This is a genomic window from Neisseria sicca (assembly GCF_014054945.1).
Classification (GTDB): domain Bacteria; phylum Pseudomonadota; class Gammaproteobacteria; order Burkholderiales; family Neisseriaceae; genus Neisseria; species Neisseria sicca.
Genome location: NZ_CP059566.1, coordinates 2,643,723 through 2,700,785, shown reverse-complemented (window position 1 = coordinate 2,700,785; position 57,063 = coordinate 2,643,723). Strand labels below are relative to the sequence as shown.

General features: G+C 52.1%; 53 protein-coding genes, 1 pseudogene and 1 riboswitch (1 of these 55 cut by a window edge). Of the genes and pseudogenes, 29 read left to right on the top strand and 25 right to left on the bottom strand.

Annotated features, from left to right (window positions below):
* The 8 genes from apbC to yacG all read left to right on the top strand — a co-directional run.
* Positions 1-908: the 3' portion of an iron-sulfur cluster carrier protein ApbC gene (gene apbC / locus H3L95_RS12790; RefSeq protein ID WP_003757122.1), read on the top strand. It extends 172 nt beyond the left edge of the window; the window shows 908 of its 1,080 coding nt (coding positions 173-1,080); its start codon lies beyond the left edge, outside the window; it ends in the stop codon at positions 906-908.
* A 728-nt stretch (positions 909-1,636) separates the two neighbouring features.
* On the top strand, positions 1,637-2,896 hold the full coding sequence (locus tag H3L95_RS12785) for a YadA family autotransporter adhesin (protein ID WP_003757126.1): 1,260 nt from the start codon (positions 1,637-1,639) through the stop codon (positions 2,894-2,896).
* 64 nt (positions 2,897-2,960) lie between these two features.
* A complete protein-coding gene (locus H3L95_RS12780) occupies positions 2,961-3,434 on the top strand; it encodes an outer membrane protein assembly factor BamE (RefSeq protein WP_003757128.1) in 474 nt (157 codons plus the stop codon).
* 524 nt (positions 3,435-3,958) lie between these two features.
* Positions 3,959-5,638, top strand: a complete 1,680-nt coding sequence (gene pilB, locus H3L95_RS12775; protein ID WP_003757129.1) for a type IV-A pilus assembly ATPase PilB — start codon at positions 3,959-3,961, stop codon at positions 5,636-5,638.
* A 71-nt stretch (positions 5,639-5,709) separates the two neighbouring features.
* The gene (locus tag H3L95_RS12770; RefSeq protein WP_003757131.1) at positions 5,710-6,951 is read left to right on the top strand and encodes a type II secretion system F family protein; all 1,242 of its coding nucleotides are present in this window, start codon (positions 5,710-5,712) and stop codon (positions 6,949-6,951) included.
* 1 nt (position 6,952) lies between these two features.
* On the top strand, positions 6,953-7,816 hold the full coding sequence (locus H3L95_RS12765) for a prepilin peptidase (protein WP_003757133.1): 864 nt from the start codon (positions 6,953-6,955) through the stop codon (positions 7,814-7,816).
* 1 nt (position 7,817) lies between these two features.
* Positions 7,818-8,447 carry a dephospho-CoA kinase gene (gene coaE / locus H3L95_RS12760; protein ID WP_003757134.1) on the top strand — a complete coding sequence of 210 codons (630 nt, stop codon included), beginning with the start codon at positions 7,818-7,820 and terminating at the stop codon, positions 8,445-8,447.
* Between the two features lie 54 nt (positions 8,448-8,501).
* Positions 8,502-8,687: a DNA gyrase inhibitor YacG gene (yacG, locus tag H3L95_RS12755; RefSeq protein ID WP_040668227.1), complete on the top strand. Its 186-nt coding sequence runs from the start codon at positions 8,502-8,504 to the stop codon at positions 8,685-8,687.
* A 204-nt stretch (positions 8,688-8,891) separates the two neighbouring features.
* On the opposite strand, the gene H3L95_RS12750 is transcribed toward yacG, so the two are convergent.
* A complete protein-coding gene (locus tag H3L95_RS12750; protein WP_003757137.1) occupies positions 8,892-9,227 on the bottom strand; it encodes a hypothetical protein in 336 nt (111 codons plus the stop codon).
* Between the two features lie 303 nt (positions 9,228-9,530).
* Here H3L95_RS12750 and H3L95_RS12745 point away from each other — a divergent pair, with 303 nt between their 5' ends.
* The 5 genes from H3L95_RS12745 (at position 9,531) to H3L95_RS12725 (ending at position 15,859) form a co-directional block, all read left to right on the top strand.
* Positions 9,531-10,382, top strand: coding sequence for a mechanosensitive ion channel family protein (locus H3L95_RS12745; protein WP_003757138.1), 852 nt, complete (start codon positions 9,531-9,533; stop codon positions 10,380-10,382).
* 32 nt (positions 10,383-10,414) lie between these two features.
* Positions 10,415-11,281 (top strand): hypothetical protein, encoded by an 867-nt coding sequence (locus H3L95_RS12740; RefSeq protein WP_003757139.1) that lies wholly within the window; start codon positions 10,415-10,417, stop codon positions 11,279-11,281.
* A gap of 244 nt (positions 11,282-11,525) precedes the next feature.
* Positions 11,526-13,562, top strand: coding sequence for a M3 family metallopeptidase (locus H3L95_RS12735; RefSeq protein WP_003757140.1), 2,037 nt, complete (start codon positions 11,526-11,528; stop codon positions 13,560-13,562).
* 312 nt (positions 13,563-13,874) lie between these two features.
* Positions 13,875-15,260 carry a GntP family permease gene (locus H3L95_RS12730; RefSeq protein WP_003757142.1) on the top strand — a complete coding sequence of 462 codons (1,386 nt, stop codon included), beginning with the start codon at positions 13,875-13,877 and terminating at the stop codon, positions 15,258-15,260.
* A gap of 80 nt (positions 15,261-15,340) precedes the next feature.
* Positions 15,341-15,859, top strand: a complete 519-nt coding sequence (locus H3L95_RS12725) for a gluconokinase, GntK/IdnK-type (protein ID WP_003757143.1) — start codon at positions 15,341-15,343, stop codon at positions 15,857-15,859.
* Between the two features lie 496 nt (positions 15,860-16,355).
* Here H3L95_RS12725 and H3L95_RS12720 read toward each other — a convergent pair whose 3' ends face one another.
* From H3L95_RS12720 to H3L95_RS12705, 4 genes are all read right to left on the bottom strand, one after another.
* The gene (locus H3L95_RS12720; RefSeq protein WP_003757147.1) at positions 16,356-17,099 is read right to left on the bottom strand and encodes an ABC transporter ATP-binding protein; all 744 of its coding nucleotides are present in this window, start codon (positions 17,097-17,099) and stop codon (positions 16,356-16,358) included.
* Between the two features lies 1 nt (position 17,100).
* The gene (locus tag H3L95_RS12715) at positions 17,101-18,033 is read right to left on the bottom strand and encodes a FecCD family ABC transporter permease (protein WP_003757148.1); all 933 of its coding nucleotides are present in this window, start codon (positions 18,031-18,033) and stop codon (positions 17,101-17,103) included.
* 231 nt (positions 18,034-18,264) lie between these two features.
* Positions 18,265-19,053: a heme/hemin ABC transporter substrate-binding protein gene (locus H3L95_RS12710; RefSeq protein WP_003757149.1), complete on the bottom strand. Its 789-nt coding sequence runs from the start codon at positions 19,051-19,053 to the stop codon at positions 18,265-18,267.
* An 84-nt stretch (positions 19,054-19,137) separates the two neighbouring features.
* On the bottom strand, positions 19,138-19,368 hold the full coding sequence (locus H3L95_RS12705; protein WP_003757150.1) for a ChuX/HutX family heme-like substrate-binding protein: 231 nt from the start codon (positions 19,366-19,368) through the stop codon (positions 19,138-19,140).
* A gap of 226 nt (positions 19,369-19,594) precedes the next feature.
* Between H3L95_RS12705 and ileS the strand changes: the two genes are divergently transcribed.
* Positions 19,595-22,387 (top strand): isoleucine--tRNA ligase, encoded by a 2,793-nt coding sequence (gene ileS, locus H3L95_RS12700; RefSeq protein WP_040668230.1) that lies wholly within the window; start codon positions 19,595-19,597, stop codon positions 22,385-22,387.
* Positions 22,388-22,598: 211 nt separating this feature from the next.
* Here the strand turns inward: ileS and H3L95_RS12695 are convergent, their stop codons facing one another.
* Entirely contained in the window at positions 22,599-23,093 is a 495-nt protein-coding gene (locus H3L95_RS12695; protein ID WP_003757153.1) for a DMP19 family protein, read from the bottom strand.
* Between the two features lie 163 nt (positions 23,094-23,256).
* Between H3L95_RS12695 and H3L95_RS12690 the strand changes: the two genes are divergently transcribed.
* The gene (locus tag H3L95_RS12690; protein ID WP_003763364.1) at positions 23,257-23,448 is read left to right on the top strand and encodes a zinc-finger domain-containing protein; all 192 of its coding nucleotides are present in this window, start codon (positions 23,257-23,259) and stop codon (positions 23,446-23,448) included.
* A 6-nt stretch (positions 23,449-23,454) separates the two neighbouring features.
* Positions 23,455-23,802 (top strand): hypothetical protein, encoded by a 348-nt coding sequence (locus H3L95_RS12685; RefSeq protein WP_003763387.1) that lies wholly within the window; start codon positions 23,455-23,457, stop codon positions 23,800-23,802.
* A gap of 253 nt (positions 23,803-24,055) precedes the next feature.
* Here H3L95_RS12685 and H3L95_RS12680 read toward each other — a convergent pair whose 3' ends face one another.
* The 6 genes from H3L95_RS12680 to H3L95_RS12655 form a co-directional block, all read right to left on the bottom strand.
* Positions 24,056-24,880, bottom strand: coding sequence for an undecaprenyl-diphosphate phosphatase (locus H3L95_RS12680; protein WP_040668248.1), 825 nt, complete (start codon positions 24,878-24,880; stop codon positions 24,056-24,058).
* A gap of 214 nt (positions 24,881-25,094) precedes the next feature.
* Entirely contained in the window at positions 25,095-25,739 is a 645-nt protein-coding gene (locus tag H3L95_RS12675) for a thiol:disulfide interchange protein DsbA/DsbL (RefSeq protein WP_003757157.1), read from the bottom strand.
* A gap of 10 nt (positions 25,740-25,749) precedes the next feature.
* Entirely contained in the window at positions 25,750-26,844 is a 1,095-nt protein-coding gene (locus H3L95_RS12670; RefSeq protein WP_003757158.1) for an SPOR domain-containing protein, read from the bottom strand.
* A gap of 457 nt (positions 26,845-27,301) precedes the next feature.
* Positions 27,302-28,798: a YifB family Mg chelatase-like AAA ATPase gene (locus tag H3L95_RS12665; RefSeq protein ID WP_003757161.1), complete on the bottom strand. Its 1,497-nt coding sequence runs from the start codon at positions 28,796-28,798 to the stop codon at positions 27,302-27,304.
* 13 nt (positions 28,799-28,811) lie between these two features.
* The gene (locus tag H3L95_RS12660) at positions 28,812-29,132 is read right to left on the bottom strand and encodes an accessory factor UbiK family protein (protein WP_003757162.1); all 321 of its coding nucleotides are present in this window, start codon (positions 29,130-29,132) and stop codon (positions 28,812-28,814) included.
* 199 nt (positions 29,133-29,331) lie between these two features.
* On the bottom strand, positions 29,332-30,396 hold the full coding sequence (locus tag H3L95_RS12655; protein ID WP_003757164.1) for a DUF1176 domain-containing protein: 1,065 nt from the start codon (positions 30,394-30,396) through the stop codon (positions 29,332-29,334).
* 23 nt (positions 30,397-30,419) lie between these two features.
* Between H3L95_RS12655 and H3L95_RS14130 the strand changes: the two are divergent.
* Positions 30,420-30,527 (top strand): annotated as a pseudogene (locus H3L95_RS14130) (IS5/IS1182 family transposase); the annotation flags it as partial.
* Between the two features lie 150 nt (positions 30,528-30,677).
* On the opposite strand, the gene metK reads toward H3L95_RS14130, so the two are convergent.
* Positions 30,678-31,847, bottom strand: coding sequence for a methionine adenosyltransferase (gene metK / locus H3L95_RS12650; RefSeq protein WP_009312787.1), 1,170 nt, complete (start codon positions 31,845-31,847; stop codon positions 30,678-30,680).
* 191 nt (positions 31,848-32,038) lie between these two features.
* Positions 32,039-32,148, bottom strand: a riboswitch (SAM-I-IV-variant riboswitch).
* A 92-nt stretch (positions 32,149-32,240) separates the two neighbouring features.
* Here metK and H3L95_RS12645 point away from each other — a divergent pair.
* Together H3L95_RS12645 and nqrM are read left to right on the top strand one after the other, a co-directional pair.
* Positions 32,241-33,290, top strand: coding sequence for an FAD:protein FMN transferase (locus H3L95_RS12645; RefSeq protein WP_046398801.1), 1,050 nt, complete (start codon positions 32,241-32,243; stop codon positions 33,288-33,290).
* A gap of 38 nt (positions 33,291-33,328) precedes the next feature.
* Entirely contained in the window at positions 33,329-33,550 is a 222-nt protein-coding gene (gene nqrM, locus H3L95_RS12640; RefSeq protein WP_003757168.1) for a (Na+)-NQR maturation NqrM, read from the top strand.
* 219 nt (positions 33,551-33,769) lie between these two features.
* Here nqrM and H3L95_RS12635 read toward each other — a convergent pair whose 3' ends face one another.
* On the bottom strand, positions 33,770-34,081 hold the full coding sequence (locus tag H3L95_RS12635) for a hypothetical protein (RefSeq protein WP_003757169.1): 312 nt from the start codon (positions 34,079-34,081) through the stop codon (positions 33,770-33,772).
* A 579-nt stretch (positions 34,082-34,660) separates the two neighbouring features.
* Positions 34,661-36,874 carry a RelA/SpoT family protein gene (locus tag H3L95_RS12630; protein ID WP_003757171.1) on the bottom strand — a complete coding sequence of 738 codons (2,214 nt, stop codon included), beginning with the start codon at positions 36,872-36,874 and terminating at the stop codon, positions 34,661-34,663.
* Between the two features lie 313 nt (positions 36,875-37,187).
* Here H3L95_RS12630 and H3L95_RS12625 point away from each other — a divergent pair, with 313 nt between their 5' ends.
* Positions 37,188-37,829, top strand: coding sequence for a GrxB family glutaredoxin (locus tag H3L95_RS12625; RefSeq protein ID WP_040668233.1), 642 nt, complete (start codon positions 37,188-37,190; stop codon positions 37,827-37,829).
* 185 nt (positions 37,830-38,014) lie between these two features.
* On the opposite strand, the gene H3L95_RS12620 is transcribed toward H3L95_RS12625, so the two are convergent.
* Positions 38,015-38,263: a hypothetical protein gene (locus H3L95_RS12620; protein ID WP_003757173.1), complete on the bottom strand. Its 249-nt coding sequence runs from the start codon at positions 38,261-38,263 to the stop codon at positions 38,015-38,017.
* A gap of 293 nt (positions 38,264-38,556) precedes the next feature.
* Positions 38,557-38,724, bottom strand: coding sequence for a hypothetical protein (locus H3L95_RS12615; RefSeq protein ID WP_003757175.1), 168 nt, complete (start codon positions 38,722-38,724; stop codon positions 38,557-38,559).
* Here H3L95_RS12615 and H3L95_RS12610 point away from each other — a divergent pair.
* The gene (locus H3L95_RS12610) at positions 38,723-40,129 is read left to right on the top strand and encodes a DEAD/DEAH box helicase (protein ID WP_003757174.1); all 1,407 of its coding nucleotides are present in this window, start codon (positions 38,723-38,725) and stop codon (positions 40,127-40,129) included. The genes H3L95_RS12615 and H3L95_RS12610 overlap by 2 nt on opposite strands.
* A 242-nt stretch (positions 40,130-40,371) precedes the next feature.
* On the opposite strand, the gene recG is transcribed toward H3L95_RS12610, so the two are convergent.
* A complete protein-coding gene (gene recG, locus H3L95_RS12605; RefSeq protein WP_128887903.1) occupies positions 40,372-42,414 on the bottom strand; it encodes an ATP-dependent DNA helicase RecG in 2,043 nt (680 codons plus the stop codon).
* Positions 42,415-42,543: 129 nt separating this feature from the next.
* Here recG and H3L95_RS12600 point away from each other — a divergent pair, with 129 nt between their 5' ends.
* The 4 genes from H3L95_RS12600 to H3L95_RS12585 all read left to right on the top strand — a co-directional run bounded on the left by H3L95_RS12600 (position 42,544) and on the right by H3L95_RS12585 (position 47,288).
* Positions 42,544-43,254 (top strand): SMI1/KNR4 family protein, encoded by a 711-nt coding sequence (locus H3L95_RS12600; RefSeq protein ID WP_003757177.1) that lies wholly within the window; start codon positions 42,544-42,546, stop codon positions 43,252-43,254.
* Between the two features lie 48 nt (positions 43,255-43,302).
* Entirely contained in the window at positions 43,303-44,280 is a 978-nt protein-coding gene (locus H3L95_RS12595) for a virulence RhuM family protein (protein WP_003757178.1), read from the top strand.
* 63 nt (positions 44,281-44,343) lie between these two features.
* Entirely contained in the window at positions 44,344-44,904 is a 561-nt protein-coding gene (locus H3L95_RS12590; RefSeq protein WP_128887904.1) for a hypothetical protein, read from the top strand.
* Positions 44,905-45,017: 113 nt separating this feature from the next.
* A complete protein-coding gene (locus H3L95_RS12585; RefSeq protein WP_003757180.1) occupies positions 45,018-47,288 on the top strand; it encodes a Tex family protein in 2,271 nt (756 codons plus the stop codon).
* A gap of 335 nt (positions 47,289-47,623) precedes the next feature.
* On the opposite strand, the gene H3L95_RS12580 is transcribed toward H3L95_RS12585, so the two are convergent.
* Positions 47,624-47,923, bottom strand: a complete 300-nt coding sequence (locus tag H3L95_RS12580) for a membrane protein (RefSeq protein WP_003757183.1) — start codon at positions 47,921-47,923, stop codon at positions 47,624-47,626.
* 159 nt (positions 47,924-48,082) lie between these two features.
* Here H3L95_RS12580 and H3L95_RS12575 point away from each other — a divergent pair, with 159 nt between their 5' ends.
* Positions 48,083-48,424: a hypothetical protein gene (locus H3L95_RS12575; protein ID WP_009312778.1), complete on the top strand. Its 342-nt coding sequence runs from the start codon at positions 48,083-48,085 to the stop codon at positions 48,422-48,424.
* A 76-nt stretch (positions 48,425-48,500) separates the two neighbouring features.
* Here the strand turns inward: H3L95_RS12575 and prmA are convergent, their stop codons facing one another.
* The 4 genes from prmA to accB form a co-directional block, all read right to left on the bottom strand.
* On the bottom strand, positions 48,501-49,388 hold the full coding sequence (prmA, locus tag H3L95_RS12570) for a 50S ribosomal protein L11 methyltransferase (protein WP_003757185.1): 888 nt from the start codon (positions 49,386-49,388) through the stop codon (positions 48,501-48,503).
* 297 nt (positions 49,389-49,685) lie between these two features.
* Positions 49,686-51,047, bottom strand: coding sequence for an acetyl-CoA carboxylase biotin carboxylase subunit (gene accC, locus H3L95_RS12565; RefSeq protein WP_003757186.1), 1,362 nt, complete (start codon positions 51,045-51,047; stop codon positions 49,686-49,688).
* 35 nt (positions 51,048-51,082) lie between these two features.
* Positions 51,083-51,274: a YqaE/Pmp3 family membrane protein gene (locus tag H3L95_RS12560; RefSeq protein ID WP_003757187.1), complete on the bottom strand. Its 192-nt coding sequence runs from the start codon at positions 51,272-51,274 to the stop codon at positions 51,083-51,085.
* Between the two features lie 70 nt (positions 51,275-51,344).
* Positions 51,345-51,806, bottom strand: coding sequence for an acetyl-CoA carboxylase biotin carboxyl carrier protein (gene accB, locus H3L95_RS12555; protein ID WP_003757188.1), 462 nt, complete (start codon positions 51,804-51,806; stop codon positions 51,345-51,347).
* A 375-nt stretch (positions 51,807-52,181) separates the two neighbouring features.
* Here accB and queA point away from each other — a divergent pair, with 375 nt between their 5' ends.
* Positions 52,182-53,213: a tRNA preQ1(34) S-adenosylmethionine ribosyltransferase-isomerase QueA gene (queA, locus tag H3L95_RS12550; protein WP_003757191.1), complete on the top strand. Its 1,032-nt coding sequence runs from the start codon at positions 52,182-52,184 to the stop codon at positions 53,211-53,213.
* Positions 53,214-53,341: 128 nt separating this feature from the next.
* Here the strand turns inward: queA and H3L95_RS12545 are convergent, their stop codons facing one another.
* A complete protein-coding gene (locus H3L95_RS12545; protein ID WP_003757192.1) occupies positions 53,342-53,962 on the bottom strand; it encodes a nuclease-related domain-containing protein in 621 nt (206 codons plus the stop codon).
* A 797-nt stretch (positions 53,963-54,759) separates the two neighbouring features.
* On the opposite strand from H3L95_RS12545, the gene H3L95_RS12540 reads away from it, so the two are divergent.
* Both H3L95_RS12540 and xth read left to right on the top strand, forming a co-directional pair.
* The gene (locus H3L95_RS12540; RefSeq protein WP_003757194.1) at positions 54,760-55,041 is read left to right on the top strand and encodes an ArsR/SmtB family transcription factor; all 282 of its coding nucleotides are present in this window, start codon (positions 54,760-54,762) and stop codon (positions 55,039-55,041) included.
* Between the two features lie 188 nt (positions 55,042-55,229).
* Positions 55,230-56,000, top strand: a complete 771-nt coding sequence (gene xth, locus H3L95_RS12535; RefSeq protein WP_003757196.1) for an exodeoxyribonuclease III — start codon at positions 55,230-55,232, stop codon at positions 55,998-56,000.
* A 198-nt stretch (positions 56,001-56,198) separates the two neighbouring features.
* Here xth and aat read toward each other — a convergent pair whose 3' ends face one another.
* Positions 56,199-56,924, bottom strand: a complete 726-nt coding sequence (gene aat / locus H3L95_RS12530) for a leucyl/phenylalanyl-tRNA--protein transferase (protein WP_003757197.1) — start codon at positions 56,922-56,924, stop codon at positions 56,199-56,201.
* Positions 56,925-57,063 lie beyond the last annotated feature (139 nt).

Sequence of the window (57,063 nt, the reverse complement as noted above, 5' to 3'; positions counted from 1 at the left end):
GCCTGCAAGAAGCCGTCATCGGCATCACGGGCGACGCGCATATCCACCTCAGCATCGACACGGAAATCACAACGCACAAAGTACAGCCCGGCGTTGCCACCATCAAAGGCGTCAAAAACATTATCGCCGTTGCATCCGGCAAAGGCGGTGTCGGCAAATCCACCACCACCGCCAATCTTGCCACCGCCATGGCACGCATGGGCGCGCGAGTGGGCGTACTGGATGCCGACCTCTACGGTCCGAGCCAGCCGACCATGTTGGGCGTGCAAGACCGCAAACCTGACCAACAAAACAAAAAACTGATTCCCGTCGAAGCCGACAGCGGCATCCAAGTGATGTCCATCGGCTTTCTGGTCGATACCGACCAAGCCGTCGTTTGGCGCGGCCCGATGGTCAGCCAAGCCTTGCAGCAGTTGATGTTCCAAAGCGAGTGGGATGAAGTGGACTACCTCTTCATCGACCTGCCGCCGGGTACAGGCGATATCCAGCTCACCCTGTCGCAGAAAATCCCTGTAACCGGTTCGGTCGTCGTTACCACGCCGCAAGACATTGCCCTGATTGACGCGCGCAAAGCAGTCGATATGTTCCACAAAGTCAATATTCCGATTTTCGGCGTCCTGGAAAACATGTCGGTACATATCTGCTCCAACTGCGGCCACGCTGAAGCTATTTTCGGTTCTGAAGGCGGCAAAAACCTGGCAGGTCGTCTGAATGTCCCGCTGCTCGGACAGCTTCCGTTAAGCCTGCCCGTACGCGAAGCAATGGATGGCGGCGCGGCGAAACAGTTGTTTGACGAACATCCCGCTATTGCCAAAATTTATACCGACGCAGCCTTTCAAATCGCACTGACCATTGCAGACAAAGGCAAAGATTTCAGCAGCCGCTTCCCGAAAATCGTGATTGAATGATACAACCACAAACCAATAAAGCCCGATTGCAATAATCGGGCTTTATTTTTGACTAAAAGGTCGTCTGAAAACTCGGATTGTCTTTACAAATCTCAGCTTATTCCAATATATACCATCCAAACAAAAACACCTCTTATCCACGCCATGGCACAAGTATCGAAAATACAACACAAATCTATGGAATAATTAACAGAGAGACAAAAAAGAAAAATATCATTTCCAGTGGAAAAAATATATCTTCATATAAAATTTCCTACCATATTAAATATATAAAATGCAACGCTTGATTTCAACAATGACCAAACCGAACAAATAAGATATTTTTAATTAACTGAAAAGCAAAAAACGCAATTTAAAACCAAAATAAATCAAAAAACATAAATATATTATATGTGTTATTATTTTTTTTGTTATATATTACATATAGATAATGAGGAAATCGATTGTTTTTTTATAATGAAGTTAATATTTGATAAAAAAAAATAATAAATACAAAATAAGGAACTTCATATAATGGTGATCATGTACGAAGTAGTAAATCGTGCTTCGAACCATTTGTTTTCTGAATCAATTTTATTTTTTAGAAATAAAATTTTATGTATTTTACCACTGCTCGATGACCAGTGGTATGCATATTAGATAAACGGCATATATTTGTCAATTAAAATATGCAAAATATATAGATTCATCCATATTATTATTTATGTGTTTTTATCAGGGAGATAATTATGAAACACAAAACACACATGAATCGTTTTACCGCGCTCAACAAAACAGTGGCTTTGTCATTGGCAGCCGCAGGTCTTGTTTCTGCTTCACCTGCATTTGCAGCAGCGCTGACAAATGCTTCATATGTAAGCATTAACGATAACAACGAACCCGTCCGCGGCAACTATGACAGCAAGGGCGCAACTGGCCGTTACGGCGTGGCTGTTGGCATTCAAGCCAGCGCAAAAAGCCACAGCACTGTTGCAATTGGTACTGAAACCACTGCTGAACATGAATCTGCTACTGCAGTTGGCACACTCTCCAAAGCTGAAGGCACTGCCGCTGCAGCTTTCGGTCAAGGTGCCAGTGCAACTGCTAATGCAGCTACCGCTATCGGTCGCCAAGCTGCCGCAAAAGGCAACAGCAGCACTGCAGTAGGTTCTTCCTCTGTCGCTGAAGGCCTGTCTTCTACCGCATTTGGCTCCGGCTCTAATGCTACAGCTCCTGCCTCCACCGCTGTCGGACAAGGCACTCAAGCAACCGGCGCTTACACCGTTGCAGTAGGTCAAAAAGCTCAAGCCAGCGGTACTTCTGCGGCTGCAGTAGGTTCTTCTTCCGTCGCCAGCGGCAACTACTCTGTTGCAACAGGTCCTGCTTCCCAAGCTACTGGAAACGCCAGCGTCGCTTCTGGTCTGCAGGCCCAAGCTAAAGGCGGCTCTTCTGTCGCTATCGGTCGCGGAGCGATTGCAAGTGATGAATACTCTGTTGCTTTAGGCGCAAATTCTACTACTTCTGCTGCAGTAGGCACTAACAGCGCTACTGTAAACGGCGTAACTTACAGTGGTTTTGCCGGTACTAATCCTACATCTACAGTAAGTGTAGGCTCAGCAGGTAACGAACGCACAATCACCAATGTTGCAGCCGGCCGTATCACACCTACCAGCACAGATGCCATCAACGGCAGCCAACTGTACCAAGTAGCCGCACAAACAAACGGCAACAGCATCGTTATCAATAACCTCCAAGACCGCATCAACGATATGAACAAAGACCTGCGTGCAGGTATCGCTGGTGCTACTGCAATCGGCTTCCTTCAACGTCCGAACGAAGCAGGTAAAAGTATCGTTTCTGCAGCTGTAGGTGGCTATCGTGGTCAACAAGCAATTGCTGTTGGTTATGCACATAATTCCGATAACAACAAATGGTCTATCAAAACCGGCGTAAGCGTGAACACCCGCAAAGATGTCAACTGGGGCGGAAGCGTCGGCTACCAATGGTAAGACCTAGAGGGGATGGTTTAAAATCATCTCCATCTATCAAAGATTTGATATAAAAGGAAAAAACATGAAATTATCGAAATTTGTATTGCCTGCGATTGCAGCACTCTCCTTGGCAGCCTGTGGTAATCTGAGCAAAGTTAGCAAAGAAGGCACTACTGACAATCCCGTATGGCCTGATGCAGCAAAAACCACCCTGCGTCACGATGGTACTCAACATGGTTCTTGGCCAAACTGGGATAATGTCCGTCAAATTGAAGCCGGCATGAATAAAGACCAAATCTATGAACTGATTGGACGTCCTCACTTCCAAGAAGGTCTTTATGGCGTGCGCGAGTGGGACTACTTGTTCAACTACCGTGAAAATGGCGAACACAAAACTTGCCAATTCAAAATTCTGTTTGATAAAGACAAAAATGCCCAATCATTCTATTGGATGCCTGAAGGCTGCGGTCCGAAAAAAGCAGAACCTCAAGTTGTTCGTGAAGTCATTATTCGCGAAGTTGCACCTGCTCCCGCACAAACTCGTATTCGCCAATAAATTATCGACTAATGAACTGAGTCCCTATTTTTAATTTACTGAAATAGTCGCTCATATCAAATCAAAGCCGGATCATGTACTCAAACATGATTCGGCTTTTCGCATTTTTAGTTTTCAGACGACCTACATGTGGTCTATCCCCACCATACTGTCTCTTAAATACCACCAAATTATCCCGCTAGAAACAGCATCCAAAGCAATCACTCTAAGAGAGTCTCATACAAAGTTCCGCCGAGAAGTGTTGCAACTGTATTGTTTGCCTTATAATAGCGACTCCCTAAAAATTTCCAAACTACCCTCCCTATAATATTCTGCATAAATAAGGGATTGCACATACCATCGGAATATCATATTATTCCTTAACAATAAATAAAAACACTTAAAATAAAATTTCCTTTTAATACAGTTAAATACAAAATATCAAGTAACCAATGGGGATCTCCTTTTTGTAAGATATTTCATCGGCATGATGCCTGAAAATATTTACTGTATAAAAGGTTATACAAGAAATGGATAATTGAATAATGAGTATCGGACTATTACGCGTACTGCTTCAAAGCCAGACCATTACAAATGCACAAGCTGAACATTACGGCAATGCCTTGAAATCAGGGAAAGAAATCTTACCCATGCTTTTTGCGGACGGCATCATCTCTCCTAGAAGTTTAGGAGAATTAGTTGCACGTGTATTCAGCTACCCCTTATTGGATTTGCATCATTATCCTCGCAGCAATGTCATAACTGATGTTTTAAGCGAAGAACAGATGGTTCAAAATCGATGCATACCCATATTTCGTCGCGGCCGTAAAGTTTATCTGGCCGTATCAGACCCGACACAAATCCAAAACTTCCAAAAAATCACTTTTTCTTCAGGTGTTACGATAGATTTGGTTGTCGTACCTGACGATCAGTTAAGCTCCCTTTTAGAATGGTTAGGACAACGTTCTACCACCATCTTAAAAGAAATTAGTGAAGAACAAGAAGCTGCCCAGCCCTCTCAGGCGCTTTATATTGACAACGAAGAGGCTGAAGATGGACCTATTCCACGCTTTATTCACAAAACTTTATCAGATGCACTAAATGCAGGCGCATCCGATATACATTTCGAATTTTATGAACAAATGGCTCGTGTCCGTTTTCGTGTAGATGGACAGCTAAGGGAAGTGGTTCAACCCCCTGTTGCTGTACGCGGACAGCTGGCTTCACGCATCAAAGTAATGGCGCGTTTGGACATTTCGGAAAAACGCGTACCGCAAGATGGTCGTATTCAGATTGCTTTCCATAAACACGGTCGCCCCATTGATTTTCGTGTAAGTACGTTACCTACGCTTTTTGGTGAAAAAGTGGTAATGCGTATTCTGAATTCTGATGCAGCAACTTTAAATATTGACCAACTGGGATTCGAACCCTTCCAAAAAGAAATGCTGCTTGAGGCCATTCATCGGCCTTATGGCATGGTATTGGTAACAGGTCCGACAGGCTCCGGTAAAACCGTATCACTTTATACTTGCTTGAATATTTTAAATACAGAAGACGTCAATATTTCCACCGCAGAAGACCCGGCCGAGATTAATTTGCCCGGCATCAACCAAGTCAACGTCAATGATAAACAAGGTTTGACTTTTGCTGCGGCGTTGAAATCTTTCTTGCGACAAGACCCTGACATTATCATGGTAGGTGAGATTCGGGACTTGGAAACCGCGGATATTGCCATCAAAGCGGCACAAACCGGACATATGGTGTTTTCAACGTTGCATACCAATAATGCGCCTGCGACCCTATCCCGTATGTTGAACATGGGGGTTGCCCCATTCAACATTGCCAGTTCCGTCAGCTTAATTATGGCGCAACGACTATTGCGTCGTCTGTGTTCGAGCTGTAAGCGTGAGGTTGAACGTCCTCCCGTTCCCGCATTAAAAAAAGCAGGATTTACAGATGAAGATTTAGCAAAGGATTGGAAACTCTACCGTCCTGTCGGTTGCGATAGTTGTCGTGGTAAAGGCTTTAAAGGCCGTGTCGGTGTCTACGAAGTAATGCCGATTACCGAGGAAATGCAACGTGTCATTATGAATAATGGTACGGAAGTTGATATTATGAACATGGCCTATAAAGAAGGCATGGTCGATTTACGCCGTGCAGGCTTATTAAAAGTTATGCAAGGGTTGACTTCATTAGAAGAAGTTATTGCTCACACTAACGATTAAACCATTGAATCGAAGAAACACGGGGACTTTTGTTTTCTTCATTCTTAAACATTAAACCAAGGGGTAACAAAATGGCTCAAGCAGAGCAAAAAAGAGGCTTATTCGCTCAAAAAAATAAAGGCAAACGTTTTACGTTTGAAGGTAAAAATACCAATACGGATCAATTGGTCCGAGGCGAAGTAGTCGCCAAAGACGAAGAAGAAGCGCGTAAAAAGCTCCAACGCCGCGGGATACGCCCTTTACGTATCAGTAAGGTAAAGGCAACTAAAAAGCGTCGTATTACTCAGGAAGACATTACTGTCTTTACCCGTCAACTCGCCACCATGATGAAAGCAGGTCTGCCTTTAATGCAGGCTTTTGAAATTGTCGCACGCGGACACTCCAACCCATCCATGACTGAAATGTTGATGCAAGTCCGTGCAGATGTGGAACAAGGTAGTGCATTAGGTAAATCATTTGCCAAATACCCAAAATATTTCGACCGTTTTTATTGCAATCTGATTGCGGCCGGCGAAGCTGGCGGTGTTTTGGAAAGCCTGTTGGATAAACTTGCTGTATATAAAGAGAAAACGCAAGCCATTAAGAAAAAAGTGAAAACCGCGCTGACGTACCCAATTTCTATTGTTGTTGTTGCAATAGCATTGATCTTCGTAATGATGCGTTGGGTATTACCTGAATTTGGTAAAGTTTATGCTGGAATGGGTGCTGAATTGCCTGGTTTAACCAAAATTGTTATGGATATTTCCAAAATATTCGTGGAATATGGGTGGCTGATGATTGTTATAGTTATTGCCATTTGTTTTGGTGTTTATAAACTACATGAAAAATCACCAAATTTCCAGAAACGTATAGATGCAATGGTTTTACGTTTACCAATTTTTGGTCAAATTGTCCGTAAAGCAACTATTGCTCGCTGGGCTCGTACCACTTCCACCTTGTTTGCAGCAGGCGTACCTTTGGTAGAAGTTTTAGATTCAGTAGCAGGTGCAGCCGGTAATATCCTTTATGAGGAGGCAACACAGGACATTCGTGCGAAAGTTACTCAAGGTCTTTCTTTGACTTCGAGTATGCAAAGTACGGATATGTTCCCCAATATGGTTATTCAAATGGCCGCTATTGGTGAAGAATCCGGTTCCCTTGATGATATGCTGAATAAGGCTGCTGAATTTTACGAGGATGAAGTTGATAACTCTGTAGCACAATTATCCTCACTGATGGAGCCCATCATTATGGTAGTTTTAGGCTCCATCATCGGAACATTGTTGGTAGCAATGTATCTGCCGCTGTTTAACCTCGGTAACGTAGTAGGTTAATATGCTGGAATCTTTGGATACATTAGCACCATTTGCTATTCCATTATCTGTCGTCGTTGGTTTGTTAATCGGAAGTTTCCTTAATGTTGTCATTTACCGCGTTCCTGTTATGATGGAACGCGGCTGGACTCAGTTTGCGAAAGAGCATTTGCAGCTTGAATTAACGGAAGAAGAGCAGCAACCATTCAATTTGATGAAACCGGATTCACGCTGCCCTAAGTGTCATGCCCCGGTAAAGGCTTGGCAAAATATTCCGATTTTCAGTTATCTGATGCTTGGTGGTAAATGTGGTTCGTGTAAAACGCCCATCAGCATCCGTTATCCCTTAATCGAATTATTGACCGGCATATTGTTTGGTGTTATGGCGTGGCAATATGGCTGGACGATGGCTGCATTTGGCGGTTTGATATTGACTGCGCTATTGATTGCATTGACCTTTATCGATGCAGATACTCAATATTTACCTGACAGCCTGACCCTGCCGCTGATATGGTTAGGCTTGCTGTTTAATTTGAATGGCACTTTTGTTCCATTAAAATCTGCCGTTTTAGGCGCGGTTTTCGGCTATATGAGCTTATGGCTGTTGTGTTTTATCTATAAGCTTTTGACTGGAAAAATCGGTATGGGTAACGGCGATTTTAAATTGCTGGCTGCACTAGGTGCATGGCTTGGTGTCGGCATTTTACCTGTATTGGTCTTTATGGCAGCTTTAATTGGTCTGATTGGTGCGATTATCGGACGGGTTGCCAAAGGACAATATTTTGCATTCGGTCCGAGTTTGGCTATTGCCGGCTGGATTATTTTGGTAGCTAATGAGCCGGTACATCGTGCCGTCACTTGGTGGCTGACCAAATCAGGGTTTTAATATGACTTTATGGATAGGTTTGACAGGTGGTATCGGCAGCGGGAAATCTCAAGCAGCAAAAATCTTTTCTGATTTGGGTGTCCCGCACATTGATGCCGACGCCCTGAGTCGAAACCTGACGGCGGATAACGGTATAGCATTACCGGCTATCCGCCGTCTTTTTGGCGACAAGGTTTTTCATACCCAAAACAGTCTGAACCGTGCTGCTTTGAGGGATCTTGTTTTCAGACGACCTCAAGCCAAAAAAGAATTGGAAGAGGTGTTGCTGCCTTTGATTTTAAATGAAATCAAATCTGCAAAAACCCGCTATCCTAACGCAGCATACGGCATCATCGATGTACCTTTGCTGATTGAAAATCCGGAATTTTTAGCGGCTGTCGATAGAGTATTGGTTATCGACGTTTCTGAAGCAACCCAAATTCTTCGCGTTCAGCAAAGAAGCGGTTTGAATACAGAAGAGATCAAGCGCATTATGAACACTCAGGCCAGCCGCAAAACGCGGCTGCTCTATGCAGATGATGTCTTAGAAAATGAAGGGACTTTATCTGAATTGACCCAAAAAATTCAGGGACTGCATAGGTTTTATCTGGGATATTCCGGCAACTCGAAATTTGGTACATCATTGCCCTAACGTGAAATATTTCAATCAACAGACAAAGCATAAATGATTTGTAAGGAACAAATAATGACTGAAGTAACGACTGTGAAATGTCCGACCTGTCAAAAGCCGGTGATATGGAATGAAGAGAGCAAATACCGGCCTTTTTGCAGTCAACGCTGCCGATTGATCGACTTAGGCGAATGGGCGCAAGAGAAATATACGGTTGCAGCGGAAGAAAATGATAGCTTATCGGATTTATTGAAATCATAAACGATAGAGAATAGCTATCTAATAGAACTTGGTTTAACAAACAAAAGATAAAGCCCATTTACCTCTCCCCCTCTCCCTCCCAATAAGATGGAAAACACAAAAGGTCGTCTGAAAACGCCATTCCGTTTTACCTTACGGAAGCAGCATTTTCAGACGACCTTTTGTTCTTAACGCTTATTTCAGAAGAAACCGCTTCTATTGCGCTTACTTCACAATCTCGACCGGACCGTGATCGTCGCAGTGGTCGCCGTGTTGGTGGTGCAGGCGGCCGTTGACGATGTAGTCGGTGTGATCGCCGTGCGGTACGGCTTCATGGCCGCAACCTTCGCCGTGAACATGGCCTTTGCAGGTATCGACGGGATGGCAGCCGTCAGGGTTGGTTTCATTGACGCTTAAGCTGTGTTCGTCGTAATGGCCGTTGTGTTCGTGGTGCAGATGACCGTCGTGCAGATAGTCGGTGTGGTCGCCGTGTTTGATGGCGGTATGGCCGCAACCGGTGCCATGGGTATGGTCGTGATGATCGTGGATTTTGCAAGTCATTTTGATTCCTCGTTATCGGTGGTTAATTCAAACCCTTTAGGTTACGGACTACATGTTATCCTTTTTTGGCAACCTAGTAAACAATTTCCTCTTTATTAACATAGTGTTACAGTATATCATCATAGGCTTTAAAGGTCGTCTGAACGCGCCATTTCGATGATATGCCTCTTACGGATGTTTCAGACGACCTCCCCATTCGTTATCATTTATAATGTCATTTCTTAGGCGGCCCGGCAATCCGTGCCGATGGTGCGTATAGGTCGTCTGAAAACAATATCAAGATAAATATAGGATTTTTACACTATGTGGGACACAGTACGGCAATGGCTGCATACTCTGCCAGTACGCGAGGAAGTGGTGGAATCGGTGCTGATGGTCATGGCGCTGCTGGTTTTGCGGGGCGTTTTGCTGAAACTGTATCTGCGCCGTCATCCGCATTACAGCATCGAGGAAAAACGCCGCTCCTTGGTACTCAGCCGCAATCTGACGCTGATTTTGACGATTTTCGGGCTGGCGGTAATTTGGGCGACACAAATCCAGACGCTGGCGCTGTCGATGTTTGCCGTAGCGGCGGCGATTGTGGTGGCGACGAAGGAACTGATTATGTGTTTGTCGGGCAGCATCTTGCGCTCGGTAACGAAACAATATTCGGTCGGCGACTATATTGAAGTGAACGGCCTGCGCGGGCGTGTGGTCGATATTAATCTTTTGAATACGCTGATGATGCAGATCGGTCCGAACCCGCTGGTCGGGCAGCTTTCGGGTAAAACGCTGTCGTTCCCGAACAGCCTGCTTTTGAACCATTCCGTCCGCCGCGACAATATTTTGGGCGATTATGTGATTCATACGGTGGAAATTCCCGTGCCGATTCATTTGGATTCGGATGTGATTGTAGGTCGTCTGAAAGCCGTATTGGAGCCTTTGTGCCAACCTTATGTACCCGCCATCCAGCGGCATTTGGAAAACGTGCAGGCGGAGAAGCTGTTCATCACCCCTGCCGCCCAGCCGCGCGTAACCCGCGTGCCGCATGACGACAAGGTGTACCTTATCATCGTGCGCTATGCCTCGCCCGTGGCGAAGCGTTTAGAAATCCAGCAAGCAGTGTTGGATGAATTTTTGCGCGTACAATACCGCCTGCTAAACCCTCAAGCTTAACCCCATAATCTATTAACAATCAGGAAAATACTATGTTGCCCGAATCCGCCCTTACGCAAATGTACCCCGTCATCATGACCCCCAGCCACGACGGGAAATATTTCCACAATTACGTCCTTTCGCTGCTCAATATCGTCCACACCAGCGCGCAAAACGGCTGGCCGCTGCAAGTAATGATGCAGCGCGGCGAGAGCCTGATTACCCGCGCGCGCAATAATTGCGTGGCGACCTTCTTGGAAAACAAAGAATGGACGCACCTCTTCTGGATAGACTCCGACATCGGTTTTTCCGCCGAAGCGTTCTACCGTCTGCTTTTGGCAGACAAAGACGTCGTTGCCGGCATTTATCCGTTGAAACGCGAAAACTGGCCTGACGAAGGCGTTCCTGCCGGCACGACGCAGGCGGATTTCGAGCGGATGTACACCGCCTACACCGTCAACACAGGCGATAAAAACGAAAACGGCGAAATCGTCCTGCGCGTCGATGAAGAAGGCTTTATGAAAGTCGATGACGCGCCGACCGGATTCATGGTCATCAAACGCAGCGTGTTCGAAAAAATGATGGCCGCCTACCCCGAGCTGAACTACATCTCCGACAGCGACTACAAACGCGAAGACAAAGGGCTGCACTACCGCTTCTTCGACTGCATGGTCGATCCCGAAAGCAAACGCTACCTTTCCGAAGACTACACGTTCTGCCGCCTGTGGCAGCAAATCGGCGGCGAAGTCTATGTCGACGTCCAATCCAACCTAACCCACCAAGGCGCGAAAATCTACCGCGGCGCGTTTGCCGATTCGTTGCAAACCAATATCGCACAAGCCGTGTTCGCCCCCGCCGGCACACCGATGAGCCTCGACCTCGCCGCCCCGCTCAAATCCAACCCGCGCGGCGCAGAATAGCGTAAAAACAGGGAAAGACGCTTTAAGCCCGACAAGATGGCACTATATCTCCCCTATCGTTTGCCCCATCGTTTTCAGACGACCCCGAATCCAAACAGGTCGTCTGAAAACACAATCGGTTCGCCCGAACGGCAAACCTAAAACCCAGACACACATTATCCCCATTTTCCCATTGACTCAGGCGGCAGCCATTTTTCAGACGACCTCCGTCCGAACCCGCCACCCACACAAAGGAATCCCATCCATGACCGACAACGTACTGCTCCATTTGGGCGAAGAACCCCGTTTCGACGCCATCCAAACCGCCGACATCAAACCCGCCCTGCAAACCGCCATCGCCGAAGCGCGCGCGCAGATTGCCGAAGTCAAAGCCCAAACGCACACCGACTGGGCAAACACCGTCGAGCGTCTGACCGACATCACCGAACGCGTCGGCAGGATTTGGGGCGTCGTGTCGCACCTCAACTCCGTCGTCGATACGCCCGAACTGCGCGCCGTCTATAACGAACTGATGCCCGAAATCACCGTCTTCTTCACCGAAATCGGACAAGACATCGAGCTGTACAACCGCTTCAAAACCATCAAAAATTCCCCCGAATTCGAGACCCTCTCCCCCGCACAGCAAACCAAGCTCAACCACGACCTGCGCGATTTCGTCCTCAGCGGCGCGGAACTGCCGCCCGAACAGCAGGCAGAACTGGCGAAACTGCAAACCGAAAGCGCGCAACTCTCCGCCAAATTCTCGCAAAACGTCTTAGACGCAACCGACGCCTTCGCCCTCTACTTCGACGACGCCGCACCGCTTGCCGGCATTCCCGAAGACTCGCTCGCCATGTTTGCCGCCGCCGCGCAAAGCGAAGGCAGAACAGGCTACAAAATCGGTTTGCAGATTCCGCACTACCTCGCCGTCATCCAATACGCCGACAACCGCGAACTGCGCGAACAAATCTACCGCGCCTACGTTACCCGCGCCAGCGAACTTTCAAACGACGGCAAATTCGACAACACCGCCAACATCGACCGCACGCTCGAAAATGCCCTGCAAACCGCCAAACTGCTCGGCTTCAAAAACTACGCCGAGCTGTCGTTGGCAACCAAAATGGCGGATACGCCCGAACAAGTCCTCACCTTCCTGCACGACCTCGCCCGCCGCGCCAAACCCTACGCCGAAAAAGACCTCGCCGAAGTCAAAGCCTTCGCCCGCGAACGCCTGAACCTCGCCGACCCGCAGCCGTGGGATTTGAGCTACGCCAGCGAAAAACTGCGCGAAGCCAAATACGCATTCAGCGAAACCGAAGTCAAAAAATACTTCCCCGTCAGCAAAGTCCTGGCAGGCCTGTTCGCCCAAATCAAAAAACTCTACGGCATCGGATTCGCCGAAAAAACCGTTCCCGTCTGGCACAAAGACGTGCGCTACTTCGAGCTGGAGCAAAACGGCAAAACCATAGGCGACGTCTATATGGACCTCTACGCCCGCGAAGGCAAACGCGGCGGCGCGTGGATGAACGACTACAAAGGCCGCCGCCGCTTCGCCGACGGCACGCTGCAACTGCCCACCGCCTACCTTGTCTGCAACTTTACCCCGCCCGTCGGCGGCAAAGAAGCCCGCTTGAGCCATGACGAAATCCTCACCCTCTTCCACGAAACCGGTCACGGCCTGCACCACCTGCTCACCCAAGTGGACGAACTGGGCGTATCCGGCATCAACGGCGTCGAATGGGACGCAGTCGAGCTGCCCAGCCAGTTTATGGAAAACTTCGTCTGGGAATACGACGTCTTGGCACAAATGTCCGCCCACGAAGAAACCGGCGAGCCCCTGCCGAAAGAACTTTTCGACAAAATGCTTGCCGCCAAAAACTTCCAACGCGGCATGTTCCTCGTCCGCCAGATGGAGTTCGCCCTCTTCGACATGACCATTTACAGCGAAGACGACGAAGGCCGTCTGAAAAACTGGCCGCAGGTTTTAGACAGCGTGCGCAAAGAAGTCGCCGTCATCCAACCGCCCGAATACAACCGCTTCGCCAACAGCTTCGGCCACATCTTCGCCGGCGGCTATTCCGCAGGCTATTACAGCTACGCATGGGCCGAAGTCCTCAGCGCCGACGCCTACGCCGCCTTTGAAGAAAGCGACGACGTCGCCGCCACAGGCAAACGCTTCTGGCAGGAAATCCTCGCCGTCGGCGGCTCCCGCAGCGCGGCGGAATCCTTCAAAGCCTTCCGCGGACGCGAACCGAGCATAGACGCACTGCTGCGCCACAGCGGCTTCGACAACGCGGCTTAATAGTAAGGTTGAGGTAATGAAAAGGTCGTCTGAAAAGTTTTCAGACGACCTTTTTTGCATAATATTTCATGTTCGACACCCGATAAAGAAACTTTCAGACGACCTCTCCGCCTTATCGGATACCTCATCCGACCTTGTCTTTTTCACCCTCTATTTTGTCTCTCATTTATTATTAAAATTCATCTAAAAATTAGACGCTTATAGACTCAAAATTCCACCATACCGCCCCGTTGCAAATCGTGCTATGGTCTATTGGATACGTTTGAAAAACCTTAACCACCTTGTATTCTGATTACAAAGAAAGGCTTCAAAATGGATGGTTGGACTCAGACTTTGAGCGCGGGCTGGCTGCTGAGTATTGCGGCGATGGCGATTGTGCTGATTTTGCTGTTGATTGTGAAACTGCGTGTCCACGCGCTGTTGACGCTGGTGTCGGTGAGCCTGCTGACGGCGGTGGCGACGGGGCTGCCGATGGATAAGATTGTGAACGACGTTCTGTTGAAAAACTTCGGCGGTACGCTCGGCAGCGTGGCTTTGCTGGTCGGTTTGGGCGCGATGCTCGGGCGGCTGGTGGAAACTTCGGGCGGGGCGCAGTCGCTGGCGGATGCGCTGATTCGGATGTTCGGCGAAAAACGCGCGCCGTTTGCCTTGGGCGTGGCGTCGCTGATTTTCGGTTTCCCGATTTTCTTTGATGCGGGATTGGTGGTGATGCTGCTGATTGTCTTCGCGACGGCGCGGCGCATGAAGCAGGACGTATTGCCTTATGCTCTGGCGTCTATCGGCGCGTTTTCGGTGATGCACGTTTTCCTGCCGCCCCACCCCAGTCCGATTGCAGCTTCGGAATTTTATTCGGCGAACATCGGTCAGGTACTGATTTTGGGATTGCCCGTCGCCATGTTCACTTGGTATGTCAGCGGTTATCTGCTTGGAAAGGTTTTAGGACGTACCATCCGCGTTCCCGTTCCCGACTTGCTCAGCGGCGGCGCGGTGGACAACGACCGGCCGCAAACGCCTGCCAAGGCTTCGACCGTGGTCGGCATTATGCTGATTCCTATGCTGTTGATTTTTATGAATACAGGTCTATCCACCTTAATCAGTGAAAAAGTCGTCAGCGCGGACGAACATTGGGTACAGGTGGCGCGCATGATCGGCTCGACCCCTGTCGCGCTGCTGATTTCGGTTTTGGTGGCACTTTATGTTTTGGGCAGAAAACGCGGCGAAAAGGCAAGCGCGCTGGAGAAAACGGTGGACGGCGCACTCGCTCCCGTTTGTTCGGTTATCTTGATTACCGGCGCGGGCGGGATGTTCGGCGGCGTGTTGCGCGCATCGGACATCGGTCAGGCGTTGGCGGACAGCATGGCGAATTTAGGCATACCCGTATTGCTGGGCTGTTTCTTAGTGGCATTGGCGCTGCGTATCGCGCAAGGTTCGGCAACCGTCGCGCTGACGACTGCCGCCGCATTGATGGCACCCGCCGTTGCCGCCGCAGGCTTCAACGACTGGCAACTCGCCTGCGTCGTTTTGGCAACCGCGGCAGGCTCGGTCGGTTGCAGCCACTTCAACGACTCGGGCTTCTGGCTGGTCGGCCGCCTTTTGGATATGGACGTACCGACCACGCTCAAAACATGGACGGTCAACCAAACGCTGATTGCCGCCATCGGTTTTTCAGTGTCGGCGCTGCTGTTTGCCGTGGTTTGAGGTCGTCTGAAAACGGTTTTGAGACGCTCTAAACCGTCTGCCCGACCTTATATTTTTCAAATCCAACAAAGGAAGAGAACATGACGACGCATTTTGTGATGATGGGCGGTTGCGCCTGCGGCAAAACCACCGCCGCCCTGTCCCTACAAAAACACCTCAACCAATGCCCCTACGCCGAAGGCGACGATTTCCACACCCAAGCCAACCGCGACAAAATGGGCGCGGGCATCCCGCTGACTGACGAAGACCGCTATCCGTGGCTCTGCAACCTACGCGACTGGATGACGGAACAGGCGCAAAGCGGCGCGGCGTACACCATCGTTACCTGCTCCGCCTTGAAACGCCAATACCGCGACATCCTGCGCGGCGCACAAGGCAAAACCGCCTTCATCCACCTGACGCCGCCGCAAGCCATCAACCTCGAACGCATGATGGCGCGCCAAGGGCATTACATGAAGGCGGGGATGCTGGATTCGCAACTGGAAATCCTGGAAGAACTCGGCACGGACGAATACGGCGTCAAAATCGACAATCCCGGTTCGCCCGAAGCCGTAGAAGCCGATATTTTGGCTTGGGTTAAAGCGGAAGGTTTGTTGTGAAGAAAGTGTGTAAATAGTTGTCAGGAAGGTCGTCTGAAAGTTTCAGACGACCTTTTTTACGAGGATTTCAAACGTCTAAAACTGTTCGGGATTCGAGAATCCGACTACACACTCAGCAACTTACGATAAGCCGTAGCAAGAGAAAATAGAAACCCGTAGCGTGGGCTTTGCCCACGAATCAAACTCAAAATTTCAGACGACCTCTTTTACCCAACATTATCGTGGGCAAAGCCCACGCTACAATGTATACCGACTACTGACGATATTGAATGATTACTTTGCCGACAACAGCATCCGAACGGCTTGATTTGAGTTTTGGTATTTTTGCCCGACGGGGTGAAAAATACAGTTGCTACGCAGGTCAGGAAATGACGTCATGGGTATCTTTTATTTATATTGACGATAAAGGTCGTCTGAATATTCTTTTTCAGACGACCTTTTTGCGGAGATTCATTTTACAAACCACCCGTGATACACCCGCTTTTCAGACGACCCCTCACAAAGTCTCCGCCTGAAACCACGTTTTGCCGTTGGCGGTGCATTCGAGGATGCGCCAGTCGTAGGTTTGGCTGAGGCGTTCGGCGTCCATGATGTCGGCGGTTGCGCCTGCGGCGGTGATGCTGCCGTTTTTCATCAGCGTGATGTGGCCGGCGTAGTGGGCGGCGAGGTTGAGGTCGTGCAACACCATGACGACGGTCATGCCTTGTTCGGGCAAGGTGGTGAGGTGCTGCATCAGGCTGTGTTGATAGCGGACGTCGAGATGGTTGGTCGGTTCGTCGAGGAAGAGGACTTCGGCATCCTGCAACAGCGCGCGGATGACGGCGGCGCGTTGCTGTTCGCCGCCGGAGAGGGTTTGGATGCGTTTGTGTCGCAAGTCGGCGAGGTCGAAATGCTCGAGCAGGGCTTGGGCGCGTCGGGTGTCTGCCTGTTTGGGTCGCCGATACCAAGCGAGTTTGGGGTATCGCCCGATGAGGACGTATTCGGACAGGGTCATGGGGAGGTTGAAATGTTCGTGTTGCCCGACCCAGGCGATTTTATGTTGTCTGAGCGCGTCCTTCATGGGTGCTTCACACCAGCTGGCTTGCGGATGGTAGAGGAACTGTTTGAGCAGGGTGGACTTGCCCGCGCCGTTGGGGCCGATGACCGCGCTGACGGCGCATTGGGGAAATTCGGCGCGATCCAAAGACAGGATGGTGCGTTTTCCGGCTTTGACGGTGCAGTTTTCGATGAGCAATGCCATGTCAGCTCCTTTGGTCTTTGACAATCAGCCACAGGAAAAACGGCCCGCCCAAAATGGCGATGACGATGCCGACAGGCAGGTCGATGGGGTACACCACCCAGCGGGCAAACGTATCGGCGAGCAACATGAAAATCGAGCCGACGGCGGCGGACAGGATAATCAGGCGGGTGCGCGATCCGCCAACCACCTGCGCCAATACGTTGGGTATCATCATGCCGACGAAACCGATGATGCCGCCGAGCGAGACGGCGGCGCCGATCATCAAAGCCGCGCCGATGATGGTTGCCACGCGGGTGGCGGCGACGCTGATGCCCATAGTGTGCGCGGTTTCGTCGCCCAAGAGCAGATAGTCGAGACGGCGGCCGACGGCGGCCAGCACGACCAAACCTGCCAGCATCACGCCGCCTGCGTAAGCCGGCGAAACAAAACCTGCTTCGGAGAAGCTGCCCGAGAGCCAAGTCATGGCGCTGCGCAATGCCATGTCGTCTGAAAGGAAGAGAATCAGACTGACCAATGCGCCGCACAAAGCGCTGACCACAAAACCCATGACCAACAGCCCCAGCTTGCCGCCGCCGACCAGACGGTGTCCGAGCAGAATCAGGATGCAGACGGCAAACGCGCCCGCAAATGCCGCCAGCGGTACGGCGATGTTCCAGCCCATCGCAATCGCCAGCACTACGCCCATCGCCGCCCCGCCCGACGTTCCGATCAAGCTCGGGTCGGCAAGCGGGTTTTCAAACAAAGCCTGCAACGCCGCGCCGCTGGCGGAAAGTGCCGCGCCGACCAGCAAAGCGACAAAAATACGCGGCAGGCGGATTTCCATCAACACGGGATCGGCGGCAAGCGGATTGCTCCAGCCGCCCTCGCCCACTCCGGCGCAAAACCAAATCAGAAACAAAGATAAAACCGGCAACACCGGAAGCCATTTTTTCATGTTGTGATTCTTTGAAGAGTATTTCGGCAGCGGCTGCGAAACGCCGACGGATCCGCCGTTGCCCGTTTTCAGACGACCTGTTCACAATAAACGAACGCAGAACGCTGCTGCCTTCATGTGCATCTGTTCCGAAACAACGGCGGCAAAAGAAAGAAGGTCGTCTGAAACCGACAAAAAGCCGGATTGCCCATCCGACTTCGTGCCATCACGCCACTTTCAGACGACCGCCTCTTATTTCCCTAAATCGTGCAGCTTGCGGACGATGTCGGGTGTGTAGAGGCCGTAGCGCATATAGTCGTCCGCCTGCCAGAACAAGATGCGTTTGTTTTTCCCGGCGGGGCTGGAGGCGATTTCGGGGCGCGTCATGATTTTGTCGAGGCCGCCGAGGGCTTTTTCATTGTGTTTGGCGATGATGATGACGTCAGGTTTCGCATTGAGCCAGCCTTCGCGCGAGAACGGTTTGAGTCCGTCCACCGAAGCCGCCGCGTTCGTCCCGCCGGCTAAGCGGATAAGCACGTCGCCGACAGTATTTTTACCCGCAACATAACGTCCGTCGTAGCTCAAGATGTAGCGTTTGCCGTTGGCAGGCTGCGCCTTGATGCTGCTTTTAAACTGCTGCGCCAAAGCCTGCGCCTGCTTTTCCTTGCCCAACAATTTGCCGATGCGGGCGAAACTTTGCTGGTATTGCTCCAGCGTTTCGTTTGAATTGACGTTTTCAGCGCGGACACCGGCGCGGCTGAGTTGGGCGTAAATGCCGTCAGGTTTCGCCATCCAGCTTCCGATGACCAAATCAGGCTTTTTGGCGATGATGGGTTCGGCGGAGAAATTGCGGTAGAAGCCGATGGACGGCGTGTTTTTATAGGCGGGGTTGCGGTTGAACTCGTGGATGCCGACGACTTCTTTGTCCGCACCGAGTTTGGCGGCGATGTCGGCAACGTCGGGCGTCAGGATCACGACGCGCTGCGCGGCGGCATGGGCGGCAAGCAGGGTCAGGACGGCGGCGATGATGGTTTTTTTCATGATGTTTCCGTATGGTTTGCAGGGTTTGGAGGTCGTCTGAAAACCCAAAACGGGGTTTCAGACGAGGTGTGGGTTCAAAAAAGATTACAACCCGTATGTTTGGCGCACTTCGGCAATCAACGCGCGCCACGCTTCGGATTCCGCTTCGGCATCGGCGGGTCTGCCGAACAGTTGTAGCACCAAATTGCGGCGGTCGTCATAGGCTTCGATGCTGTGGACAATGCCGTTGCTGCCCGGACGGCGGACGAACCAAAGTTCGGCAAGCTTGGTATCGTCGAGGAAGAAATTTAGAAGGTTAATGATATAAATTATCATTTTATTTCAATTTAAGGTCAACCTTCATCAAATTAATGTGAATCCGTCAAACCGCAAAATTTACGGCAAAACCGACTCCTCCACCCTTGCGCCAAGCCCCAACCTTTCGTCCAAACCCCTTATAAAAACAATACAATTCGGCTACAATAGCCCTTTGCATTTTTTCAGACGACCTTAGCGAAACGTCGTCTGAAACCGAAATACCGAGACCATAGAGAATCACAACATGACCGATTACAGCAAAACCGTAAACCTGCTCGAAAGCCCGTTTCCGATGCGCGGCAACCTTGCCAAGCGCGAGCCTGCGTGGCTGAAAAGCTGGTACGAGCACAAACGCTATCAAAAACTGCGCGAAATCGCCAAAGGCCGTCCGAAATTCATCCTGCACGACGGCCCGCCGTATGCCAACGGCGACATCCACATCGGTCATGCCGTCAACAAAATCCTCAAAGACATCATTATCCGCAGCAAAACCCAAGCCGGTTTCGACGCGCCTTATGTGCCGGGCTGGGACTGCCACGGTCTTCCCATCGAAGTGATGGTGGAAAAGCTGCACGGCAAAGATATGCCCAAAGCGCGTTTCCGCGAATTGTGCCGCGAATACGCCGCCGAGCAGGTTGCCCGCCAGAAAAAAGACTTCATCCGTCTGGGCGTGTTGGGCGATTGGGACAACCCCTACCTGACCATGGATTTCAAAACTGAAGCCGATACCGTGCGCATGCTCGGCGAAATCTACAAATCCGGCTATCTCTACCGCGGTGCGAAACCGGTTCAGTTCTGCTTGGACTGCGGCTCTTCGCTAGCGGAAGCGGAAGTGGAATACAAAGACAAAGTATCACCTGCGATTGACGTTGGCTATCCGTTTAAAGACACCGCCGCGCTTGCCGCCGCATTCGGTTTAGCAGGCATCGAGGGCAAAGCGTTTGCCGTCATCTGGACGACCACGCCTTGGACGCTGCCTGCGAGCCAAGCCGTGTCTGCGGGTGCGGACGTGGTGTATCAACTGATTGATACGCCCAAAGGCAAATTGGTGCTGGCGAAAGATTTGGCGGAAGACGCGCTCAAACGCTACGGCTTCGTTTCAGACGACCTCAGCGTCCTCGCGGAAACCACCGGCGACAAGCTGGAAAACCTGCACATGAACCATCCGTTCCTCGAACGCGATATCCTCATGCTCAACGGCGAACACGTTACCACCGACGCCGGTACGGGCTTGGTGCACACTGCCCCTGCGCACGGTTTGGAAGACTACGCCGTCTGCAACAAATACGGCATCGAGCTTTACAACCCCGTCAACGCCGAAGGCAAATACATCAGCGAAACGCCGCGCGTCGCAGGCATGAGCGTTTGGGAAGCGAACCCCGTCATCCTGCAATGGCTGGAAGAAACCGGCAACCTCTTGGCAAGCAGCAAAATCGAACACAGCTACGCCCACTGTTGGCGCCACAAAACCCCGCTGATTTACCGCGCGACGGGTCAGTGGTTTATCGGCATGGACAAAGCCGGAAGCGACGGCAAAACCCTGCGCGACAAAGCCATCAAAGCCGTGGACGACACCGAATTCTTCCCGTCTTGGGGTCGCGCGCGCCTCGAAGCCATGATCGAAGGCCGCCCCGACTGGGTTGTTTCGCGCCAACGCTATTGGGGCACGCCGATGACCTTCTTCGTCCACAAAGAAACGGGCGAGCTGCATCCGAACTCCGCCGAGCTTTTGGAAAAAATCGCCCTGAAAATCGAAGAAAAAGGCATCGAGGCATGGTTCTCCCTCGATAAAAGCGAATTGTTGAACGCGGAAGATTGCGAAAACTACGACAAACTTTCCGACACGATGGACGTATGGTTCGACTCCGGTTCGACCCATTATTCCGTCTTGAAACAGCGCGAAGAATTGGACTGGCCCGCCGACCTCTACCTCGAAGGCAGCGACCAACACCGCGGCTGGTTCCAATCCTCCATGCTGACCGGCTGCGCCTCATCCATGGGCCGCGCCCCGTACAAACAGCTTCTGACCCACGGTTTCGTAGTGGACCAAAACGGCCGCAAAATGTCGAAATCCATCGGCAACGTCGTCGCGCCGCAAGAAGTCTATAACGAGTTCGGCGCCGACATCCTGCGCCTGTGGGCGGCATCCACCGATTACAGCGGCGAATTGGCGATTTCCAAAGAAATCCTCAAACGCGTAACCGAAAGCTACCGCCGCATCCGCAACACCTTGAGCTTCCTGTTTGCCAACCTCAGTGATTTCGACCCGTTCGAACACACCGTACCGCAGGCAGACATGGTCGAAATCGACCGCTACGCCTTAGTGTTGGCGCGCCAGCTGCAAGAGCGTCTGGCAGGCGACTTCTATCCGCGCTACGCCTTCCACTTCGCCGTGAAAGACATCGTCGCCTTCTGCTCGGAAGACTTGGGCGCGTTCTACCTCGACATCCTGAAAGACCGCCTCTACACCACCAAAGCCGACAGCCACGCCCGCCGCAGCGCGCAAACCGCCCTGTATCACATCACACGCAGCCTGGTTCTCTTGATTGCACCGATTTTGTGCTTCACCGGCGAAGAAGCGTGGGACATCATCGGCGGTGGAGAAGAAGACAGCGTCCTCTTCCACACCTGGCACGAGTTCCCGCCCATCAACGAAAAAGCCGAAGCCGAACTGGTGAAAAAATGGACAGCAGTCCGCGAAGCCCGCGAAGCCGTAACCGCCGCCATCGAGCCTTTGCGCACCGACAAAACCGTCGGTTCGTCATTGCAGGCAGAAGCCGAAATCACCGCGCCGGAAGCCACCGCCGACTACCTGAACGCCTTGGGAGAAGAATTGCGCTTTGCCCTCTTGGTGTCCAAAGTCGAAGTCAAAACCGGCAGCGAACTCGCCGTTACCGCCAAAGCCAGCGACGGCGAAAAATGCGAACGCTGCTGGCACTACACCCACGACATCGGCACAGTCGCAGGACATGAAACCATCTGCAAACGCTGTGCCGAGAATGTGGACGGCAAAGGCGAAGAGCGGCATTACGCTTAAGCTCGTCTGAAAAAAGGTCGTCTGAAAACCGAATCAGGTTTTCAGACGACCTTTTGCTATCGACCTCCCACACAGGAAAATCTGTTCAATATTTCTTATAGTGGATTAAATTTAAATCAGGACAAGGCGACGAAGCCGCAGACAGTACAGATAGTACGGCAAGGCGAGGCAACGCCGTACTGGTTTAAAGTTAATCCACTATAACGTTCACTCAATCCGCAATCTCCGCAAACTTGCCCCAATTTGCCAACACATACGCCACAGCCGCCGCCATATCGTCGTCCGCGATTTCGTAATATTCGCCGTCCAATTCCTCAAAATCGGGAAACTCGGCACGAATCGCGTCCAAAGATGCCCCGCTGTCCGCCATTTCCTCGATTTTTGCGCCGTCCCGCTCGTATAAAGCCTTCGCCTTATCTAAAATCTTAGGTGTCGGTTTAATCCGCCAGCGGCGCAGGCTGTCGGCGACGGGGTTATGGAACACATATTCGCCGTAACCCGCCGCAATCAGTTGCACAAAACCGCCCTCCTGCACTTGGCTGTCCAAATAGCAGTAAGCCGTCAGCGTGTGTTGTTCGTCGTTCAAACACCGCATTTCCTCATCGCCTGCCGCATCCGTATAATCCAAATACGCCGCGCTCAATGTGTAGAGAAATTCTGCGGCGTCTTGAGGGTTCAAATCATCCTGCCGGAAAAGTGTCGTCATGTTAAAGCCCGTTTGAAAATAAAGTGATTTAAAGCCGATTCATCATAAAAACCGCATTATAACCAAAGCATTATCAAACCAAAACCTATTTTCAGACGACCTTTTGCGATGCACAAGCAGGCGATATATCGTACAATAAGGTCGGACTTACCAAGGAAAAATCATGAACGCAAACACCGAAACCGTCATTATCTACCCCAAAGACCTGCCGCTGCACTGCTCCGGCCCCAACCACGAAACTTGGAACGGTCATCCGCGCGTCTTCCTCCCGATTCAGTCCGACAGCGACATCGAATGCCCCTACTGCGGAACGCGTTACCATCTCGAAGGCCACATTCCCCACCACCATTATTGAGACGCTATGAAGAGATACGCCCTCCTGCTGTTGCTCGGACTGTGTACCGCCTGCGGTTCGTATAAAGCCGTCCGCCCCGATGCCCCTCTTGCCGTCGTCGCCGAAGCGCAAAACAACGCCATCCGCTACCAAGCCGCCGACGGCAGCCGCATCTCCGCCATCTACGTCAACAGCAACAGCCCGATGACGGTCGAACTGCGTCAGGGAAGTACGGTCGAAAAACTGACGCAAACCCATTCGATGACCAAAACCACGGAATACCGCAACGCAAGCACAATATGGCAGCTTCAGGACGGCTTCGCCACGCTTACCCGCGGCGGCAAAACCGTCGTTTTCACCGAAATCATCGAATAATCCTGTCTGAAGTTCTTATCAAAAGGTCGTCTGAAAAACCTTAAACGATGGTTTTTCAGACGACCCCTGCGTTAAACCGACAATCCGGAACTTTCATTCCTGCATCTGGATTTGACAGGAAAAATCCCCTACGGCGCTGCTTGAACCATATTGCGATATGGTGTATCCGAACAAATCAAAGGTCGTCTGAAAACCTTGTTTTCGAGGTTTTCAGACGACCTTTTATCATGGGCAGGTTATTCCTACTTCAACATCATGCAGTCCATTTGACCCAGCCCATATGCGAAGTCAGCAGAATCAATCCGCCGAAGACGATGCGGTAATAGGCAAACGGAACGTAGTTTTTACTGGACACGAATTTCAACAGCGATTTAATCGCTAAGAAACCTGCCAAGAAGGCGGCGATAAAACCGACGGCAATCAGCCCGATATCCTGCAACGTGAAGAGTTCATAGTGTTTAAATACGTCATAGCCGGTGGCGGCAATCATCATCGGCACGGCGAGGAAGAAAGAAAATTCGGTCGCGGCTTTTCGCTCGATGCCCCACAGCATACCGCCCATAATCGTACTGCCCGAACGCGAAGTCCCCGGCACCAGCGCGCACACTTGGGCGCAGCCGACCACAAGCGCGTCAATTGGACGCATTTCATCCACGCTTTTGACTTTAGGTTTGACTTTGCTTTGGCGTCTTTCGACCCACAGAATAAAGAGTCCGCCCAACACCAGCATGATAGCCACGGTTTTTGGATTAAATAGATATAATTTAATTTGTTTTCTAAACAGAAATCCCATCAAAGCGGCAGGCACGAACGCGATGGCAAGGTTCAGCACAAAGCGGTTGGCGGCACGGTCTTTGCCCAATCCGGATAAAATGGAGGTAAAACGTTGACGGTATTCAAAAATCACGGCAAGCACCGCGCCCAGTTGGATGGCGATTTCAAATACTTTGCCGTTACTGTGGAAATTGAGCAAGTCGCCCAATACAATCAAGTGGCCGGTACTTGAAATCGGCAGAAATTCCGTCAAGCCTTCCACAATGCCCATAAGCAGGGCTTTTAATAAGGTCAAAATGTCCATATTGCTTTCTTTTTTGGTTTTCAGACGACGTTTGCCCGTCTGGATTTCAGGATGAAGCGGTATCGGAATCGGAAAACTGCTGCGGTATGACGGCATTCGCCCTATTCCTCAGCAGTATTCGTTTTTATGTATTTTACGCCGCCCAAAACAAACAGACAGTTCGGAAACCGCCTTATCTTTTGCGGTCATTCCGAAACTGTCTGGCTAAATTCCGTCAGCGCGCGGCTTTGCCGGAACGCTCTTGGCGGACTTTGTTAATCAGCTCGCCTATGATTTTCTGCCCATTCGCCCAATCGCTGCTGAATATGACCCGATATCTGCCTCCGACGATGACGTCCGGCGTACCTTCGATACGGTAAGTCTCGGTCAGGCTTTGCATTTTTTTAGCGGCTGCGAGGCTGGCGGGTGCGTCGTATGCGGCAATCAGTTTTTTGCTGTCAAAGCTTTTTTGTGCCGCCGCCCAGCTTTTGAAAGTGGCGGTATCCGCCAAATTGATTTTCTGTTCGTGTACGGCTTTGAAAATAGCGGGGTTTGCCTGATACTTCAAACCCGAAGCGTTAACCGCCGCGGCAACCCGCGCCAAGCCCAACATTTCAGGCATCCAGACGACATGTTCGGTACGCAGGTAAACGTCTTTCGGGAAAGTTTTGCTGTATGACAGCAAGACGGGATCAAAGTTTTGGCAATGTATGCAGAAATAGCCGAAAAATTCCAAAACTTCGATTTTGGATGCGTCTCGTTGCGGAATCGGTTTGTTCAAAACCGTGTAATCCACGCCTTCGACCGCAGCCTGCGCACTTGCGGAAAAGGCAAGCGCAAGGCTGAGGAGGACGGCTGCCGGTTTGGTTGTCCGTTTCATTGCCGCCTCCTTATTGAGCCGAACGCATCAGGCTGTTGATATTGTGTTTTTGCAAGTCTTTCTGAACGTTTTTTGCGGCTTCAGACGACATGCTGTTGCTTTGTACGCGGTAAACGGTTTTGTCGCCGTTGGTGCGTTCGACCACTTTGGACGAAATGCCCAGCATGGCGAGTTTGGCACGTTGCGCGTCGGCGCTGTTGCGGTCGGCGTACGAACCCATTTGCAGGATGACTTTCTTACCGCCTTCCGCAGTTTTGGCTTCGGCTTTGGCGTTGTCGGCTTTAGCAGTTTGTTTTTCTGCTTCGGCTTTTTTCACTTCTTTCGCCGCGCCTTTATTTGCTTCCTGACGGGCTTTTTCGATGCTGCCGCTGTTCAGGATTTGCTCGGGGGTCGGTTTGTTGGTTTTGGCCGTTTCGGTTTTCTTGGCTTCGGCGGCTTTCTTCTCTGCCGCTTTTTTCTCGGCAAGTTTGCGCTCGGCGCGCGCTTTTTGTTTATCCGTCAACTCGGCTGCCTTTTTGGCTTTATCGGCGGCTTCTTTGTCGGCTTTTTCTTTTTCTGCGCGTTTTTTCGCAAGCTCTGCCTTTTTCTCGGCGAGTTTTTGTTTCAACTCGCGTTCGGCAGATTCTTTGTCTTCTTTTTCAGCTTCACGCAGGGCTTTTTCTGCTTCGCGGGCTTCGTCTTCTGCTTCATGGACGGCACGCTCTTTTTCCGCTTTTTCTTTGTCCGCGCGTTCTTTCTCGGCTTTGGCTTTATCTGCCTTTTCTTTCGCTTCTTTTTCTGCGCGTTCTTTTTCTTTGGCTGCCGCATCGTCGTCGGCTTCGCTGCGTTTCTGTTCGGGCTTGGCTTCTTCTGCCGGACGCTCTTTCTCTACAGGAACGACGACAGGCTGCTCTTCAGTCTCAGGCTTGGATTCAGGTTTGGATTTTTCCTGCGGCTTGAGGATTTCAGGCTCGGTTTGCTGTTTTTGAGGCTCGGTCGCGCCCTTGAAGGCGTTCGGGGTGTCTTGATTCAGAAAATACAGGATGCCCCCGATCACGCCGGTGGCGAGGATGAGGCCGAAGAAAAAGCCGAAAAGGCCTTTGCCGTATTGAGTGTTCTTATTCATGAGATACCTATATTGATGATGCCGTTCAGACGACCTTTTGGCGGCAGAGGAATCTGCTGCTGCCATCGGCAGGGACGGGTCATTTTATCAATATCCTTTATATTGGGCAAAAATGCGCCGTTTGTTTACATGGTTTTTACGAAAACCGCCGTGATGTTAGGACGCGCTGACAATTGACCGACGACGGGCTTCTTTTGCCCGAACAGAATACTCCGCATTGGACACACCAGCAAGATACCCGACCCGTCTAAACTTTTATAGTGGATTAAATTTAAATCAGGACAAGGCGACGAAGCCGCAGACAGTACAGATAGTACGGAACCGATTCACTTGGTGCTTCAGCACCTTAGAGAATCGTTCTCTTTGAGCTAAGGCGAGGCAACGCCGTACTGGTTTAAAGTTAATCCACTATACTTTGAATCTTCCGTTTTCAGTACCCAAGGTCGTCTGAAAAACCTTACAACGCGCGGCGGAAGCTGACGGCTTTCAAAACATGGCTTCTGCCGACTTCTTCATCGCCCGCCAAATCCGCCAACGTACGCGCCACGCGCATGATTCGGTGGAAGCTGCGGGCGGAGAGGGAGAGTTTTTCCAACAGGCTGCCCAAGGCTTCCTGCGCTTCTTTTTGGATGCGGGCGGACGTGTCGAGTTCACTGACGCTCAAGGCGGCGTTGACTTTGCCCTGCCGCGCGTATTGTTTGTCGCGGGCGGCGATCACGCGCGCCAACACGACGGCGCTGCTTTCCCCCGCTTCCTGCTGCATCAGTTCGGCGGCGGACAGGCTGGGGACTTCGATGGTCAAATCGATGCGGTCGAGCAGCGGGCCGGAAATTTTACTGCGGTAACGCGCAACGCTTTCGGGCGTGCAGCGGCAGGGTTTGACAGGATGCCCGAGATAACCGCACGGACACGGGTTCATGGCGGCGACAAGCTGGAATTTGGCGGGATAGACGGCTTGGCGCGCCGCGCGGGAAATGTGGATTTCGCCGTTTTCCAAAGGTTCGCGCAAAACTTCCAAAACTTTGCGGTTGAACTCGGGCAGCTCGTCCAAAAATAAAACGCCGTGATGCGCCAATGAAATTTCGCCCGGACGCGGGTCGGAACCGCCGCCGACCATGGCTGCCGAGCTGGCACTATGGTGCGGGCTGCGGAAAGGCCGGTGGCTGTCGAGTTGTTGCTGATGATTGGGCAGGAGCGAACGCAACGCCCATACTTCGACCAATTCGTCTTCGGTCAAAGGCGGCAGAATGCCGGGCAGCCGTTGGGAAAGCATGGATTTGCCCGTTCCCGGCGGGCCCATCATCAAGAGGCTGTGTCCGCCCGCGGCGGCGATTTCCAAAGCAAGGCGGGCGGTATGTTGACCTTTGACATCGATGAGGTCGGGCAGTTTGGCGTTTTCAGACGACCTCTGCGGGACTTGGCAGGCGGTTTGTGCCAAAGGTTCGATGCCGTTCAAATGGGCGGCGACTTCACCTAACGAACGCGCACCGTAAACGGTAATGCCGCGCATCACGGCGGCTTGCTCTGCGTTTTCCTGCGGCAAGACGAAAGAACGTCCCGCCTGCATACCCTGCCACGCCATCGCCAACGCGCCGCGCACGGGGCGCAACATGCCGGAAAGCGCCAATTCGCCGGCAAACTCGTATTGCGCGAGCTTTTCGGGTGCGATTTGTCCGGATGCGGCGAGGATGCCCAGCGCAATCGGCAGGTCGAAACGTCCCGATTCTTTGGGCAGGTCGGCGGGGGCGAGGTTGACGGTGATTTTTTTGGCGGGGAAGTCGAAACCGCTTTGGATGATGGCGGCGCGCACACGGTCGCGGCTTTCTTTGACTTCGGTATCGGGCAATCCGACGATATTGAAATGAGGCAGGCCGTTGGCAAGGTGGGCTTCCACTTCGACCAACGGCGCATTCATGCCGCTCAAGGCGCGGCTGTAAACCAAGGCAAGCGACATGTTTCAGACGACCTTATTCGCCGGCTTCGGTTTGCTGTTTGATTTCGGCGACGGCTTCTTCGGCTGCGGCTTCGGCAGCTTCCAAGGCAGACTGCTCAGGCTCTTGCGCGGCTTCGAGTTTTGCCAGACGCTCTTCCAGCTCGACCAGTTTGGTGCGGGTTTTAATCAAAACCTGCTGCTGGATGTCGAATTCTTCGCGCGTAACCAAATCCATGCGGTTGAACGCACTGCCGAGCATGGCTTTGACGTTTTTCTCCATGTCTTTGGCGGGGCTGTTGGCGATGGTTTCGCTGATTTTTGCGCTGACTTCTTCAAAGAGTTGTTTGCCGAACATAATCCGTATCCTTTATATCAGAATATATAAAATCCAAGCGTATTGTATAAGGAAAAAGGTCGTCTGAAAACGGGCATTCTGCTGCCGCGCCTTTTCCCTTCCAAACATCGCCCGCGTGTAGCAAATGCCCGCAAAATCGCTCAATCTTGCGGGCATTTTTGAAACGGCTTTTGCCGCCTGTTTCGATATTCGGCGTATTTTAACGCTCAACGCGGGCATCAAAAATCGGCATCACCCACGCACCGCCGGTAAAGCCTTTGCACGAGCCGGTAGTGTGTTCGCCGCTACGGACGAAGCTCTTGCCGTCCCACACCGCCGTATTGCTTGTCCAGCAGTCGCCTATGCCGCGGCCTTTGAAGCTGCCGCTGAGGGTGGCTGTTTTCTCGTCGAATCCGCCGTGCCCGCCGTATGTCATCGGCGGCAGCACTTGTTCGATTTTGGTCAACTCTTTATCGGCAATGGCATAGTAGCCGCTGGTTTGATAAGCACCGCCGATACAGATGGCCGAAATCAACACCTGACGTTCGTTGAGCGGATGGACATACAGGCTGCGGTTCCAACCCATTTGCTCTTTATTATGCAGGGCGGGACAGTAATTATCGTCGCCTTCGGAAACGCGGTTGCTGTTGCGCAGCAGCTTCATGACGGCGCTGTGGCGCGGTGTGTCTTGTTCCAGTATATCACCTGCTGTTTTCGGCACGGCAACGGCGCGGATGACGGGCTTAGGCTGCGGGCTGAGGACTGTCTGACTGCTGTTGCCTTTGCGTATCAGCGCGGAAGGCGTATTCAGACGACCTTGGAATTCGTCCGCTTTCAACATTGCCGCCGCCGCGCCTTTGTCGGACAAGTGCCATTCATATTTTCCCGCGCGGATGCTGATTTTGCTTTCTTTTTTCAATGCTTCGAGCAAGGCGTTGGTTTGCGCGCTGCTCAATTTGCCTGTGCCTTTTTTGTTCAACGCCAATTTGCCCAGTGATTTGCCGTTCAGTATCAATTCACTGCGGGCTGCCACACGGGCGAGTTGACGCTCATCGTCGTTAAACGGCAGCAGGGAAACTTCGCCGGCAACGGCGGCGTTCGCCCCCGCTTTTCGGGTAAACAAGATGGAAACCGGCGTTTCTGTTTCGTCCGCCTGATATCCAGCAAGACGGCATGTGCCGGTATTGTCGCAAGCGATGTCCCAGTCTTGGTAATTTTGATAAAAGCCTTGGGGCGGAGCGGCCAGTGCGGTGACGGGCAAAACAGCCAGCAGCCATTTTTTCATGATGTATTCCTTCAGTTTTATTTTATAGTGGATTAAATTTAAATCAGGACAAGGCGACGAAGCCGCAGACAGTACAGATAGTACGGCAAGGCGAGGCAACGCCGTACTGGTTTAAAGTTAATCCACTATATTGGTGGACGGGTAAAAGACGGCGCAGCAAGGAAACACAGTGCCGCGCTGCTTTTTTTGTAAAACATATGATGCGTCGTTTGCCAAAAAGTTTTTGACTCGGGACGGCAAAGGTCGTCTGAAACTCCCTTTCAGACGACCTCCATGCTTTTTTATACGCCTGCGGCTGCTTTCAATGCGGCAGCTTTGTCTGTGCGCTCCCAAGTAAATTCAGGCTCTTCGCGGCCAAAATGGCCGTAGGCGGCGGATTTACTGTAAATCGGGCGCAAGAGGTCGAGCATTTGGACGATGCCTTTGGGGCGCAGGTCGAAATGTTCGCGAACTAAGGCAATCAGTTTGTCTTCGCTGATTTTGCCTGTACCGAAAGTATCGATGGAAATCGAGGTCGGTTCGGCAACGCCGATGGCGTAGGAAACCTGAATCTGACATTGGGTCGCCAAGCCTGCGGCGACGATGTTTTTCGCAACATAACGGCAGGCGTAGGCAGCGGAACGGTCCACTTTGGACGGGTCTTTGCCGGAGAATGCGCCGCCGCCGTGCGGAGCCGCGCCGCCGTAGGTATCGACGATGATTTTACGGCCGGTCAGACCGCAGTCGCCTTGCGGGCCGCCGATGACAAAGCGGCCGGTCGGGTTGATCAGGTATTTGGTTTCGGCAGTCAGCATTTCGGGCGGCAGAACGGGCTTGATAATCTGCTCGATCACGGCTTTGCTCAGTTCTTCATGGCTGATGGCAGGATCGTGCTGGGTGGACAGGACGACGGTGTCGATGCGTTTTACTTTGCCGGTTTCGCTGTCATAAACCACGGTCAGCTGCGCTTTTGCGTCGGGACGCAGCCAGGGCAGGCGGCCGTCTTTGCGCAATTCGCTTTGACGCTGCATCAGGCGGTGGCTGTAATAGATGGCAAACGGCATCAGGGTCGGGGTTTCGTCGCAGGCGTAGCCGAACATCAGGCCTTGGTCGCCCGCACCTTGGTTCAGGTCGATACCTTCGCCTTCGTTCACGCCTTGGGCAATGTCGGGGGATTGCTGGTCGTAGTACACGCCGACCGCGCAGCCGTTGGCGTCAAAGCCCAGCTCGGACGAGTTGTAGCCGATGCGTTTGATGGTTTCGCGTGCGACTTTGATGTAGTCCACATGGGCGGTGGTGGTGATTTCACCCGCCAACACGCACAAACCGGTGTTTACCAGAGTTTCCGCCGCGACGCGCGCTTTGGGGTCTTGCGCCAAAACCGCATCCAAAATCGCATCGGACACTTGGTCGGCTACTTTGTCCGGATGGCCTTCGGAAACCGATTCGGAAGTAAACAGATATTCGCTCATTTCAATATTTTCCTTCAAAAACAAGCCGTCTGCTTTCAGACGACCTGTTGTTTCATCATATATCCCACAACGGAAATCATAACAAAATTTCCACCTGCACTCCATCCAAATGATAAATATTCCCACTTGGATAAAGCGGTTCGGAATCCTGCCCGTACAGAACATACGGGCAAAAAAATTCCCGCATCAAGCGGGGGGATTTGAATTGCCCTCTCGGACCACATCGGCTTTGCAGCCGTCCACCTTACCTTTCCGTCTGAAAAGCAGGTTGGCATGGAATTCCCAACTCTTAATGCAGCGCGGATGTTAGCAGAAAAGCCCCGCCCCCGCAAGCCGCGCGCCCCTGCGTTTTACGTTACAATACGTCGTCTGAAAACACCGAATATCCCTATCATGCACCTGCCCTCCGCCATTCCCGCCCTTGCCGCCGCCCTTATCCTTACCCTACCCTTGGGTGCGTGCGGCAAGAAGACATCCGAACAAACCGTGCTTCAGGGCGAAACGATGGGGACGACCTATACCGTCAAATACCTTTCAGACGACCTTCCCAACCCGCCCGCGCCCGAAGCCGTGAAAAAACAGATTGATGGCGCGCTCGAAGAAGTCAACCGCCAAATGTCCACCTACCGCGAAGACTCCGAAATCAGCCGTTTCAACCAAATGCGCGAGACCCGCAAACCCATGCCCGTTTCCGCCGATTTCGCCGCCGTTACCGCCGAAGCCTTACGCCTCAACCGCCTTACACAAGGCGCGCTCGACGTAACCGTCGGTCCGCTTGTCAACCTTTGGGGCTTCGGACCGAACAAAGAAATCACCCGCGAACCCACCCAAGCCGAAATCGACAAAGCCGCCGCCCAAACCGGCACCGACAAAATCATCCTGACGCAAAACGGCAAACAAGCCACGCTCGCCAAAACCCAGCCCGAAACCTATCTCGACCTTTCCTCCATCGCCAAAGGATTCGGCGTGGACAAAGTGGCAGGCGAACTTGAAAAACTCGGCATCAACAACTACCTTGTCGAAATAGGCGGCGAATTGCACGGCAAAGGCCGCAACGCCCAAGGCGAACCTTGGCGCATCGGCATCGAACAGCCCAACATCGTCCAAGGCGGCAACACCCAAATCGTCATCCCCCTCGACAACCGCTCCCTCGCCACCTCCGGCGACTACCGCATTTTCCACGTTGACCCGCAAGGCAGGCGGCTGTCCCACATCATCGACCCCAAAACCCGCCGTCCGCTGTCGCACCGTCTCGCCTCCATCAGCGTCGTCGCCGATAACGCCACCACCGCAGACGGACTGTCCACCGGACTTTTCGTACTCGGCGAAACCGAAGCCCTCAAACTCGCCGAACAGCAAAACCTCGCCGTTTTCCTGATTATCCGCGACCAAAACGGCTACCGCACCGAAATGTCCGGCGCGTTTAAAAAACTACTCCATTAATATCCACGCACTCATATCCATCCCACAGGAACACCATCATGAAAACCCTACTCCTCACCTTCGGCCTTTTCCTCCTTGTCATCCTCGGCATGGCGGTCGGCTATATTTTTTCCAAACGCACTATCAAAGGCAGTTGCGGCGGCATCTCCTCGCTTGGCATGAAAAAAGTCTGCGACTGCGACACCCCGTGCGACACCCTGCAAAAGAAACTGGACGAACAGAAACAACAGGAAAGCAAAGGCATTACCGTCGATCATTGAACCCTGCTCGAATCAAGTTCAGCCTTGCTTTGAACTTGGCAACACAAAAGGTCGTCTGAAAACCGCATATTGCAGTTTTCAGACGACCTTTTAAACATTCTTTGCATAGATCATTTAAATAGAAATTTACATCTCAATTATTTTAGAAGAACATCTAACTTTTTAAAATTTAGGCACTTTTCTTACCAAACCAGATTCGTACTCTAGCAAAATAACAAGTTAAAAGCCTATTTCATCCCTATCAAATATATCTCCTTCATTTTCATTTTCATACTTATCAAGTAATTCTTTAATCTTTTCATCTCTTTTTTTATCAAAGCCATAATCCCAAAAGAATTTATATGATAAGGTATCTTTTACTACTTTTTTAATGATATTATCACATTTCTCCTCAGGATTTAAAAGAGAAAAAACGATATTTTTATCATTGCAGATAGTATTAAGCTTATACCATCTATATGAAATTGGACCAAATATAAGACTAGATATAAGAACAAATATTAAAAAGGAATTTATTTTCGAAATATTCATATTACTCTCCTTATGTAAATATTATATAATGTAAATTTGAATAAATATTTCAATACTTTTCAAAGTATACCAGATATTATATCTTTTTTCGTAAATAAATGTAAATATATACGCTATTTATAATGATTTAAATATTATTTTTTGTAAAGTATAATGTATTTAATTAACTATGTTTTTTATATTAAGAACTAATAAAACCTTAATAACAACAAAATATATACAAAATAAAAGGTTTATTTATCAAAAATCTTATCCAAAAAATTAAAACAAGCAAGTCTCAGTTTGTACAAATCTTCGTTTTATGAACTGCACACAAAAATTATCTAAACTTCAGAAGTTTCAGATGGTTTTACTATCTCCATACATATCAATCAAACTTCACTAGAAACGTAAATTCGACCTGCAAACAGAAGTTGACCAAACTTCAGCCACAGTATCTGAGAAACTTAAGCTGAAATCGACAAACATTTGGACAGCTTGAAAGAAAGACTAGAGAAAGGCAAAATTAGTCAAGAAGGCTACGAAAAAGGTCGTCTGAAAAACCGCAAATCCGTTTTTCAGACGACCTTTTGCTTCTCCTTACAAGCGTGTGACGCTCAACACGCCTTTGACGTCGCCGAGGCTGGCGAGGACGCGCGGGAGGTCGTTGACTTGTTTGACTTCGAGCGTGAACCTCATACTGGCTTCCAAGTCGCGGGATTGGGTTTGCACGGCGGTAACGTTGAGTTTGTGGCGGGCGAGCGCGTCGGATACGTCGCGCAAAAGCCCTGAGCGGTCTTGGGCGCGGATTTCGACATCGACGGCGAAAACTTGTCCTTCCTGCAACGCCGCCCAGCTTGCGTCCAACACTTTTTCAGGCGCTTGTTCGGCGAGGTGTTGGAAAGACGGGCAGGTTTTGCGGTGTACGGAAATGCCGCGCTCGCGGGTAACGAAGCCGACAATATCGTCGGGTGGCGCGGGTTTGCAACATTTGGCAAGCGTGGTCATCAAGCCGTCTTCGCCATCGATGAGCACACCCGTTTTGCCGCCTTTTTTGATTTTGGACTGTTTGACGATGGTGGTTTCGCTGACGGGTACGGGCGGCGGTTCGTTCAGCGTACCGCAGGCTTTCTGGATGGCGCGGTTGGAAATCTCGCCTTGTCCGACGGCGGTGTAGAGGTCGTCGAGTTTTTTGTAGCCGAGGTTTTCGGCAAGTTCTTGCAGGTTGGGCTTGGGCGTGAGTTTGGCAAGCTGTTTGTCGAGTTGGACGCGGCCTTCTTCGCGCACGGTGTCGGCGTTTTGCTGGCGGATGTAGGCGCGGATTTTGCTGATTGCCTTGCTGGATTTGACCCAGCCTTCGTACAGCCAGTTGACGGAAGGATGCCCTTCTTTGGCGGTGATGATTTCGACGCGCTGTCCGTTTTCGAGCGGGGTGGACAGCGGCACGATTTGCCCTTCGACTTTCGCGCCGCGGCAGCGGTCGCCGATGCTGCTGTGTAAGGCGTAGGCGAAGTCGATGGGGGTTGCGCCCGTGGGCAGGGAGAGGACTTTGCCGTGCGGGGTCAGGACGTAAATCGTATCGTTGAAAAGCTCGGTTTTGAAGGCGGCGGCGAGGTCTTCCTTGCCGCTTTCCGCCATGTTTTCGCGCCAGTCCAAGAGTTGGCGCAACCAGGCGATTTTTTGTTCGTAGGCGGAATCGCCTTTGCCGCCCTCTTTGTAACGCCAGTGCGCGGCGACACCGAATTCGTTGAATTGGTGCATATCGAAGGTGCGGATTTGTACTTCCACGCCTTTGTCTTCCGGGCCGACGATGACGGTGTGCAAACTTTTATAGCCGTTGCCTTTGGGGTTGGCGATGTAGTCGTCGAACTCGCCGGGAATGGGCTGCCAGAGGCTGTGGACGATGCCCAGCGTGGTGTAACACTCAGGAACGGTATCGACCAAAATCCGCACGGCGCGGATGTCGAACAGCCCGTCGAAGCTGAGTTTTTTCTTCACCATTTTTTTGTAAATGGAGTAGATGTGTTTCGGACGGCCGGCGACTTCAAAGTGGACGTTGTATTTTTTAAGCTCCGCGCGCAGGATGTTGAGGAAGTTTTCGATGTATTCGAGGCGTTCGGTGCGTTTTTCGTCCAAAAGCAGCGCGATTTCGCGGTATTTTTCAGGTTCTTGATGGCGGAAGCCGAGGTCTTCGAGCTGCCATTTGAGCTGCCACACGCCTAGACGGTTGGCGAGCGGGGCGAAGATGTCGAGGGTTTCTTTGGCGACGGCGCGCTTTTCGGGGCTGTCGGGAACCTCGCTGAGGAACTGCATGGTGCGGGTGCGCATGGCGAGCTTGATCAACACGACGCGGATGTCGGTGACCATCGCCAGCAGCATTTTACGCATGGTTTCGGCTTGCTGGGCGCGCTCTTCGGAAGTGGCGAGGCTGTCCACGCGGGCGAAGTGGGTGAGCTTCTGCACTTCGTCCACACCTTTGACCAGCTCGGCGACGGTGCTGTTGCAGCGTTCGGAAACCAAGAGGTTCCAATCGGGAACGTAGCGTCCGATGTCGGCAAGCAGGGTGGCGGCGACGGCATCGGAGAGCAGGTCGAGTTCGTTGACCATCTGCGCCGCGCCGAGCAAATGGTCGAGCAGCGGTTCGCCATACGGCGTGGCGGCATCGGCGGGATAGTGTTCCTTTGCCAACGACCATGCGGCGCCGATGAGGTTTTTATCGTTGTCCGGCAGCGCGGCGCAGTAACTGTCGAACCATTCGCGCAATTCTTGCGGAGTCGCGCTTTGCGTGTCTTGAATCGGGCTGGTGGCGGTCATGATGGTGTCTTTTCGTTTCGATAAAAACGGGTTTATTGTAACAGGTTGCCAAAGGGATTTGCGGGCTGTTTTGCGGGATATAGTGGATTAACTTTAAACCAGTACGGCGTTGCCTCGCCTTAGCTCAAAGAGAACGATTCTCTAAGGTGCTGAAGCACCAAGTGAATCGGTTCCGTACTATCTGTACTGTCTGCGGCTTCGTCGCCTTGTCCTGATTTAAAGTTAATCCACTATATTGTCTGTAAGCGGGTTGTTTCAGACGACCTTAAATGATATGGTTCGTCCGTTTGATGAACTTGAAAAGGAGTATCCGATGAAGCTGTATATTTACGACCATTGCCCGTTTTGCGTGCGTGCGCGGATGGCGGCGGGACTGTTTGGCGCGGACGTTGAAGAAGTCATCCTGGCAAACGACGACGAGGCAACACCGATCGGCATGATCGGCGCGAAACAAGTGCCCATCCTGCAAAAAGAAGACGGTTCGTTTATGGGCGAGAGTTTGGACGTTGTCCGCTATCTTGACCGCGAGGGTCGTCTGAAAGATGAAACCCGCCCCGAAATCCAGGCATGGTTGGACAAGGTGGGCGAATACAACCTGAAACTCGTCCAGCCGCGCGTGATCAAACTCGAGCTGCCCGAATTTGAAACGCCGGAAGCGGTGAAATATTTCACGGATAAAAAAGAGAAAAGCATCGGCAGCTTCGCCGCCAATTTGGAGAAAACCGGTCAGTATGTGCAACGGCTGAACGGGGATTTGGCGGAACTGGAAACTCTGATGACCGAAAGCGGCGCAGGTTTGAACGGCGAAATCGGCATGGAAGACATATTGGTGTTCCCGATATTGCGCAACCTGACCGTCGTACGCGGTGTCGAGTGGCCGCAGAAGATTATGGACTACCTGCTGCGCATGAGCGAAGTATCGGGTGTGCCGCTGTATTTCGACCGCGCCTTGTAATCACCGAATCCGCCGGATAAAACAAACGGAAAGGTCGTCTGAAAACAGTTTTCAGACGACCTTTCCGTTTGCGCCCGCCCTACCTTCCGGGAGTGAATGGAATCAGGCGGAACAAGCATGGCGAGAAATTGTTGATGTATGACCCCGAACAGATCGGGTGATACATCAATAATTCCTAGCTGTGCTTATTGTGCGGCAGGTGCAGAAGCAGCAGCTGCGGCTGCGCCTTCAGCGGCGCTGCGTTGGTAGCCTTTGTCTTTCATACATGCATCGAACACGGCGCGGTCTTGGTTTGCACCGGAAGCTTGTTGACATTGAGCGATTGCCTCTTCAACGCTTACGCTAGGGGTTTTAGCTTCTTCAGTAGTTTTGCTGCTAGAACAGGCACCCAGCATCAGGCTTGCAGCGGCAACGGCGATCAATAAAGTTTTCATGTCGTATATTCCTATTGTGATTGATGGTTTACAGCGCAAATTTGCGTCTGTCCCAAAACAGAGTCCCATTAGTACGATTTAGTTTCATTTACATATGAAAGGTTTTGATAAGTTTGAACTATGACAGTAAATGCCGTCAGGAAATGATAAGCGGTTTCAAAAATTTAAGGGACATAAACGCCGGCGGCATGGCAATGTAAAAAATTCCCTTACCGACTCGGCAACGCAGCCGAACAACTATGCTCAGCCCGCCTGCCGTTGGGCGGCGCAAGGGTTTTATGGCATAATCGCGCTTACCTTTCCATGCCGCAGAGACCACATCCCCCCTTCTGCGGTTTGCCGTAAACCGGCCGCACACTTTGCCGGCGGCATCCTATCAAACACACAATCAAAACATCCTCCCGTTTCAGACGACCCCATGCGGCATTCCGCATCCCGTCCGAACAGAAAGATACCGCCATGAATCCATTCGCCTCACTCGGGCTTGGCAGCGAAATCGTTTCCGCGCTGACCGAACAAGGTTACGAAAACCCGACGCCCATCCAAGCCGCCGCCATCCCCAAAGCACTCGCCGGCCACGACTTGCTCGCCGCCGCCCAAACCGGCACGGGCAAAACCGCCGCCTTTATGCTGCCCAGCCTGGAACGCCTCAAACGCTACGCCACTTCCAGCACCTCGCCCGCGATGCACCCCGTGCGTATGCTGGTGTTGACTCCGACGCGCGAACTTGCCGACCAAATCGACCAAAACGTGCAGGGCTACATCAAAAACCTGCCGCTGCGGCATACCGTCCTCTTCGGCGGCGTCAACATGGACAAACAAACCGCCGACCTGCGCGCCGGCTGTGAAATCGTCGTCGCCACCGTTGGCAGGCTGCTTGACCACGTCAAACAGAAAAACATCAACCTCAACAAAGTCGAAATCGTCGTCCTCGACGAAGCCGACCGTATGCTCGATATGGGTTTCATCGACGACATCCGCAAAATCATGCAGATGCTGCCCAAACCACGCCAAACCCTGCTCTTTTCCGCAACCTTTGCCCCGCCCATCCGCAAGCTCGCCAAAGACTTCATGAACGCGCCCGAAATCGTCGAAGTCGCCGCGCAAAACACCACCAGCGCCAATGTCGAGCAACACATCATCGCCGTTGACGCGCTCAAAAAACGCAACCTCTTAGAGCGGCTGATTGTCGATTTGCAGATGAACCAAGTCATCGTATTCTGCAAAACCAAACAAAGCGTCGACCAAGTGACCCGCGACCTCGTGCGCCGCAACCTTGCCGCCCAATCCATCCACGGCGACAAATCCCAGCAAAGCCGCCTCGAAACCCTCAACGCCTTCAAAGAAGGCAGCCTGCGCGTCCTCGTCGCCACCGACGTCGCCGCACGCGGTCTGGACATCGCCGAGCTGCCCTTCGTCATCAACTACGAACTGCCGACCCAGCCCGAAGACTACGTCCACCGCATCGGGCGCACCGGCAGGGCGGGCGCGGACGGTGTCGCCATTTCCCTGATGGACAAAACCGAGCAGAAAATGTTTGAAGCCATCAAGGAACTGACCGGCAACGACTTGGCAGTCGAACGCATCGAAGGCTTCGAGCCGAACTGGTGGGGAAGTGACGCCGACGGCGATGCCGCCGCAGACACCCAAGCCGCCCCAACCCGCAGCCGCGGCAGCGACAGAAACCGCTCCGAACGGAACAACCGCAGCGAACGCAATGAACGTAACGAGCGCGGCGACAAATCCCCAAAAGCCGACAAAACCGATCCCGGCGCCGCCTGCGGCACCATCGCCGGACGCAGCCGCCGCAGCCGCAGGGAACGCCAACCCTGCGCCCTGCTGCAACCCAATTACGGCGCAAAATAAAGCCGGTTCCCCATAAAACCCGAAAGGTCGTCTGAAAAAGATTTCAGACGACCTTTTTATAGTGGATTAACAAAAATCAGGACAAGGCGACGAAGCCGCAGACAGTACAGATAGTACGGAACCGATTCTCTAAGGTGCTTCAGCACCTTAGAGAATCGTTCTCTTTGAGCTAAGGCGAGGCAACGCCGTACTAGTTTAAAGTTAATCCACTCTATCCGCAGGCGAAGCCTTTTCAGACGACCTCACACGCCCAAATACCCTTCCCTGCTGGCAAGCCACCTTGCCAGATGCGCTTCGACGATTTCGGGGTTTTGTTCAATCAGCATCGGAGCGATTTCGCGCGCTTGTTCCAAGAGGTGCAGGTCTTCTTCGAGGTTGGCGAAGCGCAGCATGGGGACGCCGCTTTGGCGCGCGCCGAGAAATTCGCCGGGGCCGCGGATATTGAGGTCTTGGCGGGCGATTTCGAAGCCGTCGGTGTGTTCGTAGATAACTTTCAGCCGCGCTTTGGCGAGTTCGCTCAAGGGTTCGGCAAACAGGAGGATGCACACGCTTTCTGCCGCGCCGCGCCCTACCCGCCCGCGTAATTGGTGCAGCTGCGCCAAGCCCATGCGTTCGGCGTGTTCGATCACCATCAGGGCGGCGTTGGGCACATCTACGCCGACTTCGATGACGGTGGTGGCGACCAAGACGTTCAGACGGCCTGCGGCAAACTGAGCCATGACTTCGGCTTTTTCGGCGGCTTTCATGCGCCCGTGTACCAAGCCGATGTTGAGTTCGGGCAAGGCTGCCTGAAGCTGCTCGAGGGTTTCGGTAGCGGTTTGCAGTTGCAGGGTTTCGCTTTCTTCAATCAGCGGGCAGACCCAGTATGCCTGCTGCCCTTTGCGGCAGATGTTGAGGACGAAGCCTTCGACTTCGGCGCGACGGACGTTGTTGACGAGGCGGGTTTTAATCGGGGTGCGCCCGGGCGGCAACTCGTCGATGACGGACACGTCCAAGTCGGCGAAGAAACTCATGGCGAGCGTGCGCGGGATGGGCGTGGCGGACATCATCAGCTGGTGGACGTCGCGCCCTTTGTTTTTAAGGGCGAGGCGTTGGGCGACGCCGAAGCGGTGTTGTTCGTCCACAATCACCAAGCCCAGATTTTGAAACTCGACGTCGTCTGAAAACAGGGCGTGTGTGCCGACGGCGATTTTGACGGTACCGTCGGCGAGTTTGGCTTTGGCTTCGTCTTTGGCTTTTTTGCGCTGGCTGCCGGAAAGCCAGACGACTTCGAGACCCAACGGCTCAAGCCATTGTTTGAACTTGATGAAATGCTGTTCGGCAAGGATTTCGGTCGGCGCCATCACGGCCGCCTGCGCGCCGGATTCGATGGCGGTCAGCGCGGACAAGGCGGCGACGATGGTTTTGCCGCTGCCGACATCGCCTTGCAGCAGGCGGTGCATCGGGTGGGTTTGCGCCATATCGCGGCGGATTTCGGACACGACCCTTTCTTGTGCATCGGTCAGGGCAAACGGCAAGGCGTGGCGCAGGGCTTGGGTCAATGTGCCGTCGCCGCCCAATGCCGCCGCCGTACCGCTGACGCGCTTCTGCCGCGCCAAGCGCATGGAAAGCTGTTGCGCCAAAAGTTCGTCGAATTTGAGCCGCTGCCATGCGGGCAGCGCGCCGTCGGAAAGCTGGTGGATGGTAAAGCTCGGCGGCGGCGAATGCAAAAGGCGCAGGCTTTCGGCGAGGTGCGGCAGTTTCAGACGACCCAATAAGGCATCGGGCAGCGTGTCGTGCAGCGGCGTAACGTCCAACGCCGTCTGAATGATGCGGCGCAAAGTGGGCTGGTTCAAACCGTTTACGGTCGGATAAACGGGCGTGAGGCTTTCCGCCAAACCGCTGCCCTCGGCATCGCGGATTTTGGGATGAATCATCTCATCGCCGTAAAATCCGTGTTTGATTTCACCCACGGCGCGGATGCGTTTGCCGGCCGCCATCTGTTTCTGATGGCTGGCGTAAAAGTGGATGAAGCGCAGAAAAAGGACGCTGCCGGAACCGTCGGCGATTTGGACAATCAGCTGCTTGCGCGGTTTGAACGTTACTTCCTGATGGATGACCTCGCCCTCAACCTGACACGGCACGCCGATCGGCGCATCCTTAATCGGCATGATGTGCGTCTCATCCTCGTAACGCAGCGGCAAATGCAAAACCAAATCCCATGCGGTATGGAGGTTGAGTTTGTCGAGTTTCTTAGCGGAAACGTCGGTGATTTTGAGCTGTTTCTGGGTTTCGGGCGTCATCATGGCTTTGTCCTTTAATGGCGCGTATTTTAGCTGAAAATGTAGGAAGGGATCGTCTGAAAGGACGTTCGGCACCAAGTTAATCCTTTATAATAGCGTGTTTTTTAGACGACCCCTGCCCCAGATTACTCCATGAATTATCTGCAAAATATCGCCACCCTCTATCAACTTGACCCCCTACCCTGCGGTCTGCCCGAAGCCGAAATCACCGCTGCCGAACAACGCCTAGGCATCCGCTTCCCCGCCATGTTGCGCGAATATCTGCTTACATTGGGCGGCAGCGAGGCGGCCAATCAATCGTTTAACCGATTGTTGCCATTGGAAAAGATGGATTTTGACGGCGATTATCTGGTGCTGATGGAAGAAAACCAAGGCGTATTTCTGTGCGGCATTGCCAGAGCCGATTTGGAGCAAGACAACCCGTCCGTCCATATCGGCTTTTACACCGATGAAACCGAAAGCTACACATGGCAGCCGCACCTGCCCGACACCTGCACCCTACTGCTGGAATTGGCTTACACCAACGCCGCCATGGGTGGTCTGCACTACTGCGCCAACATCATGGACGAAGAATCGACAGATGCCCAAGCCGTACAGTTTATCCAACAAAACCGCACCGAAATCATAGAACTCCGTCAAGAGAATCAACGCTTCTACACCGACGGCTTTCACGAAATCATCCTGCTTTGCTTCGCAAAAAACGGCAACGCAAACGGCGTATTTATCGGCACCACCGACCCAAACCGCTTCGATACGCTGCTCGAACTGTTCGGCTGGGACAGTTGGCTCTACACTTCTTATGACGATGAAGATGAAGATGACGAAGAATGTGATGAGGAATAAACCGGCAATATTTTTCAGACGACCTTTACCTGCAAACGGGGAAAACCCATGTCCGACATCCTGATTTACCAAACCGAAGACGGCCGCACCCGCGTAAACCTGCTGGTGCAGGAACACACCGTCTGGCTCAATCAAAGCCAACTTGCCGAACTTTTTGACACCTCCGTGCCAAACATCGCAACGCATATCAAAAATATATTGGAAGACAAAGAGTTGGATGAGAATTCAGTTATTAAGGATTTCTTAATAACTGCCGCAGACGGCAAGCAATACCAAGTCAAACATTATGCTTTGGAAATGATTTTGGCGATCGGCTTCCGAGTGCGCAGCAAACGCGGCGTGCAGTTCCGTCGTTGGGCTAACGAGATTTTGACGGGCTATTTGGAAAAAGGCTTCGTGCTGGACGACAAACGCCTGAAAAATCCCAACGGACGCGTGGATTACTTTGACGAACTGCTGGAAAGAATCCGCGACATCCGCGCCAGCGAAATGCGGTTTTATCAAAAAGTGCGCGAACTGTTCAAACTCTCTGCCGACTACGACCCCACCGACAAAGCCACGCAGATGTTTTTCGCCCAAGCGCAAAACAAACTGATTTACGCCGTAACGCAGCAAACCGCCGCCGAACTCGTCTGCCACCGCGCCGACGGCAACGCCCCCAATATGGGGCTGACATCATGGAGCGGCGAACGCGTGCGCAAAGCCGACATCGTCATTGCCAAAAACTACCTGACCGCCGACGAAATCGACACGCTCAACCGCCTGACCGTCATCTTTCTGGAAAGCGCGGAACTGCGCGCCAAAAACCGGCAAGGCCTGACGCTTTCGTTTTGGCAAAACCGCATAGACAGCATCATCGCCGACAACGGCTTCGCCGTATTGGAAGGCAAAGGCACGCGCAGCCACAAGCAAATGGAAGCGTTTGCCGGCGAACAATACGGACTGTTCAGGCAAAACCGTTTGGCGCACATGGCGCGGCAGGCGGAAGCGGAAGATATTGCCGAATTGGAAGCGTTGAAACGGTAGTTTCAGGCCGTCTGAAAACCCAATTTATAGACACTTAACAAATAAATTTTAACTATGAGTAATATGAGTATTGAAATTTTTACCTTCTTAGGAGGCGGTGCGGTAGGCGCAGTAATCAGCACATCTATCAGCGCATTTGTTGCCTACAAAACCACCCAATCCAATCAAAATTTTCAATTAGAAATGGAGCATCAAAAACATCAAAGGGAACAAATTGAAAAGAAGTTAGCAGAGAGGAAAAGGATGTTACTGGAAATTCATCAATTATTAAGTAGAATTTCTCGTGAGTTTTCTTCGACCGGCATCAATATAAAAAGGGAAGCACAGATAACTGCAGAGCAATATGATGCAACGTATTCAGAAATATGCACATCCTGTGATTTGATCAATGCTTATTGCGATTTGTTTTTCCCAGACTTATCTCGCGATATAAATAGGATATGTGGAGAAATGAATATGTTTTGGGGAACTTTCAAAGGTTATCTCTACTTTCTGGAAACACAAGCCGACCAAGAACTGAAGTACAGCAAAATGAATGAACTTGTAACCATAGCCAACAAAATCAATGAATATATTAGAACAGCAAAATATAAACTGTCTTCCATAATGGAAAAAATGGAGTAGCCAAAGTGCGACTGCTTTCTTGAATCAGACTCCCCTATTTCAAAACAAAACATTAATTGCTCAATATATCATATTTGCCTTTCAGGCTGCCTGCACCCATCCAAAGGACCCCCATGAACATCACCCAAATCCTCTCCCAAGAACTCTCCGCTACCGCCGCGCAAATCACCGCTGCCGTCGAGCTTTTAGACGACGGCGCGACCGTGCCCTTTATCGCCCGTTACCGCAAGGAAGCCACGGGCGGGCTGGACGATACGCAGCTGCGCCAGCTTGCCGAGCGGCTGCAATACCTGCGCGAGTTGGAAGAGCGCAAAGCCGTTGTTTTAAAAAGCATTGAAGAGCAAGGCAAGCTTTCAGACGACCTCAGGGCGCAAATCGAAGCCGCCGACAACAAAACCGCGCTGGAAGACCTGTATCTGCCCTACAAGCCCAAACGCCGTACCAAAGCGCAAATCGCGCGCGAACACGGGTTGCAGCCGCTGGCGGACGTGTTGCTTGCCGAGCAGCCGCAGGACGTGGAAGCCGCCGCGCGGGGCTACCTGAACGAAAACGTCCCCGACACCAAAGCCGCGCTGGACGGCGCGCGCGCGATTCTGATGGAGCAGTTTGCCGAAGACGCGGAACTCATCGGCACGCTGCGCGACAAGCTGTGGAACGAAGCCGAAATCCACGCGCAAGTCGTTGAAGGTAAAGAAACCGAAGGCGAAAAATTCAGCGATTATTTCGACCACCGCGAACCCGTCCGCGCCATGCCCAGCCACCGCGCGCTGGCGGTTTTGCGCGGCCGCAACGAAGGCGTGTTGAACATCGCGCTCAAATACCAGCCCGACGACACGCCGATGACGCAGCAAAGCGAATACGAGCAAATCATCGCCCGCCGTTTCAAGGTTTCAGACAACCACAAATGGCTGCGCGACACCGTGCGCCTGACTTGGCGCGCGAAAATCTTTCTGTCGCTGGAACTCGAAGCCTTAGGTCGTCTGAAAGAAGCCGCCGACACCGACGCGATTACCGTGTTCGCCCGCAATCTCAAAGACTTGCTGCTCGCCGCGCCCGCCGGACGGCTGACCACGCTGGGCCTCGACCCCGGCTACCGCAACGGCGTGAAATGCGCCGTGGTGGACGACACGGGCAAGCTGCTGGATACCGTCATCGTCTATTTACACCAAGAAAACAATATGTTGGCAACACTGTCGCGCCTGATTAAACAACACGGCGTGAAGCTCATCGCCATCGGCAACGGCACCGCCAGCCGCGAAACCGACAAAATCGCGGGCGAACTGGTGCGCGGAATGCCGGAAATGGGGCTGCACAAAATCGTCGTTTCCGAAGCCGGCGCGTCGATTTATTCCGCGTCCGAACTGGCGGCGCGCGAGTTCCCCGACTTGGATGTTTCCTTGCGCGGCGCGGTGTCCATCGCCCGCAGGCTGCAAGACCCGCTTGCCGAGTTGGTCAAAATCGACCCCAAATCCATCGGCGTGGGGCAGTATCAGCACGACGTGAACCAAAGCCAGCTCGCCAAATCGCTGGACGCGGTGGTCGAAGACTGCGTGAACGCCGTCGGCGTGGACGTGAACACCGCCTCCGCCCCGCTCTTGGCGCGGATTTCCGGTTTGAATCAAACCCTTGCCCAAAACATCGTCGCCTACCGCGATGAAAACGGCGCGTTCGACAGCCGCAAAAAATTGCTGAAAGTACCGCGTTTGGGCGAAAAAACCTTCGAGCAGGCGGCAGGCTTTTTGCGGATTAACGGCGGCAAAGAGCCGCTGGACGCGAGCGCCGTCCACCCCGAAGCCTATCCCGTCGTCGCTAAAATGCTGGCGCAACAAGGCATTACCGCCGCCGAACTCATCGGCAACCGCGAGCGTGTGAAGCAAATCAAAGCGTCCGACTTCATCGACGAACGCTTCGGTCTGCCGACCATTTTGGATATCCTGTCCGAGTTGGAAAAACCCGGCCGCGATCCACGCGGCGAGTTTCAGACGGCCTCCTTCGCCGAAGGCATCCACGAAATCAGCGACTTGCAAGTCGGCATGATACTCGAAGGCGTAGTCTCCAACGTCGCCAACTTTGGCGCGTTCGTGGACATCGGCGTCCATCAGGACGGCTTGGTGCACATCTCCGCCCTGTCCAATCGTTTCGTCCAAGACCCGCGCGAAGTCGTGAAAGCCGGCGACGTAGTGAAAGTGAAAGTGCTGGAAGTCGATGCCGCCAGAAAACGGATTGCGCTAACCATGCGGCTGGATGACGAAGCCGGCGCAACCAAAGGCAACAGGTCGTCTGAAACCCGACATCAGGAACGCCGCAACCGCAAACCCCAACGCAACGACCGCACCCCGACCAATTCGGCAATGGCGGATGCGTTTGCGAAGTTGAAGCGGTAAGGCGGGTATTATAGTGGATTAAATTTAAATCAGGACAAGGCGACGAAGCCGCAGACAGTACAGATAGTACGGAACCGATTCACTTGGTGCTTCAGCACCTTAGAGAATCGTTCTCTTTGAGCTAAGGCGAGGCAACGCCGTACCGGTTTAAAGTTAATCCACTATAAAAAGAGCTGCAAAATGATTTGCGGCTCTTTTTTTAAATCGAATCCACTATATTTGATGAACATGCCCAAAGTTCAAACCCTTCTGCCAAAGAGAAACGCCAATTCAGACGACCTGAAAATGCAAAAACCGCCCCAAGCAGGCGGTTCATATCGTTATTTTTTAGACCATCAATAAATATTGAGCGGTAGGCTGCGATCACCCAGAATGATAGGATCGGCAGCCACAATGCCATCATTGACAATGACTGATGTAGTCTTGACGGAGCCGGTGACGGCATTGAGGTGTCCCCATATATAGACCAGCCCTATCGGGGAAGGTTGGATTCTGGTCGGTTTGCCCATCAATGCAATCACTTCTTTTTCACTCATACCCTGCCTGATTTGCCGAGCATTGGTCCAGCTGAAATTATTACCAAAACAGCCTGCCAATGTGACGGAAACAAGGGCAGCCAAAAACAACTTCTTCATTTATTATTCCTTTTATCATACAACAGTGTCGATTATGACATTATGCTTTAATGGCAATGCTATTGCAACCAGCCGTCATAGCCGATGGCTTGCCGATATAAACAGGCGTATAGTTTGAGATATTGCAAACTCATCATCACCATCCAAGGAGTCCAAACCATGAAACCTGTTTTGTTTGCCGCGCTGATTTCCTGTTTTTCCGTTGCTGCCTATGCGGCCTGTACCGACAGCCAGCAGCAGTGTGTGATTTATAAAAACGGTAATGTCGCGGCTGAAGGCGGCTGTTCGGTCAACAAGTGTCAGAATGCCGATGCGCAGGTGTTGAAATGGAAGCTGAAAAACGGTAAAGGCGTAACCGTCGAAATTGGGAAAAACGGCAAGGTTTTGGTGAACAAAAAGCCGGGAGCGAAGGCGAGCAACAGCAACGCGGCGGGCATGGGCTTGACGTGTTATGCCGCCGATGCGGACAAGCGTGAACAGTTCTGTTCGACCAATTATTAATACAGGATTGGCATGAAAAAGGTCGTCTGAAACCTGAATCGGTTTTCAGACGACCTTTTGTTTGAGCGTATCGCTATCAGCGTTTGACGCCGCTGAGCCTTGCCCAGCCTTCGTCGATTTCGGCGGGTTCGATGTCGAACCATTGGCGGTAAATGCCGCTGAGTTCTTCGACTTGTTCGTCCAGCAGACCGGACAACACGATGCGTCCGCCTTGTTTGGTGCGGGCGGCGAGCATTTCGCCGAGCATGCGCAGGGGGTTGGCGAGGATGTTGGCAACGACGATGTCGAATTGTCCTTGCGGTAAACCGTCGGGCAGGTAGAACTGTGCGTCGACGTTGTTTTGTGCGGCGTTGTCTTTGCTGGCGCGGATGGCTTGTTCGTCAATATCGACACCGACAGCAGAACCTGCGCCGAGCTTGAGGGCGGCGATGGTCAGGATGCCTGAGCCGCAGCCGTAGTCGAGGACGCTTTCGCCGCCTTTGAGTTGTGTGTCCAGCCACTTGAGGCAGAGGCGGGTGGTCGGATGGCTGCCGGTACCGAAGGCAAGGCCGGGGTCGAGCTGGAGGTTGACGGCGTTGCTGTTGGGCGCTTCGTGCCAAGAGGGGGTAATCCACAGGCGTTCGGAAATTTGGATGGGGTCGAACTGCGCTTGGGTTAGGCGCACCCAGTCTTGGTCGGCAAGGATTTCGCTGGTGTATGCCAAGTCTTTCAACCCGCATGCTTGGCTGGCGGCTTGAATCATGGCTGCGGCATCGTCGTTTTCGCCGAACAAGGCGATGACTTTGCTTTGCTGCCAGATTTGTTCGGTCGGCATGCCGGGTTCGCCGAAGATGGCTTGTTCGTTTTCTGTGCCTGCATAGGCGTCTTCGATGGCGGCGGAGAGTGCGCCGTGTTCCATCAGGGCGTCGGCGAGGCGTTCGGCGACGGCGTCGTTGACGTTGATGGTGATTTGTTGATAGGACATGGTGGGCTTTCTCGGTGGTGTCGTCTGAAATTAGGAAATGGTGGTCAAATACGTAATTTTGGTTGTTTGCGGTATGTTTCGGCTATTGGCGTAACAGTGTGATTGAATCGTTTTTTTTGCCTGAACACGTTTTTTCTTGCGTGAAATGGCGGCTGACAGGCTTACTCAGTCATAATTCTAGGCTTGCAGGCAATCGCGGTTGTATGCCCGAAATCAGAATTCAATTTGTCTGAAAAAAGGTCGTCTGAAAGCCATGTGGTTTTTCAGACGACCTTCGACTATCCAAGCGGGACGGTTTTATTTGTCCTGTTTGGCTTTGCGTTCTTCCAGCCAGTGTTCCAAATAGTGGATGCTGACGCCGCCTTTTTCAAAACCGGGGTCGCTGAACAAATCGCGGTGCAGCGGTGTATTGGTTTTGATGCCGGTTACGGCAAGCTCGGCGAGGGCGACACGCATTTTTGCCATTGCCTGCTCGCGGGTTTTGCCGATGACGCAGACTTTGCCGATCAGGCTGTCGTAGTAAGGCGGGATGCGGTAGCCTTGGTAAATGTGGCTGTCCACGCGGATGCCGAAGCCGCCGGGCAGGTGGCAGCTTTCAATCAGACCGGGGCTGGGGATAAAGTTGTACGGGTCTTCCGCATTGATGCGGCACTCGAAAGCATGGCCTTCGATGTGGATGTCTTTTTGCTTGTATTGCAAAGGCAGGCCGCCGGCAATGCGGATTTGTTCCTGTACGATGTCCACGCCGGTAATCAGCTCGGTAACGGGGTGTTCGACTTGGACGCGGGTGTTCATTTCAATAAAGAAAAACTCGCCGTTTTCATACAGGAATTCAAACGTACCTGCGCCACGGTAGCCGATGCGCTTGCAGGCGTCGGTACAGGCTTTGCCGATTTTTTCGCGGGCTTTTTCGTCGATGAAGGGCGCGGGGGCTTCTTCGATGACTTTTTGGTGGCGGCGCTGCATGGAGCAATCGCGCTCGGCAAGGTAGATGGCGTTGCCGTGTTCGTCGGCGAGCACTTGGATTTCGACGTGGCGCGGGCGTTGCAGGTAGCGTTCCATATAGACCATCGGATTGCCGAACGCCGCGCCTGCTTCGGCTTTGGTCATTTCGACGGATTTGATCAGGTCTTCTTTTTTCTCGACCACGCGCATACCGCGTCCGCCGCCGCCGCCCGATGCTTTGATAATCACGGGATAACCGACTTTGTCGGCGGTTTTGAGGATTTCGGCGGGATCGTCGGACAGGGCGCCGTCCGAACCGGGAACGCAAGGTACGCCCGCTTCAATCATTGCGTGTTTGGCGGAAACTTTGTCGCCCATCAGGCGGATGGTTTCGGCTTTGGGGCCGATGAAGATGAAGCCGGACTGTTCGACCTGTTCGGCAAAATTGGCGTTTTCGGCAAGGAAGCCGTAGCCCGGGTGGATGGCATCCGCGCCGGTAACTTCTGCGGCGGCGATGATGGCAGGGATATTAAGATAGCTTTGTGCGGAAGCGGCAGGGCCGATGCACACGGATTCGTCGGCAAGTTTGACGTGCAGACTGTCTTTGTCGGCTTCGGAATGCACGGCGACGGTGGCGATGCCCATTTCACGGCAGGCACGCAGGACGCGCAGCGCGATTTCGCCTCGGTTGGCGATTAATACTTTTTTCAACATGATGACCTTTCCTGTGGTTTCAGACGACCTGCTTGTTACCTTTTGCTCAACGCATTGCGGATTTTTTCATCGGTCTTGTATTGGCTTAACGCGTACACCGCCCACATGGCGGCAGGAATCCAGCCGATTAAGGTGAATTGGAGAATCAGACAGATGATGCCCGCAATCGGACGGCCGATGGTGAAGAATACGGCGAAAGGCAGGAAGATGGCTAACAACAGGCGCATGGTGGAAATCCTGAGTTGGAAAGCATTTCAGACGACCTCCCCGCAATCCGGAAGGTCGTCTGAAAACGGATTATTCGATGATGAAGAGCGGCTCGCCAAACTCCACAGGCGTACCGTTTTCCACCAGAATCTCTTTAACCGTACCGGATTTCTCGGCTTCGATTTCGTTCATCAACTTCATCGCTTCGATGATACACAATGTATCGCCGGCTTTGACTTGCTGACCAACTTCGACGAAAGCGGCGGCATTCGGGCCGGGCGCGCGGTAGAACGTACCGACCATAGGCGATTTTTGCGCGTTGGACAGGTCGCGGGCGGCTGGGGCTGCGGGAGCAGGGGCTGCTGCTGCGGCAGGCGCGGCGGCTGGTGCAGGGGCAGGCACCGCTACTTGGGCGGGCGCTGCATAAACGGGAGCCGGAGCGGCGGTGGCGCGGGTGATGCGGACTTTTTCCTCGCCTTCGGTAACTTCGATTTCGGCGATACCTGATTCTTCTACTAAATCAATCAGTTTTTTTAACTTGCGCAAATCCATTTTCGTTCCTTTACGATACGGCCCAAATGTCGTGAAGCGGCCGTGTTTGTTGCGTGATATTTCAGAAAACAACCGGCCTGCGGCAACGGCGCAAGCCGGACGGTATTGGGTTGCATAAAGGGCATTCGCAGGAGCAGAAACCCCGTAAATGAATTTGACTATTTTCCCGAACTTGCCGACAAATGTCTAGCAAAATCTCGAAAAAAGGCGGTTTTTGAACAAAACGGGCAGATTCGGAGATTTCGCCCGAATGCGTATTTTTTCAACGAGTGTTTATTCTAATTTGTTGGTTTATGAAGGGAAAAGGTCGTCTGAAAAAAGCCAAAGTGCGTATAATGACCGCCTGACAAAATTTGTAAGCATCAAAATAAGATTATGGACATTTCCGATTTCGATTTCACCCTGCCCGACCAATTAATTGCCCAGCACCCGCCCGAAGTGCGCGGCAGCAGCCGTCTTTTGGTCGCGCTGCCCGATATGCCGCTGCAAGACCGCGTGTTCGGCGATTTGCCTGATTATATTGAGGCGGGCGACGTTTTGGTGTTCAACAACACCAAAGTCATGAAAGCGCGGCTGTTCGGAGAAAAAGAGAGCGGCGGCAAAATCGAGGCCTTAATAGAGCGCGTTTTGGACAATCACACCGCGCTGGCGCACATCCGCTCGTCCAAATCACCCAAGCCCGGCACGAAGCTGATTTTTGAAGGCGATATTTGTGCCGTCATGGTTGAGCGTGCGGACGAACTGTTCTGCCTGCGCTTTGAAGGCGAACAAACCGTTTACGAACTTTTGGAGCAAAACGGCCATTTGCCGCTGCCGCCCTATATCGAACGCGCTGCCGGCGCGGATGACGACACACGCTATCAAACCGTCTATGCCAAACATCAGGGCGCGGTCGCTGCGCCGACGGCAGGTTTGCATTTTACAGACGAGCTTTTAGGTCGTCTGAAAGCCAAAGGCGTGGAAACGGCGGAAGTCACCCTGCACGTCGGCGCGGGAACGTTCCAGCCCGTGCGCGTGGACAAAATCGAAGAACACAAAATGCACAGCGAATGGTTTGACGTACCGCCCGAAACCGTCGCCGCCATCGAAGCCGCCCATGCGCGCGGAAACAAAGTTTGGGCAGTCGGCACCACTTCCATGCGCGCCCTTGAATCTGCCGCGCGCGAGACAGGTCGTCTGAAAGCGGGACAGGGCGACACCGATATTTTCATCACGCCGGGCTACCGCTTCCGCGTCATCGACCGCCTGATTACCAATTTCCACCTGCCCAAATCCACGCTTCTGATGCTCGTCAGCGCGTTTTCGGGCATGGAACACATCCGCGCGGTGTACCGCCATGCGGTCGAACATGAATACCGTTTTTTCAGCTACGGGGACGCGATGGTTTTGGGGCGCTCGGAACCTTAAAAACATCTGAAGAAAAACGTCGTCTGAAAACGATTCAGACGACGTTTTGTTCTTTTAGGGGGAAGGTTGATGAAGTAGGTAATCTGCAATACATAAAAACTGATTATGCCCAATCCGCCCCACCCTGTTCATACATGCGATTCAAACCTCTGCCGGTTGAAAACCAAATCAAATTCATAGCCTTCCAGCACTTCCCTGATTTGCTTGACTTCTTCGGGCATCAGCACGACTTCTGTATATTGTGAAATATATTCGGCAAAATCAGAGTCTTCCGTAACATTGTCAGGCATCATGGTTTGAAATTGGCAATTACCCGGAAAAACCACCACCGAAGAAAACGCCCGCGTCGGCAGGTGGAGCTTCTCGGACAAAATCCGAATGTATTGCTGGTTTTTCAACAAAGGGTTGGGGAACAGCGTCTTGCTTTTGTGAAACTTATGCGTCCACATCCCATTGCCGTCGTCGCCCCAAATCCTGCCCTGATAATTCGGCGTGGCAACCACGAAAATCCCGAAACAGGACACATAAACATAATCAATCTGTTCATGCTGCCCGTCCCGATAAATATCCAAGCCGCGAAACTCATGATAGACAGATTCGTCCAAGCTGCAATCCGCACGGACATTGACGGCGAAACGGTTGATAAATTGTTTGACAGGCGTATTTTTAGACAGGCAGGTTGCCAGCACAAATGCCGCTGCACAGCCCGTCAGCACAAGACCGCCTGAAGACAGAAAGTCGGTATCCATAAATGATATTTTCCCGCAAATACTGCCGCTCCTGCATGAACAGCACTCCCCATACCCCATACAGACGGCAAAAATGTTATTTTTTATAATGTATTAGCTTATTTATAATGCTAATGTAATTTTTTATGATTATAACGCAATTTATATTATTTACAATAAAAAATACCATTTGTATAAAATTTACACCGCTTATCATTTTTTGAATCAGTCATTCTTCAGACTGACATTGCCTGACCGTTTCCATCCCTTCACTTTCCAAATCCAAAAAATCTCCTGATTATTCAATCTCAAGCATTCATCATAAATTAATCTAAAACCGACGCGCAAATCTTCAAAAACCCAATCCCGCTACAAAAATAATCTGTGACATCAATCCGCCACACCTCTTTAAGTGTCGGCAAAATATCACACTCCCCGACAGCCCTTCCCTGCCTCTGTTTTCAGACGACCCCAATAATATTTCGAACCTCCCGACACAGTTCCCAAATACGACACCGCTGATAACGCTTTGTATAGAAATAGTTTCTTTAGTTTTTATAAACACAAAAATAAAATGAGAACCTTTACTCACATTCCAAAAACATATTTACCCGATTCGTTTACTGTCTCAAAAGCCGGCGAAACAACAATTATTTACGATAAATTTTAACGTACATACTCCTTTTTCACGCTGCTTGCTTTATACTTACTCGATATAAACGGTTGAATTTACGGATAAACGCAAAAAGAATCAAACTCATTTTGCCCTACCGTTTCAGCCCCTAAAAACCAATCTTATTGATAAAGAAAGCCTCACTATGGAAACCAAACGTCTCTCTTCCCTTCTCAAACTCATCGCCAACCCCGACCGCATGACCATTTTGTTCATGCTGATGGACAGCGAACGCAGCATCGCCGAATTATCCGAAACGCTCGGACAACCTGCAACCGCCGTTTCCAACCATCTCGCGCGCCTGCGCTCCGAAGGTCTGATCGATTTCACCCGCTACCACCGCATCATCGAATACCGGCTGGTATCCGAAGAAGCCGCCGCCATCCTCGATACGCTGCGCAATTTGGAAAACCGTAAAGCCGCCTAAAGGCTGTTGAGCCTTGTTTTCTCAAACGGATTTTTGTTTCAAAACCGGCAGCCGCCCAAATCCCCTGATGATACAATAGCGTCCCGTTTACCCAACAAAGCGGTTTTCATGAACCGCTTTTGTTTTGTCCTTATTTTGCCCGAAAAGCCCGAAACGCTTTTCAGACGACCCTCACACACGGAATCCGCATGAAAATTACCACTTGGAACGTCAATTCCCTCAACGTGCGCCTGCCGCAGGTGCAAAACTGGCTTGCCGACCATCAGCCCGATGTCCTTGTTTTGCAAGAACTCAAGCTAGACCAAGACAAATTTCCCGCCGCCGCCCTGCAAATGATGGGCTGGCACAGCGTTTGGAGCGGGCAAAAAACCTACAACGGCGTCGCCATCATCAGCCGCAGCGAACCGCAAGACGTACACGTCGGCCTGCCTACCCTGCCCGACGACCCGCAACGCCGCGTCATCGCCGCAACCGTCAACGGCGTGCGCGTCATCAATGTCTATTGCGTCAACGGCGAAGCCCTCGACAGCCCGAAATTCCTATATAAAGAACAATGGTTTGCCGCTTTGACCGAATTTGTCCGCGACGAAATGACCCGCTACGAAAAACTGGTCTTGCTCGGCGACTTCAATATCGCGCCTGCTGATGCCGACTGCTACGATCCTGAAAAATGGCATGAAAAAATCCACTGCTCATCCATCGAGAGACAGTGGTTCAAAAATCTGCTGGATTTAGGCTTGACCGACAGCCTGCGCCAAATCCACCCCGAAGGCGCGTTTTACACTTGGTTTGACTATCGCGGCGCGATGTTCCAACGCAAACTTGGGCTGCGCATCGACCACCAGCTCATCAGCCCCGCCTTGTCTGCCGTGTTGAAAGACGTTTATGTCGATTTGGACGCGCGCGCGCAAGAACGCCCCAGCGACCATGCGCCGGTCGTGGCTGAATTTGATTTGTAAGGCGTAATCTTTAAAAAAGGTCGTCTGAAAACCTCATTTTTAGGTTTTCAGACGACCTTTTGCTATTCGCTTCTGGCTCGAAGCCGACTCTATAGTGGATTAACTTTAAATCAGGACAAGGCGACGAAGCTGCAGACCAGATAGTACGGCAAGGCAACGCCGTACTGGTTTAAAGTTAATCCACTATATATCTTGCCGCTATTCCAACGTTCCACCCACTACCCGCGCACCCAACGCTTCCTTCAAAGGCAAAGCGTTCAAGCGTTGCAAGGTCGTCTGAAATTCGGCGAACGGTATCGGTTCCGAACCGAAACGATGCATATGCAGGGTATCTTGCTGACAGTCAATCAACTCGATGCCCAACCCGGCAAGAAACGGGACGGCGCGCGCGAAGGCGATTTTGGAAGCATCCGGCTCAAGGGCGAACATGGATTCTCCGTAAAACACCCGTCCGATTTGTACGCCGTAAAAGCCGCCCGCCAGTTTCAGACGACCTGTTTCATTGGGATAGAAACATTCAAACGAATGCGCGTGCCCCAAGCGGTGCAGCTCGGTATAAGCGGCTTGGAATTCGGGAACAATCCATGTGCCGTCCTGACCAGGGCGCGGAAAGGCGGCGCAATGCGCAATGACGGTTTCGAAACATTGGTTGACCGTTACCCGATAGGGTTTGTTGCGCAAGGTTTTCGCCAACGAACGCCCGATATGCAGATTTTCAGGCACGATGACGGCGCGCGGATCTATGGTATGCCAAAAAAACCAGCCGTCTTCGCTGAACCACGGGAAAATCCCCTGCCGATACGCCGACAGCAGCCGTCCCGTATCCAAATCGCGGCTGATACCGACCACGCCGTCGCATTCTTCCAGCGCGTAAAACGGGTCGGGGAAAGTGTAATCATTAGGGTAAAGCAAGGGGATACTCATTAAAAATCCTAAGGTATAGTGGATTCACTTTAAACCGGTACGGCATTGCCTCGCCTTGTCCTGATTTCAATTTAATCCACTATATTATTCTGATTTGCAGCGGCATGATGTTCATGTTCCGCAAAAAATTTCAGACGAC

What these genes read in the sequence shown, in the direction of transcription:
- H3L95_RS12785 (WP_003757126.1), top strand. Translation starts at nt 1,637, where the DNA reads ATGAAACACAAAACACACATGAATCGTTTTACCGCGCTCAACAAAACA.
- H3L95_RS12780 (WP_003757128.1), top strand. Translation starts at nt 2,961, where the DNA reads ATGAAATTATCGAAATTTGTATTGCCTGCGATTGCAGCACTCTCCTTG.
- pilB (WP_003757129.1), top strand. Translation starts at nt 3,959, where the DNA reads ATGAGTATCGGACTATTACGCGTACTGCTTCAAAGCCAGACCATTACA.
- H3L95_RS12770 (WP_003757131.1), top strand. Translation starts at nt 5,710, where the DNA reads ATGGCTCAAGCAGAGCAAAAAAGAGGCTTATTCGCTCAAAAAAATAAA.
- H3L95_RS12765 (WP_003757133.1), top strand. Translation starts at nt 6,953, where the DNA reads ATGCTGGAATCTTTGGATACATTAGCACCATTTGCTATTCCATTATCT.
- coaE (WP_003757134.1), top strand. Translation starts at nt 7,818, where the DNA reads ATGACTTTATGGATAGGTTTGACAGGTGGTATCGGCAGCGGGAAATCT.
- yacG (WP_040668227.1), top strand. Translation starts at nt 8,502, where the DNA reads ATGACTGAAGTAACGACTGTGAAATGTCCGACCTGTCAAAAGCCGGTG.
- H3L95_RS12750 (WP_003757137.1), bottom strand. Translation starts at nt 9,227, where the DNA reads ATGACTTGCAAAATCCACGATCATCACGACCATACCCATGGCACCGGT.
- H3L95_RS12745 (WP_003757138.1), top strand. Translation starts at nt 9,531, where the DNA reads ATGTGGGACACAGTACGGCAATGGCTGCATACTCTGCCAGTACGCGAG.
- H3L95_RS12740 (WP_003757139.1), top strand. Translation starts at nt 10,415, where the DNA reads ATGTTGCCCGAATCCGCCCTTACGCAAATGTACCCCGTCATCATGACC.
- H3L95_RS12735 (WP_003757140.1), top strand. Translation starts at nt 11,526, where the DNA reads ATGACCGACAACGTACTGCTCCATTTGGGCGAAGAACCCCGTTTCGAC.
- H3L95_RS12730 (WP_003757142.1), top strand. Translation starts at nt 13,875, where the DNA reads ATGGATGGTTGGACTCAGACTTTGAGCGCGGGCTGGCTGCTGAGTATT.
- H3L95_RS12725 (WP_003757143.1), top strand. Translation starts at nt 15,341, where the DNA reads ATGACGACGCATTTTGTGATGATGGGCGGTTGCGCCTGCGGCAAAACC.
- H3L95_RS12720 (WP_003757147.1), bottom strand. Translation starts at nt 17,099, where the DNA reads ATGGCATTGCTCATCGAAAACTGCACCGTCAAAGCCGGAAAACGCACC.
- H3L95_RS12715 (WP_003757148.1), bottom strand. Translation starts at nt 18,033, where the DNA reads ATGAAAAAATGGCTTCCGGTGTTGCCGGTTTTATCTTTGTTTCTGATT.
- H3L95_RS12710 (WP_003757149.1), bottom strand. Translation starts at nt 19,053, where the DNA reads ATGAAAAAAACCATCATCGCCGCCGTCCTGACCCTGCTTGCCGCCCAT.
- H3L95_RS12705 (WP_003757150.1), bottom strand. Translation starts at nt 19,368, where the DNA reads ATGATAATTTATATCATTAACCTTCTAAATTTCTTCCTCGACGATACC.
- ileS (WP_040668230.1), top strand. Translation starts at nt 19,595, where the DNA reads ATGACCGATTACAGCAAAACCGTAAACCTGCTCGAAAGCCCGTTTCCG.
- H3L95_RS12695 (WP_003757153.1), bottom strand. Translation starts at nt 23,093, where the DNA reads ATGACGACACTTTTCCGGCAGGATGATTTGAACCCTCAAGACGCCGCA.
- H3L95_RS12690 (WP_003763364.1), top strand. Translation starts at nt 23,257, where the DNA reads ATGAACGCAAACACCGAAACCGTCATTATCTACCCCAAAGACCTGCCG.
- H3L95_RS12685 (WP_003763387.1), top strand. Translation starts at nt 23,455, where the DNA reads ATGAAGAGATACGCCCTCCTGCTGTTGCTCGGACTGTGTACCGCCTGC.
- H3L95_RS12680 (WP_040668248.1), bottom strand. Translation starts at nt 24,880, where the DNA reads ATGGACATTTTGACCTTATTAAAAGCCCTGCTTATGGGCATTGTGGAA.
- H3L95_RS12675 (WP_003757157.1), bottom strand. Translation starts at nt 25,739, where the DNA reads ATGAAACGGACAACCAAACCGGCAGCCGTCCTCCTCAGCCTTGCGCTT.
- H3L95_RS12670 (WP_003757158.1), bottom strand. Translation starts at nt 26,844, where the DNA reads ATGAATAAGAACACTCAATACGGCAAAGGCCTTTTCGGCTTTTTCTTC.
- H3L95_RS12665 (WP_003757161.1), bottom strand. Translation starts at nt 28,798, where the DNA reads ATGTCGCTTGCCTTGGTTTACAGCCGCGCCTTGAGCGGCATGAATGCG.
- H3L95_RS12660 (WP_003757162.1), bottom strand. Translation starts at nt 29,132, where the DNA reads ATGTTCGGCAAACAACTCTTTGAAGAAGTCAGCGCAAAAATCAGCGAA.
- H3L95_RS12655 (WP_003757164.1), bottom strand. Translation starts at nt 30,396, where the DNA reads ATGAAAAAATGGCTGCTGGCTGTTTTGCCCGTCACCGCACTGGCCGCT.
- metK (WP_009312787.1), bottom strand. Translation starts at nt 31,847, where the DNA reads ATGAGCGAATATCTGTTTACTTCCGAATCGGTTTCCGAAGGCCATCCG.
- H3L95_RS12645 (WP_046398801.1), top strand. Translation starts at nt 32,241, where the DNA reads ATGCACCTGCCCTCCGCCATTCCCGCCCTTGCCGCCGCCCTTATCCTT.
- nqrM (WP_003757168.1), top strand. Translation starts at nt 33,329, where the DNA reads ATGAAAACCCTACTCCTCACCTTCGGCCTTTTCCTCCTTGTCATCCTC.
- H3L95_RS12635 (WP_003757169.1), bottom strand. Translation starts at nt 34,081, where the DNA reads ATGAATATTTCGAAAATAAATTCCTTTTTAATATTTGTTCTTATATCT.
- H3L95_RS12630 (WP_003757171.1), bottom strand. Translation starts at nt 36,874, where the DNA reads ATGACCGCCACCAGCCCGATTCAAGACACGCAAAGCGCGACTCCGCAA.
- H3L95_RS12625 (WP_040668233.1), top strand. Translation starts at nt 37,188, where the DNA reads ATGAAGCTGTATATTTACGACCATTGCCCGTTTTGCGTGCGTGCGCGG.
- H3L95_RS12620 (WP_003757173.1), bottom strand. Translation starts at nt 38,263, where the DNA reads ATGAAAACTTTATTGATCGCCGTTGCCGCTGCAAGCCTGATGCTGGGT.
- H3L95_RS12610 (WP_003757174.1), top strand. Translation starts at nt 38,723, where the DNA reads ATGAATCCATTCGCCTCACTCGGGCTTGGCAGCGAAATCGTTTCCGCG.
- H3L95_RS12615 (WP_003757175.1), bottom strand. Translation starts at nt 38,724, where the DNA reads ATGGCGGTATCTTTCTGTTCGGACGGGATGCGGAATGCCGCATGGGGT.
- recG (WP_128887903.1), bottom strand. Translation starts at nt 42,414, where the DNA reads ATGATGACGCCCGAAACCCAGAAACAGCTCAAAATCACCGACGTTTCC.
- H3L95_RS12600 (WP_003757177.1), top strand. Translation starts at nt 42,544, where the DNA reads ATGAATTATCTGCAAAATATCGCCACCCTCTATCAACTTGACCCCCTA.
- H3L95_RS12595 (WP_003757178.1), top strand. Translation starts at nt 43,303, where the DNA reads ATGTCCGACATCCTGATTTACCAAACCGAAGACGGCCGCACCCGCGTA.
- H3L95_RS12590 (WP_128887904.1), top strand. Translation starts at nt 44,344, where the DNA reads ATGAGTATTGAAATTTTTACCTTCTTAGGAGGCGGTGCGGTAGGCGCA.
- H3L95_RS12585 (WP_003757180.1), top strand. Translation starts at nt 45,018, where the DNA reads ATGAACATCACCCAAATCCTCTCCCAAGAACTCTCCGCTACCGCCGCG.
- H3L95_RS12580 (WP_003757183.1), bottom strand. Translation starts at nt 47,923, where the DNA reads ATGAAGAAGTTGTTTTTGGCTGCCCTTGTTTCCGTCACATTGGCAGGC.
- H3L95_RS12575 (WP_009312778.1), top strand. Translation starts at nt 48,083, where the DNA reads ATGAAACCTGTTTTGTTTGCCGCGCTGATTTCCTGTTTTTCCGTTGCT.
- prmA (WP_003757185.1), bottom strand. Translation starts at nt 49,388, where the DNA reads ATGTCCTATCAACAAATCACCATCAACGTCAACGACGCCGTCGCCGAA.
- accC (WP_003757186.1), bottom strand. Translation starts at nt 51,047, where the DNA reads ATGTTGAAAAAAGTATTAATCGCCAACCGAGGCGAAATCGCGCTGCGC.
- H3L95_RS12560 (WP_003757187.1), bottom strand. Translation starts at nt 51,274, where the DNA reads ATGCGCCTGTTGTTAGCCATCTTCCTGCCTTTCGCCGTATTCTTCACC.
- accB (WP_003757188.1), bottom strand. Translation starts at nt 51,806, where the DNA reads ATGGATTTGCGCAAGTTAAAAAAACTGATTGATTTAGTAGAAGAATCA.
- queA (WP_003757191.1), top strand. Translation starts at nt 52,182, where the DNA reads ATGGACATTTCCGATTTCGATTTCACCCTGCCCGACCAATTAATTGCC.
- H3L95_RS12545 (WP_003757192.1), bottom strand. Translation starts at nt 53,962, where the DNA reads ATGGATACCGACTTTCTGTCTTCAGGCGGTCTTGTGCTGACGGGCTGT.
- H3L95_RS12540 (WP_003757194.1), top strand. Translation starts at nt 54,760, where the DNA reads ATGGAAACCAAACGTCTCTCTTCCCTTCTCAAACTCATCGCCAACCCC.
- xth (WP_003757196.1), top strand. Translation starts at nt 55,230, where the DNA reads ATGAAAATTACCACTTGGAACGTCAATTCCCTCAACGTGCGCCTGCCG.
- aat (WP_003757197.1), bottom strand. Translation starts at nt 56,924, where the DNA reads ATGAGTATCCCCTTGCTTTACCCTAATGATTACACTTTCCCCGACCCG.